Origin of the sequence: Aeromonas sp. A04, assembly GCF_047780465.1 — a bacterium.
GTDB lineage: Bacteria > Pseudomonadota > Gammaproteobacteria > Enterobacterales > Aeromonadaceae > Aeromonas > Aeromonas bestiarum.
The window spans coordinates 57672-115042 of the sequence record NZ_JBLNHP010000005.1 but is presented as its reverse complement, the minus strand read 5'-3'; the positions used below and the strand labels follow the sequence as shown (position 1 = coordinate 115042).

The window sequence follows — 57371 nt, the reverse complement described above, 5'->3', positions numbered from 1 at the left end:
GGCCTGCAGGGTAATGGCCGAGGTGATGGGGGTACCCGGCTTGTGGTGATCTTCCCCGGTGCCGATGAAGGCGAGGATCTTGTCGGTATCCGTGATGGCGACGGCGCCGACCCCCGTCTCTTCCTGAATGATGTGGGCAATCTTGTTGCTGGCCTCGGGAGTGAAGCCCTGGCTCATGATGCCGACGGTGCGATTGGCGATGGTGAGCGCCTTGGCGGAGAAGACCCGGGAGAACTTCTCATACATCTGCTGCTGATCGCGGATCATGCTGATGAACAGGGCCGCGCCGCAGGAGTTGGCCAGGATCATGGGGGTGGCTATGGTGCGCACCAGCAGCAGGGACTGATCGAACGGGGTCGCCACCAGCAGTATGATGATCATCTGCAATATCTCGGCGTAGAGGGTGGTGAAGAAGGCGATCCTGGGTTCGAACAGGGCATTCATCCTGCCAGAGCGCATCAGGCGCCAGTGTACCAGCCCCCCCAGCAGCCCCTCGCAGGTGGTCGAGATGGCGCAGGCCAGATCGGTGAATCCCCCCAGGCTGTAGCGGTGCACACCGCCGGTCAGTCCCACCAGAAAGCCCACCAGCGGGCCCCCCAGCAGCCCCCCCAGCACGGCCCCGACGGCACGGGTATTGGCGATGGCATCGTCGATATCCAGTCCCACATAGGTACCCAGGATGCAAAAACAAGAAAAAATGATGTATATCAGTATCTTGTGAGGAAGTCTGACGGAATAGTTGGCCAGGGGGCGCAGCAGCGGACTCTTGGAGAAGAGATAGGCGATCACCAGACTGACGCTCATCTGTTGAAGCAGGGAGAGGACCAACTGCATAAAAAACGTTCCTCAGAGTCCGAGCCGAAAAAAGCGGCAGCCATGAATAAGTGTGATCAGGATCTTGTTCTGTGAGCGATGTGTGCTCGATTGCGGGCGAAGTTTGCCAGAAATGCGCAATAAAACCATATCAAATCAGCATGTTAAATTGATATTTGTGTAATCGTCCAAGGGTTGGTATTGCTGGATGGAGCATGAATGTATCCGCTGGATACGCCACACGGAGGTGGCATGCTCCGCCCAGCCCCCTGGCTGGGCGTTTTTTATCCATGGTCGGCAGTGGACCGTTTTGAGGGTGATTGGACAATTATTCAGGTTTGTCCAATGAGTTATCCCCAGCTTCTGGGGATAACTCAGAAGGCAAAATAGTAACAGAAGCGCCGGGTCAGGTTGAAAAACAGCCGTTGTCCCTCATCCAGGTCTTCTTGCTTGATAAATGACTTGATGGTGCGCTCATCCTCCCGCAGATCCAGCATGGCCACCCCTTCCGGTCGCTGTGCCTTGATGTAGGGCAGCACCTTGGGTTTGAGGGGCATGGTGGGCTCGGTGGAGAGCACCAGCGCCACTGAGTCGTCGGAGAGCTGCACCAGGGAGCCGGGGGGATAGACACCCAGGACCTTGATCAGCAGCTTGACCAGATCCTGATCGAACTTCTTCTGGGACAGCTTGTAGAGCTGGCTGATGGCCTGGCTAGGTGCCGCCGGAGTGGCGCTGCTGCGCGGATGCAGCAGCTCGTCATAGTAGTCCACCAGTCCGATGATCCGTGCCAGTGGCGGGATCTCGCCACCCTTGATGCCGAGGGGAAAGCCGCTGCCATCAAGCCGCTCGTGGTGCAGATGGGCCACCTGGCGGATCTTGGGCTCAAATGCCTGCAACTGGGTCAACATCTCCAGCCCGTACTGGGGATGCATTTTGAGAAAGTTCTGCTCTGACTTGTTGAGATCCCCCCGCTTCTGGGTGATCTGGCTCGGGATCTTCAGCTCTCCGATATCGTGTACCAGGCCCGCCAGTCCCGTCTCCTCGATCTCGATGGGGTTCATGCCGAGTTCCCGGGCCATCAGCATGGCGATGAAGGCCACGTTCAGGCTGTGTTGCAGCAGGATGTCGGTGTGCGGGCTGCGAATGAGATGCAGGCCGAGCGGCCCCTCATGCTCACTGATGCGGGCGGCGGCGTTGCGCACTATCTGCGCCGTGTTGGCCAGCCCCTCGTCAGGCTTGAGGTTGAGGGCCCCCAGCGCATCGCGCAGCTCGGACATGGATTGACCAAAGGCCTTGTCGGCGGCGCGCAGGGAGCGGCGGAAGGCTTTCTCGTCGAAGGGGGGCGGGCCCGTGTCTATGACCTCGTCGATGATCGACAGATCGGGGCCGGCGGAGGGAATATCGCCGCGCAAGATGGGCTCTATGGGCAGATCGCTCTTGTCCGGATCTACCATCAACAGATTGAGGTCGAGATGGCGAATGATGTCGAGTTGCTGCTGATCCTTGATCTTGAAGGCATTGAACATAAAAGGGTGACTGGTCCATCCCGTGGGGAGATGGATGTAGTGGCCGATCCGTAACTGCTCTATCGAGGCTTGTATCAGCGCCATGTGCTAACTCGCATTTCATGAATGCCTACCAACAAGCTAGCAAAATTAGAGAGATAGACAAACAAAAAAGCCCGCGCATGTGCGCGGGCTCTCTACTTCAGGTCCGATTATCAGGCCTTGGATTTTTTCTTGTTGTCCACCTTGGTCTCAACCTTGGCTTCCACCTTGGTTGCTACTCGGGCTTCCTCGGTAAAGGGGCGGCCGTAGTAGGTGTCCATCAGTATGGCTTTGAGCTCGGTGATCAGCGGGTAGCGCGGGTTGGCACCGGTGCACTGGTCATCGAAGGCTTCCAGCGCCAGCTGGTCAACCTTGGCCAGGAAGTCGGCTTCGTTCACGCCGGCTTCACGGATGGAGGCCGGGATGCCCAGAGTGGCTTTCAGCTCGTCCAGCCAGGTCAGCAGCTTCTCGATCTTGGCTGCGGTACGGTCACCGGCAGCGCTCAGGCCCAGGTGGTCAGCCACTTCGGCATAACGACGGCGAGCTTGCGGACGGTCGTACTGGGAGAACGCAGTCTGCTTGGTCGGGTTGTCGTTGGCGTTGTAGCGGATCACGTTGCTGATCAGCAGGGCGTTGGCCAGACCGTGCGGAATGTGGAATTCAGCACCCAGTTTGTGTGCCATGGAGTGGCACACACCCAGGAAGGCGTTGGCAAACGCGATACCGGCGATGGTGGCCGCGTTGTGTACTTTCTCACGAGCAACCGGGTCGTTGGCACCGTTCTGGTAGCTGGACGGCAGGTACTCTTTCAGCAGTTTCAGGGCTTGCAGCGCCTGACCGTCGGAGTACTCGTTGGCCAGTACGGAAACGTAGGCTTCCATGGCGTGAGTGACCGCATCCACACCACCGAAGGCGCACAGGGACTTGGGCATGTTCATGACCAGGTTGGCATCGACGATGGCCATGTTCGGGGTCAGCTCGTAGTCGGCCAGCGGGTACTTCATGCCGGTGGCGTCGTCGGTTACTACCGCAAACGGGGTGACTTCAGAACCGGTACCGGACGTGGTGGTGATACAGACCAGTTCGGCCTTCACACCCATTTTCGGGAACTTGTAGATACGCTTGCGGATATCCATGAAGCGCATGGCCAGATCTTCGAACGCAGTATCCGGGTGCTCGTACATGACCCACATGATTTTGGCCGCATCCATGGGTGAACCACCACCCAGCGCGATGATGACATCAGGCTTGAAGGAGTTCGCCATCTCGGCGCCCTTGCGGACGATGGACAGAGTCGGGTCAGCTTCTACTTCGTAGAATACTTCCACTTCCATGTTCAGCTTCTTGAGCAGACGAACCACGTCGTCGGCATAGCCGTTGTTGAACAGGAAGCGGTCGGTGACGACCATTGCACGCTTTTTGCCTTCCAGATCACCGAGGGCGATTGGCAGGGAGCCACGACGGAAATAGATGGATTTCGGAAGTTTGTGCCACAGCATATTTTCTGCCCGTTTTGCGACTGTCTTCTTGTTGATCAGGTGCTTGGGACCGACGTTCTCGGAGATGGAGTTACCACTCCAGGAGCCGCAACCCAGGGTCAGGGAAGGAGCAAGAGCGAAGTTGTACAGGTCACCGATACCACCCTGGGTGGAGGGGGTGTTGATCAGGATACGGGCGGTCTTCATCTTGTCGCCGAAGTATCTGATACGGTCCTGGTTGCGATCCTGGTCGGTGTACAGACCAGAGGTGTGACCGATACCACCGATGTTGACCATGGTGCAGGCCATCTCGACGGCTTCTTCGAAGTTCTTGGCGCGGAACATACCCAGAGTAGGAGAGAGCTTCTCGTGAGCGAATTCATCTTCAGCGCACAGTTCCAGGCCTTCACCGATCAGGATCTTGGTGGTGGCAGGCACTGTCACGCCAGCCATGGCGGCGATCTTGGTGGCCGGCTGGCCAACGATATCTGCGTTCAGCGCGCCGTTGATCAGCAGCACTTTACGTACCTTGTCCGCTTCATCTTTGGACAGGATGTAGCCATCGTGGTTGGAGAAACGCTCTTTCACCTGGTTGTAGATGGCGTCAACGACGATGACGGCTTGCTCGGAAGCACAGACCACACCGTTGTCGAAGGTCTTGGACATCAGAATGGAGGCGACGGCACGTTTCACATCGGCGGTTTCGTCGATGACGATAGGCACGTTACCGGCACCTACACCGATAGCAGGCTTGCCGGAAGAGTAAGCGGCTTTCACCATGCCCGGGCCACCTGTGGCCAGGATCAGGTTGATGTCGTTGTGCTTCATCAGCGCGTTGGACAGCTCAACGGACGGTTGATCGATCCAGCCGATGATGTCTTTCGGTGCACCGGCGGCAACGGCTGCATCCAGTACCAGCTTGGCAGCGGTATTGGTGGAGTTCTTGGCGCGGGGGTGCGGGGAGAAGATGATGGCGTTGCGGGTCTTCAGGGAGATCAACGATTTGAAGATCGCGGTAGCGGTCGGGTTGGTGGTCGGAACGATACCGCAAATGATACCAACCGGCTCGGCGATGATCATGGTGCCCATCTCGTCATCCTGGCTCAGGACGCCGCAGGTCTTCTCGTCTTTGTATGCGTTGTAGATGTATTCGGAGGCGAAGTGGTTCTTGATAACCTTGTCTTCGATGATACCCATGCCTGACTCTTCCACGGCCATCTGGGCCAGGGGGATACGGGCATTGCTGGCGGCCAGGGCGGCGGCACGGAAAACCTTGTCTACCTGCTCTTGCGAGAAGCTGGCGAATTCACGCTGTGCTTCTTTGACGCGGGCGACCAGTGCATCCAGTTCAGCCAAATTGGTTACTGCCATGTTTATCTCCTGATGATTTGAAAACTGTTTAGTAAGAGTTTGGCAATGCCCGGCAATTATAGTCGCCCTGTCAAGGCGAGAATCACTACAAGGGGGTATTTACATGCCTTACTAAATTGCTTTCTGAGTCGATTATAGAGCGGGGCTGACTCAGAAAAACTTGATCTGGATCATGTGTAACAAAAGAACAAAAGAAATTTTGTTTCACAATACATGTTTTCCGGATGTTACACGAATGTAGAGTGGAGCAAAAGCGGGCTGAATGGTGCGTGAACAGGGCGCCACGCACCATTTTTCAAGCAGTTAGCACTATCACGTCCCAGTGTCCTCGGGTCGGGGCCAGGGGCAGTATGGGGGCCGCATTGTGATAGAAACGGCGATCATCCAGGATCAGATACCCACCAGCGTTTAATTCTTGTTGAAAAAATGGTTGTTCTTTTAATCCATGATAGAGCTGAAGTGCGCCGCCACTGACGCCCTCGCTGCCGCAAAAGAACACGCCGATGAAGTCAAAACCATCCTGATGGACGCCTTCCGGTGCGGGGGGCACGCTCTCGCCCTGGCCCGTGGTGATCCGCATCTGGTGAATGCCGATCGCCTTGCCATCCGCCAACCGGATATGGCGGGCAAAGCGGGTCAGCATCAGCTGGAAGGCGGGGTGGGCGACGAAGGCGGGGTCCAGCTCGGCATAGGTTCTGGGCACATCCCCGAGGAACTTGTTGATGGCGGCGGCCTGAAAGAAGACGCCACTGTCGAGAGGGAAGAAGCGTGAACCCTCTTTCTCGACGCGGCCATAGCGACGCTCCCGAAAGGTGCCCTGGATGTAGGGATCGAGCGGCAGCCGGTCAAAAAAGCCGAGCAGGGGGTCGACCGTGCCTGCCGGCAGCGAATCCAGGTGCCATTGCAACTTGATGTCCGTATCAATCATTACAAAATCCTTGTTTGCTGAGAGGAAATGTTGCGCCCAAACTCCGTGACCGCATAAAACTCGAAGCGATTTTACCAGAGTGTTAAATGGCGACAATGTTTATTAACAAATCAATGTGTTGAATTTTGGCGATACATTAGAGGAACTAACTGAAAAGCCACGGAAAGGGTGAGATTATTTGATTGGTGAAGGTTGAGGGCATGGTGTAAATTTACGCTCGGTTTATCGGGGTGGCCCGTGTGGCCTTGCTTACTTCTGGATGGCGCCTATGGCAGCAATTGACGTCTCTTTATATCTGAAGTTTTTCATCGGTTTGTTCGCGATCATCAATCCGTTGGGATTGCTGCCGGTTTTTGTCAGTCTGACCGGCCATCAAACGCCGGAAGAGCGGATGAAGACCAACACCACAGCCAATATTGCGGTGATGATCATCCTGCTGGTCTCCATGTACATGGGGCAGCTGATCCTGGACGGTTTTGGCATCTCGCTGGCGTCGTTTCGCATCGCCGGCGGCTCGCTCATCACCCTGATCGCCTGGTCCATGCTGCAGGGCAAGCTGGGGGAGGTGAAGCATAACAAGCAGGAGAAAGGGGAACTGGCCGCGCGGGAATCTGTCGCTGTGGTGCCGCTGGCACTGCCGCTGATGGCAGGCCCGGGAGCCATCTCTTCTTCTATTGTCTACGCCAGCCAGAGCACCTGGTCCCAGATGCTGGGCATGTCGCTGGTGGTGATGGTGTTTGCCTTCTGCTCCTGGCTCATCTTCCGCGCTGCCCCCTTGCTGTTCAAGCTGATGGGCAACACCGGCATCAACGTGGTCACCCGGATCATGGGTCTCATCATGATGTCGCTCGGTATCGAGATCATGGTGGCGGGGATCAAGGGGGTCTTCCCCGGATTGATGTGATTCAGGTCTGTTTTGTCGGAGCCGGTCCTCGTGACCGGCTTTTTATTGTTTCTTTTTTGTTGGTCATTTCCTAGAATCGAGCGGGTTTGTATAAAAAACGTCCGCAACGCTATATTTAAATGCTGAATAATTGGCTAAAAGCTGTTTTTTTAACCATGAAGCCCAGCCTCGCCTGACAATATCTATTGCATTATCAGAAATGTCAGGGAATTATGCTGGCAGCGAGGTACTTATCTCGTTGATGGACAAATGCATGGAATGTTCTTGTTGGAGTATGGAAATGACTCATAAAAAAACAATGATTAATACCCTCTTGGTGGCAGCTCTGTTTGGCGGTGTCAATGTGGCGCAAGCCGCTGATGTTCCCGCAGGCACCAAGCTGGCTGATGTTCAGCAGTTGGTGAAAGGCAATGGCTCCGAGCCGGCAACGCTCGATCCCCACAAAACCGAAGGAACGGTTGAATCCAATATTCTGCGTGACCTGTTCGAAGGTCTCGTGAGTTCAGGCCCCAAGGGGGAAGTGCTCCCTGCCGTGGCCGAGTCCTGGGAAACCAAGGACAACAAACACTTCGTGTTCCACCTGCGCAAAGATGCCAAGTGGTCCAACGGGGATCCCGTGACAGCCCACGATTTCGAGTTCGCCTTCAAGCGGGCCGTGGATCCCAAGACTGCGTCGCCCTACTCCTGGTATCTGGAGATCCCGACCATAGTCAATGCCAGCGAGATCATCGCCGGCAAGAAGCCGTCTGACACCCTGGGTGTGAAGGCGGTCGACGACTACACCTTCGAAGTGCAGCTGGAAAAAGCGATCCCTTACTTCGTCAGCATGCTCTCCCACACCACCACCTACCCTGTGCCCAAGAAAGTGGTAGAGAAGTTTGGTGACAAGTGGACCCAGCCCGGCAACATGGTATCCAACGGTGCCTATCAGCTGAAAGACTGGGTGGTGAACGAGCGCGTCGACATCGAGCGCAACCCCAACTACTGGAACAACGCCAAGACGGTGATCAATACCGTCACCTACCTGCCGATCCAGTCCACCAACGCCGAGCTGAACCGTTATCTGGCGGGCGAAGTGGATCTCACCTACAACATGCCCATCGAACGCTTCAAGCAGATGAAGAAAGAGAAGCCCGATGAGCTGAAGGTGAGTGGTTACGTCGGTACCTACTACTACCAGTACAACTTCAAGAAGAAGCCGTTTGATGACGTGCGCGTGCGGACCGCACTCTCCTACGCCATCGACCGCAACGTGATCGCCGAGAAGGTGATGGGCAAGGGTGAGACCCCGGGCTACACGCTCGTGCCTGACTTCGTGGACGGTTTCAAGCCGGTGGCCCCCGAGTGGTCCAAGATGACCCAGGCGGAGCGTGACACCAAGGCCAAAGCCCTGTTGGAAGAGGCCGGTTTCGATGCCAGCAAGCCGCTGAAATTCGAGCTGCTCTACAACACCGACGACAACCACAAGAAGGTGGCGGTCGCCGTTGCTTCCATGTGGAAGAAGCTGGGCGTGCAGGTGAGCCTGGTGAACCAGGAGTGGAAAACCTACCTGGAGACCAAGAAGCAGGGTCAGTTTGACGTGGGCCGTGCCGGCTGGATCGCCGACTACAACGAAGCCTCTTCCATGCTGGATCTGATGCAGACCACTCACGGCAACAACGACGGCAAGTACTCCAACCCGGTGTTTGACAAGCTGATGACAGAGTCTCGCGATCAGGTGGATGAAGCCTCGCGCAACAAGCTCTATGTCCAGGCCGAAGAGATCCTGGCCAAGGACATGCCAATTGCCCCCATCTATCAGTACGTGACCTCCCGCATGGTCAAGTCCTACGTGGGCGGCTACCCGGCCAACCCGCTGGACAACCTCTACAGCAAAGACATGTATATCATTGCTCACTGAGTAAAATAACAAGTCGCATAACAAGCAGGCCCGCCGGACGGCGGGCCTTTATTACAACCGCGACCCTTTGGAAGCAGTACAGGACAGGAATTGTCTATGTTGAAATTCATTCTTAAACGTCTACTGGAAGCGATCCCGACTCTGCTGGTCTTGATCACCGTCTCCTTCTTCATGATGCGTTTCGCACCGGGTAACCCCTTCACCAGCGAACGTTCCCTGCCGCCGGAAGTGTTGGCCAACATCGAGGCCAAGTACGGCCTGGACAAGCCCATCGGCGTGCAATACCTCACCTATCTTGGCAACCTGGTGCAGGGCGATCTGGGGCCTTCCTTCAAATACAAGGACTTTAGCGTCAATGATCTGGTGAGCCAGGCGTTGCCTGTTTCCGCCAAGATCGGGAGCGCGGCTTTCGTCTTTGCCGTCTTGCTGGGGGTGACCTTTGGCACCATAGCGGCCTTGAAACAGAACACCCTCATCGACTATCTCTTGATGTCGTCGGCCATGGCCGGGGTGGTGATCCCGGGCTTTGTGCTGGCACCCTTGCTGGTGCTCTTCTTCAGCATCTATCTGGGCTGGTTCCCGGCCGGTGGCTGGCAGGGGGGCGGGGTGCAATTCATGGTACTGCCGGTATTTGGCATGATGATGTACTACATCTCCGCCATCTCGCGCATCATGCGCGGCAGCATGATCGAGACCATGAACTCCAACTTCATCCGTACCGCCCGCGCCAAGGGCCTGCCGCTGCGTCACATCATCCTCAAGCACGCGCTGCGTCCGGCCATGCTGCCGGTGGTCTCCTATCTGGGCCCGGCCTTCGTCGGCATCATCACGGGGTCCGTGGTGATCGAGACCATCTTCGGTCTGCCGGGGATAGGTCAACTGTTCGTCAACGGTGCACTCAACCGTGATTACTCCATGGTGCTCGGGCTGACCATTCTGGTCGGCGCCCTCACCATCACCTTTAACGCCGTGGTCGATATTCTCTATGCCTTTATCGATCCCAAGATCCGTTACTAAGTCGGGAGTACATCATGGTTGTCACAACTGAGAAACGCGAAGCCATAGCGGCGTTCGCACAGCAAGTGGAAGTGGTGGAAGGGCGCTCCCTGTGGAAGGATGCCCGTCGCCGTTTCCTGCGCAACAAGGCGGCGCTGACCAGCCTCATCATACTGACCATTATCGGTCTGGCGGTGATAGTGGGGCCGCACCTGTCCCAATACACCTTCGACGATCCGGACTGGGGCGCCATGCAGGCCGCGCCTGACATGGAAACCGGCCACTGGTTCGGCACCGACAGTCTGGGGCGCGATCTGTTCGTGCGCACCCTGCTGGGCGGCCGCATCTCGCTGATGGTCGGCATCATGGGTGCCATGGTGGCCGTGGTCATCGGCACCCTCTACGGCGCAGCCTCCGGCTTCATCGGCGGGCGGATCGACAGCCTGATGATGCGCGTGCTGGAGATCCTCAACGCCTTCCCCTTCATGTTCTTCGTGATCATGCTGGTGACCTTCTTCGGCCGCAATCTGGCGCTCATCTTCATCGCCATCGGTGCGGTGAGCTGGCTCGACATGGCGCGGATCGTGCGAGGCCAGACCCTGAGCCTCAAGAGCAAGGAGTTTATCGAGGCGGCCCACGTCTGTGGCGTCTCCAAGTGGAAGATCATCACCCGTCACATAGTACCGAACGTGCTCGGTATCGTGGCCGTCTACGCCACCTTGCTGGTGCCGGGCATGATCATGTTTGAATCCTTCCTGAGTTTTCTGGGCCTCGGCGTCCAGGAACCCATGACCAGCTGGGGTGCCCTGCTGGATGAAGGCTCCAAGTCGATGGAAGTGGCCATCTGGCAACTCTTGTTCCCCGCCGGTTTCATGGTGGTGACCCTGTTTTGCTTCAACTTCCTCGGGGATGGTCTGCGTGACGCACTCGATCCGAAGGATCGATAACAAGAGCGGCTAAGGATCGATAAGGAGTTTTTATGAAATTACTGGATGTAAAAGATCTGCGGGTCGAGTTCAAGACCCCGGACGGCAATGTGGTGGCGGTCAACGACCTCAACTTCTCTCTCGCTGCTGGCGAGACCCTGGGGATCGTCGGCGAGTCCGGCTCCGGCAAGTCCCAGACGGCCTTTGCCATTATGGGGCTGCTGGCCAAGAACGGCATCATCACGGGCTCGGCCAAGTTTCAGGGCGACGAGATCCTGAATCTGCCGGAGCACAAGCTCAACAAGATCCGCTCCGAGAAGATCGCCATGATCTTCCAGGACCCCATGACGTCGCTGAACCCCTACATGAAGGTGAAGGATCAGCTGATGGAAGTGCTGATGCTGCACAAGGGGGTGAGCAAGGCCGAGGCGTTCGAAGAGTCGGTGCGCATGCTGGATGCGGTCAAGATCCCCGAGTCGCGCAAGCGGATGAACATGTACCCCCACGAGTTCTCCGGTGGCATGCGTCAGCGGGTGATGATCGCCATGGCCCTCTTGTGCCGGCCACAGCTGCTCATCGCCGATGAGCCGACCACGGCGCTGGACGTGACGGTGCAGGCCCAGATCATGACGCTGATGAGCGAGCTCAAGCGCGAGTTCAACACCTCCATCATCATGATCACCCACGACTTGGGCGTGGTGGCTGGCATCTGTGACAAGGTGCTGGTGATGTACGCCGGTCGGACCATGGAGTACGGCCGGGTGAACGACATCTTCTATCGTCCGAGCCATCCCTATACCGAAGGCTTGCTGCGCGCCATTCCCCGCCTCGACACCGAAGGGGAAGAGCTGCCCACCATTCCGGGCAATCCGCCCAACCTGCTGCGTCTGCCCACCGGCTGCCCCTTCCAGGAGCGCTGCCACCGGGTACACGAGATTTGCGGCCAGCAGTCACCTGTTCTGACGCCGTTCAACGATGGCCGTGAGCGGGCTTGTCATTGGGTATCTGATGCCATCAATGCCAAGGAGGTGAGCGTATGAATGCTGTTATATGCGGCCAGCAATCCTCCATGCTCCTGACGCCGTTCAACGACGGCCGTGAGCGGGCTTGCCATTGGGTATCGGATGCCATGATCAAGGGGGCGAATTAAATGGGTACTGACAAGAAACTGCTGCTGGAAGTGTCCGACCTCAAGGTCCACTTCAGCATCAAGAGTGACAGGGCCTGGCCCTGGGCCAAGCCCTCGGCGTTGAAGGCGGTAGACGGTGTGACCCTGCGTCTGTATGAAGGGGAGACCCTGGGTGTGGTGGGGGAGTCCGGCTGTGGCAAGTCCACCTTCGCCCGTGCCCTCATCGGCCTGGTGCCTGCCACCGACGGCAAGGTGGTGTGGCTTGGCAACGATCTGACCAAGCTCGACCAGAAGGCGCTGCGGGAGAAACGCAAGGAGATCCAGATGATCTTCCAGGATCCGCTGGCCTCCCTGAATCCGCGCATGACCATAGGCGACATCATCGCCGAGCCGCTCATCACCTTCTATCCGAACCTCTCCAAAGAGCAGGTGAAGGAGAAGGTGCGCACCATGATGACCAAGGTGGGCCTCTTGCCCAACCTGGTGAACCGCTACCCGCACGAGTTTTCCGGCGGTCAGTGCCAGCGTATCGGCATCGCCCGGGCGCTGATCCTGGAGCCCAAGATGATCATCTGCGACGAGCCTGTCTCGGCGCTGGATGTCTCCATCCAGGCTCAGGTGGTGAACCTGCTCAAGGCTATCCAGAAGGAGATGGGGCTGTCGCTCATCTTCATCGCCCACGATCTGTCGGTGGTCAAGCACATCTCGGATCGGGTGCTGGTGATGTATCTGGGCAACGCGGTGGAGCTGGGCACGCGCAAGGAGATCTTCGCGAACCCCCTGCACCCCTATACCAAGGCGCTGATGTCGGCCGTGCCCATTCCGGATCCGGATCTGGAGCGCAGCAAGGTCATCCAGATCCTGGAAGGGGACTTGCCATCGCCCATGAACCCGCCGTCCGGCTGCGTGTTTCGCACCCGCTGCCCGGTGGCTGGCCCCGAGTGCGCCAAGACCCGCCCCATGCTTGAGGGAAACTTCGACCATGCGGTCTCCTGCCTCAAGGCCGATCCGCTTTGATGCCGGTTTGTTGAATGCGTTTGCGGGGCACCCTGGTGGTGCCCCGATTAATTTGGGCCAGAGGTGAAGATGTCTCTTGGCGTTACCTTTGGCCGCTGTTATTATCCGCCCAACAAGGGGAGTAACTTCTCGCTGGTTTGTCGTCATTACGGTGCACCCATATCCTGCAGTGCACCCGGCAGCCGGGCAGTTGATGCAAATCAGCTGTAAGTGAGACCTTGCCGAGAGGCAAGGTGTATCTGCTCCAAACGCAAACCCACGCCTCTCGGTCGTGGGTTTTGTCGTTTTTGGGAGAAGTGAAAATGGGTGAATGGTGGATGTGGACCGGTTTCTTCAGCATAGTGCTGGTCCTGTTATGGATTGATATCCGTTTTGTCGGGGGTGGCAAGGCGCACAAGGTGTCCCTCAAAGAGGCGGGCATCTGGTCCCTTATCTGGATCAGCGTGGCCCTGCTCTTCAACCTGGCCATCTGGTTCTGGCTGGATCACAGCGCAGGCCGCGAGATCGCCAACCAGAAGGGGCTGGAGTTCCTCACCGGCTACCTCATCGAGAAGGCGCTGGCGGTGGACAACGTCTTCGTCTGGCTGATGCTGTTCGGCTACTTTGCCATACCGGCCGAGTTGCAGCGCCGGGTGCTGCTGTACGGGGTACTGGGTGCCATCGTCATGCGGGCCGGCATGGTGTTCGCGGGCAGCTGGCTCATCGAGCAGTTCCACTGGATCCTCTACCTGTTCGGCGCCTTCCTGCTGCTGACCGGGGTCAAGATGCTGTGGGCGGCCGACAAGGAGCCGGATCTGGCCAACAACCCGCTGCTGGGCTGGATGCGCCGTCGCTTCAAGGTGACCGAGACCCTGGAGGGGGAGAAGTTCTTCGTCTGGCGTGACGGTGTGCGCTATGCCACCCCGCTGCTGCTCATTCTGGTGCTGGTGGAGGTGAGCGATCTCATCTTCGCGGTGGACAGTATCCCGGCCATCTTCGCGGTGACCACGGATCCCTTCATAGTGCTGACCTCCAACATCTTCGCCATTATGGGCCTGCGCGCCATGTACTTCCTGCTGGCGGGGGTGGCCGAGCGCTTCGCCCTGCTGAAATATGGCCTGGCGCTGATCCTGATGTTCATCGGGGTCAAGATGCTGTTGCTGGATGTGTTCAAGATCCCGACCGGCATCGCATTGGGCGTTGTGGCGCTGATCCTGCTGGCCTCCATGGGGCTGAGCCTCTGGGTGACCCGCAAAAAGGCCGCTTGAAGGCGTTGTAAATAATCTCGGTGGGGTCTGTTCAAGATCCCCCTGAGTGGCATAGCGCTGGGTGTGGTGGCGCTGATCCTGCTGGCGTCCATGGGGCTGAGCCTCTGGGTGACCCGCAAAAAGGCCGCTTGAACGCGGCAGACCATAAAGCACTGACAACAAGGGCTCCCGCGGGAGCCCTTTTTTATGGCAGAGAGTTGCTTAGCGCTTGATCTTCTTGGGGTTGGTGTAGCCCCAGATGGTGTACATGTCTGCCAGCAGGGCGCCGTTGTACTCCTCCAGATCTGCCTGCTTCACCTCGGCCTCACCCTGACGACCAAACAGCACCACCTCGTCGCCGGGTTTCACCCCTTTCAGATCGGTCACGTCCACCATGATGGTGTTCATGGAGGTCTTGCCGACCACGGGCACCTTCTGGCCCTGGATCAGCACATAGGCCTTGTTGCTCAGCGCACGGCGGTAGCCGTCGGAGTAACCCAGCGGCAGGTTGGCGAGCCAGGAGTCGCGCTTGAGGGTGAAGGTGCGGTCATAGCCGACCGTATTGCCGGCCGGGTAGTGGTTGACCGAGGCCACCTGGGTCTTGAACGCCATGACCCGCTTGTATTCGGTGTAGGAGGGGATGGAGTCGCCGTACAGCAGGCCGCCCGGGCGCACCATGTCGAAGTAGGCGTCCGGCACTTCCAGGGTGGCGAAGGAGTTGGCGGCGTGGATGGTGAGCTTGCTGCGATCCAGCTTGCCCGCCTCGATCAGCCACTGGGAGTCCAGCTTGAACTGGGCCAGCCCCAGCTTGACGTCCTCTTTCTCTTCCACCGGGAAGTGGGTCATGATGCCGACCGGGGTGATCCCCTTGAGCTTGAGCATGGCCAGCGCATCGGCCTTGGAGTCCGCCAGACGCAGGTCGATGCCGTTGCGGCTCATGCCGGCGGAGTTGAGACCTATGTGCACCGGGATATTGGTATGGTGACGCTGGGCGATGTCGGCTATGCCCTGGGCGCTCACCAGGCTGCCGATCAGCTCTTCCATCTTGTAGGGCAGGGCCTGCTCCACTTCGTCCGGGGTGGCAGATCGCACCCGCATCAGGCGGCCGGTGAAGCCCTTCTCTCGGGCCACGCGGGCCTCTTCGTTGCTGGCGATGCCGATGCAGGGGATGTTGGCCTTGACCACCGAGGGCACCAGCAGGTCGATGCCGTGCCCATAGGCGTCTGCCTTCATGATGGCGCAGATCTGCGGGCCCTTGTCACCGAGGCGATCCTTGAGGGTCTGGATGTTGTGCTCGAAGGCGGTCAGGTCGACTTCCAGCCAGGCATTGCTGGCGGTTTGTACCTCGCCATTGCGATGATCGCTTGCCAGCGGCAGGTAGGGCGCGGCGACGGCCTGACCGGCCAGCAGGCCCAGGATCAAGGTGGCCAGCAGTGTCTTCTTGTGCATGGGGTGGTTCCTTTTTTATTGTTGGGGTTGAGGTGCATGACGACCCGATCTCGGCCTTTGCCATGCAGATGGGATAGAGTGTAGCCAAGGCATTGTTATTGTTATGAACTTTGTCAATTTTCCACGGCGCTATTCCCGTCGGGAAGTGTATCGCAAGGTGTCGATTGTGGCACCTGTCATGGGAGTCAATAGATGATAGATCTAGAGTGTCGTGTGCCGCCCGTGCTGTTGTTCGGCATAGTGGCGCTGGGCATGGTGGCGTGGGGCGGAACCGGGGAGGGGTGGCCCGTCCCGGCGCTGTTGCTGGTGCTGCTGGGAGGAGTGTTCGGGTTTGGCGCCCTGCTGCGTTTTCGCCGCCAGGGCACCACCGTCAGTCCGATGCGGCCCGAGCAGGCCAGTGCGCTGGTGACGGGCGGGCTCTACCGTCTCAGCCGCAACCCCATGTACCTGGGGCTGGTCTGCTGGATGATGGCGCTGGCCTGCTATCTGGGGGGATCGGGCGTCTGGCTTGGCCCGTTGCTGCTGTGGGGCTGGCTCGATCGCTTCCAAATCGTGCCGGAAGAGCGGGCGCTGCGAGCCCGTTTCGGCGAGGCGTATGCAGAGTACTGCCGGCGGGTACGCCGCTGGTGCTGAACTCGCCCTAAGGAGCAGGCACAAGCCAAAAAAATGGCCCGCATCTGCGGGCCGTTTTGTATCTTGCTGGCGGGATAAATCACGCCTTGGCGGTATCTGCCTCACCCAGCGGCTCGGTTTCACCCAGGCTGTCTTCGGTCTTGGCCACCACGCTGGCGGCGATGGCGTTGCCCAGCACGTTGGTGGCGGAGCGACCCATGTCGAGGAAGTGGTCTATGCCGAGCAGCAGCAGGATGCCCGCTTCCGGAATATGGAACTGGTTCAGGGTGGCGGCTATGACCACCAGAGAGGCGCGCGGCACGCCGGCCATCCCCTTGGAGGTGACCATGAGCAACAGCAGCATGGTGATCTGCTGGGCCAGGGAGAGCTCTATGCCATAGGCCTGGGCGATGAACATGACCGCGAAGGTGCAGTACATCATGGAGCCGTCCAGGTTGAAGGAGTAGCCCATGGGCAGCACGAAGCTGGCTATGCGCTTGTCACAGCCGAACTTCTCCAGCCGATCCAGGGTCTTGGGATAGGCGGCCTCGGAGCTGGCGGTGGAGAAGGCCAGCAGTATGGGTTCGCGGATCATGGCCAGCAGGGTCAACACGCGGCGGCGAATGAACAGGCTGCCCATGGCGATGAGCAGCAGCCAGAGGCAGGCCAGGGCCAGATAGAACTGGGCCATGAAGGTGCCGTAGGTGGCGAGTATGCCGAGCCCTTCCTTGGCTACCATGGCGGCGATGGCACCGAACACGGCGAACGGCGCGAAGTTCATCACGTAACCGGTCACCTTCAGCATGATCTCGGCGGCGCTTGCCATCAGCTTGACCACGGGTTTGGCGGCATCGCCCAGCGCGGCGGCGGCCAGCCCGAAGAAGAGGGAGAACACTACTATCTGCAGGATCTCGTTGGTGGCCATGGCCTCAACCACGCTTTTCGGAATGGCGTGGGTGACGAAGTCCTTGAGGGAGATGGCACCGGCGACCACGCCGGAACTGGCGGCATCATCCGGCAGGGAGAGGGAGAGCCCCACGCCCGGTTGCATCAGGGTGACCATCACCAGACCCAGGGTCAGGGAGAGCAGGGAGGCCAGCATGAACCAGCCCAGGGTCTTGGCACCGATGCGCCCCACTGTGCGAGTATCGCCCATCTTGGCGATGCCGACCACCAGGGTGGTGAAGACAAGGGGAGCGATGATCATCTTGATCAGACGCAGGAAGATGTCGGTCAGTATGGTGATGTCACTGGCAAAGCCAGCGGCCTGATCCGGGGCAAACATGCGATAGCCCTGACCAGTCAGGATGCCAACCAGCATCGCGATGAGGATGGCAGCCGTCAATTTATTCATTTTCATGGGGGGGTCCCAGTTTTGATAAGTGCAAAGCATTTAGGGTGGCAGGGGTGCCACTTCAGTCCGTTTTTGTGATCCGGGCCGTAGATTCCTGACAGCCGGTGTGCTGGCAGCATGCCTAATCCGGGGGGGTAAATCCAGAGCCTTGTAGCAGAATTTTATGTTGTCATTAGTTGTATGTGATATGGATCTTGCATTTAACCTATATTAATCGCCGTTTATTTTAATGTTTGCAAGATAATCAGCTTTCATGGTTCGGTCGTTTTTTGCGCTGCGGGTGAGGGTAAATATGAGCAATGCCGAGATGCGGTGCTCCACGGTGCGCTGATCCAGAAAGGGATCTGGCTCGTCGTCATCGAACCCGAACAGGGGGCGGCTTGGTGTCACCCTGACCGCATCCCGCTGCAGGGTCAATTCATTGACCTCAAGCCACTGATAACCTTCGGCTTGCGCCACTTCGCCCGCCCGTTTCAGCACATACTTGCGGGCGGTTTCCCGGCTCACCAGATCGTTGCCAATAAATTCCAGCTGCCATTTGTCGGGCGCAAGCCGGGTCTGGGAGAAGCCGGTCTGGCCGTTCCAGAACGATGGCTTGCTGTGATAGGGGGTGGCGCAGCCGAGCAGCAGGGCCGCGCCGAGGCCGAGCAACAGCAGACGATGGCAAAAGACGCGGAGAGGGGGCATCTCGAACACCGGTTGGCAAAACACGGCATCACTACAGCACAAACCGATCGGCGACACAATGCGGGCAGCGTTGTGCCGCTAGGGCTATGCCGCACCAAAAAGAAAAGGCCTTGTCATCTGACAAGGCCTTTCTCGGGGAATTTGGTCGGTGTGAGAGGATTCGAACCTCCGACCCTCTACACCCCATGCAGATGCGCTACCTGGCTGCGCTACACACCGACGGAGTCAGCTCGGCTGACGGGGGCTGAGTTTATGGAGATGACCCGACCCTGTCAACAGGGGAAATCCCACTCTGAGACTGTTTGCCTGCTTTGCGAGCAATTGGCGCTCAAAGTACCGCCAAAGCCGCTAAATCAGGCCATCGAGGGCCCATGCCAGGGGCTTTTTTAACCCACTGTTCAGCCCACCATGCAAACGGCCGCCCGGAGGCGGCCGTTTGCATCGGCGATGAAGCGATCAGCGGTTGAAGGTCAGCCGTTTGCCCAGCACCTGATCGGTGACCTGACCGTTTTGCCAGGCGATCTGGCCGTTGACCAGGGTCATCTCCACAGTGCTGTGGAAGCGGTAGCCGTTGAAGGGTGACCAGCCGCACAGGTAGAGCAGGTTGCTGTCGTTGACCACATAGGGCTTGCCCAGGTCCAGCAGCACCAGATCCGCGAAGTAGCCCTCGCGAATGTAGCCGCGATCCTGCACCTGGAAGCGCTCGGCCACCGCGTGGGAGGTTTTCTTGACGATGGTTTCCAGCGAAAACACGCCGTTGTGGTAGAGCTCCAGCAGCGCCAGCATGGAGTGCTGCACCAGCGGGATGCCGGACGGCGCCTTGAAGTAGCTGTTCTGCTTCTCCTCCCAGGTGTGGGGGGCATGGTCTGTGGCTATGATGTCCAGCACGTCGTTGCGTACCGCATCCAGCAGGGCGTGCTGGTCGGCGGCTGTCTTCACCGCCGGGTTGCACTTGATCTGGCTGCCCAGGGTGTCGTAATCCGCCTCGTTGAAGAAGAGGTGGTGGACGCACACCTCGGCGGTGATGTTCTTGTCTTTCAGCTCGCTGAGATCATGGCTGGCGGTAAACAGCGACAGCTCCTTGGCGGAGGTGAGGTGCAGCACGTGCAGCTTGGCACCGTACTTTTTCGCCAGACCCACCGCCATGCTGGAGGACTTGTAGCAGGCCTCGTCATTGCGAATGCGGCCGTGCTCGCGCATCGGCACATCCTCGCCCCACTTGGCGCGCGCCTCGTCTTCCAGCACCTTGATGGAGGGGGTGTCCTCGCAGTGGGTGACTATCATCACCGGGCTCTCGCGGAAAATCGCCGCCAGAGTCTCCTGGTTGTCCACCAGCATGTTGCCGGTAGAGGAACCCATGAACACCTTGACCCCGCAGGACTGCTTGGGATCGAGGCGCTTGATCTCGTCGAGGTTGTCGTTGGTGGCGCCGAGATAGAAGCTGTAGTTGGCGGCGGAGGAGTTGGCGGCTATCTGGTATTTGGCTTCGAGGGCATCGAGGGTGGTGGTCTGGGGATTGACGTTGGGCATTTCCATGAAGCTGGTGGTGCCTCCTGCCACGGCGGCCCGGGATTCACTGGCGATGGTCCCCTTGTGGGTCAGGCCCGGTTCCCGGAAATGGACCTGATCGTCGATCATTCCCGGGATGAGGTGACGACCTGCTGCATCTATCACCACGGCATCGGGCGCCTCTATGTGAGGGGCGATCCGGGCGATCCGTTCCCCTTCAATCAATACATCCGAGGCATAGATGCGGCCTTCATTGACCAGGGTGGCATTCTTGATTAGCAATTTGTTCATGGGGGAGTCCGGTTCCTTTGTCAGTGATCGCGGGTCATAATATCGCAAACTGCACTTTCTCTGTAGCAAGGCCTGACTGATGAAGTTATTTGTAAGAGATTTGACCGTGATCGATTCCAGCTACCTGTGTGAACGCCGTGGCATGGTAGGGGAGAGCTGGCTGGTGGATGTCGAGATGAGCGGCGAGCTCAACGAGATGAGCATGCTGCTGGACTTTGGTCGGGTGAAAAAACTGATCAAGTCGATCATCGATGAAGAGGTGGATCACAAGCTGCTGGTGCCGGCCGAGTGCGCCTTGGTCCATGTGGCCCATCTGGAGGGGGAGGAGAGCACGGTGGATCTGCTGCGCCCGGGTCGCTCCATTCACCTGCGTTGCCCCACTCAGGGCTTTGCCTTCATCCCGGCGCCCCAGATCGACAAGGAGTCCGTCACCCGCTATCTGCTGGCTGTGCTGGCTCAGCGGCTGCCCGGCAACATCAAGGATCTGTCGCTGACCCTGCGCCAGGAGCAGATCGATGGCGCCTTCTACCACTACAGCCACGGCCTGAAAAAGCACGATGGCAACTGCCAGCGCATCGCCCACGGCCATCGCTCTCCCATCGAGATCCACCTGGACGGTGAGCGCGACGCTGAGCTGGAGCTGAACTGGGCCGAGCGCTGGGCCGACATCTACCTCGGCACCGAAGAGGACAAGGTGGCCCTGTCCGAACTCTCCCTGAGCGAGCTGGCCGAGGCGACCCTGAAGGATGCCGGCGAGCAGTATCTCGGCTTCAAGTACGTGGCCCCCCAGGGGTTGTTCCAGCTGGCCATGCCGGCGGGGGAGGTGGAGATGATCGACACCGACACCACCATAGAGCTGCTGGCCTGCTACATAGCCCGCGAGGTGAAGAAGCAGGTGGGCGACAAGTTCGTGAAAATCGTGGCCTATGAAGGAGTGGGCAAGGGCGCCATCGCCTACGCCTGATCCCGCGATTCTTGCCAGAATAAGCAAGGCCCCGCATCTGCGGGGCCTTGTCGTGTCAGGGCAATGGAAAAACAGACGCCCTCATCAGGCGCTGAGCCGGAAGCGTTTGACCAGGCTCTCCTGCTGCTCGGCCAGGGAGTCGAGCTGCTGGCTGGTCTCGGCCACCCGGGCTATGCCCTGATAGTTGAGATCCGAGATATCCGAGATGCGGTTGAGGTTGGTGGCGATGTCGGCGCTGGTGGCCTGCTGCTGCTCGGCGGCGGAGGCTATCTGGCTCGACATGTCGCTGATCAGCACCACTATCCCCTGCACCTCTTCCATGGCGTTGTTGGCGTGGGAGCTCTGATCCACGCAGCTGTCCATCTCGCGGGAGCACTCCTGCATCACTGTCACCGCCTTGGCGACCCCCTGCTGCAGGTTCTCGATCATGGTCTGGATCTCGCTGGTGGACTGGGCGGTGCGCCCCGCCAGGCTGCGCACCTCGTCGGCCACCACCGCAAAGCCGCGGCCCTGCTCGCCGGCCCGGGCCGCCTCGATGGCGGCGTTGAGCGCCAGCAGGTTGGTCTGCTCGGCGATGCCGCGAATGACGTCGAGTATGTTGCCTATCTGGTTGCTCATGGCACTGACATCGCCGATCACCTTGCCGGTCTGCTGCAACTTGCCCGCCAGCTGATGGGTGGTGGTGATGTTGCCCGCCATCACCTTGCGGCCGGTCTCGGAGGCTTTCTCCACGTCCTGCACCCGCTCCAGGGTCTGGTTGGCCGCCTGGGCCACTTCACGCACCGAGGCTTCCATCTGGGTCATGGCGGCGGCGACCGAGGCGGTTTCCTGACGCTGTTTCTCCAGATCCGCCCGCACCGATTCCGTGGTGTGACGGTTGTCGTGGGCGGCGTTGTTGAGCTGGGTCGAGGCCTGGGAGAGCTGGGTCAGCACGTCCCCCATCTGCTGGATCAGCAGGTTGATCTGGCTGCCGAGCTGGCCAAACTCGTTCTTGCTGCGAAAACCGATGCGTTGGGTCATGTCGCCCTGGGTCACCTCGGTCAGCACCCGCAGCAGCTCCTTGAGCGGGCGGCGAATCGCCTTGCCCAGGGTGTAGGCCACCAGAATGGCCACCAGGATGGCGATGGCGATGCTGATCCCCTGGGTGAGCGTGCTCTGGGCCTGCACCTTGCCGGAGGCGCGAATACTGGCGTTCATCAACTGCTGGCTCTGGTCGGTGATCCCCTCCAGCTTGCTCTGGATGCTGACGATGAGCTTGCTGGCCTGCTTGCTCTGCTCGCGCATTTGCTCCTGTTGCTGCATCAGCGCCAGGTACTGGGAGAGCACCCCTTCGCTGGCGGTCGTGTCGCGCACGAAGCCGTGCACGTAGTGGCCCATGTCATTGTCGAAGTTCTTGAGCTCCCCCTGCAGATCCTTGATGGTGCTGTTGAACCCCTCGATCTGCATCTTGTTGCGCTTGAGCGCCCCCTCGATGGGAGCGGGTATGCTCTGGTTGAGCGCATCCATGGTGGAGAGCTCGATGGCGGAGAGCTTGGTGGTCAGGGTCTCGGACAGCATCTTGATGAAGCTGTCGTCTATGGTGACCATCATGTCGCCGAGGTTTTTCTTGAACTGGGGCAGGCTGACCTGAAACTGTCCCTTGGCCTGGTTCACCTTGTGCAAGCGGGTGAGCAGGGCCTGATGCTCGGTGGGTAGGGTGCCGGTCAGTTGCAGATAGTCGCCGACCAGCTTGCTCAGTGCCGCCATCTCCCCCTGCAGCTCAGGGTGTGCCGCCGCCTGCCGGCTGAGGGTGGCGAGCGTCTTGTCGACCTGGGCCTTGGCCTGTTGCAGCTCGGCCACCTCGGCCGGGATCTGCTTGGGATCCTGCTCGGTCAGCACGTCGGTGAGCCACTTGTTGGCGCTGAGCAGGCTGATCTGGGTCTGACTGCTGGCGATCACCAGCGGCATGGATTGCCGGGTGACCTGATCCAGCGCCTGATTGAGCTCGCTCTGGCTGCGAAAGGTGAGTACCGAGGTGGCCGCCATCACGGCCACCAGAATGGCAAAGCCTAAATAGACCCTCTGCAAGATGGAGAGGTCTGACATTGTTTGTTTCATTATTGTCCCGCTGTATATGCAAAAGTCCCTTGCCTGAATACCCCGTCCATTTGATACCCTGCTACCACCCTGGGCGAGCGACGCCATCTGACGTCTTCCGGCTATCGGTATTTTTAACAATAACTGAAGAGAATGGGACAACGGCTGTGTCAAATGTCGGCTTGTGTCACACTTGGCGGGCCCTGATGGCCACCTCGGGAGCCGCTTGAGGTTGGTGTTGAATTTTCTTTTTCATATAAAGGAGTTATCCATGGCGCAAGAAACCATTTTCAGCAAAATCATCCGTAAAGAGATCCCCGCCGACATCCTTTATCAAGACGATCTGGTGACCGCATTCCGGGACATCCAGCCCAAGGCCAAGACCCATATCCTGATCATTCCCAACGTGCTGATCCCCACGGTCAACGACGTGGAAGCCGAACATGAGCTGGCCCTCGGTCGCATGTTCACAGTGGCCCGCAAGCTGGCCAGCGAGGCCGGGATCGCCGAGGATGGCTATCGCCTGATCATGAACTGCAATCGCCACGGCGGGCAGGAGGTCTATCACATCCACATGCATCTGGTAGGGGGTCAATCCCTGGGGCCGCTGCTCTGCCTGTGATGCACCGCTTTCCCCGTCTGGCCGGCCTCCTGCTGGCCAGTGCCCTGCTGGGGGGCTGCGCCTCCCACTGGCAGGACATGTTCGTCTCCTATTCCGATCAGATGGTGCCCCTGCGCAACCAGCTGCTGCTGGGGCACGTCGCCGAGGCGCTGCCCGAAGTGCGCGAGTCCACCCTGGGGGACGACACCTATGTGCTGGACCGGCTCGAGCAGGGCCGCATCGCCTGGTTGGCCGGTCAGGATGCGGGCAGCAAGCAGGCCTTCGCCGCCGCCGACAGCCGCCTCGAGTGGGAAGACAATCAGGCCCAATACCGGCTGAGCCAGGGGCTGGGTCAGGCGGGCAGCCTGCTCACCAACGATCAGAGCATGGCCTACCTGACGCCGGATTATGAGCGCACCATGTTGCATCACTATCTGGCCCTCAACTACCTGCAGCGGGGAGACGCCGACGGCGCCCTGGTGGAGGTGCGCCGTGCCAACCAGGTGCAGGAGCGTGCCCTCAAGGCGCGGGCGGGGGAGGTAAGCAAGGCCAGAGAGAAAGGGGCCGAAGCTAGTACAGAGCGGGAGATGCGCCAGCTGATGTCGCGCGGGGCACCGGATCTCGACCGGCTGATAGGCCAGGTGAAAAACGGTTTCCAGAACGCCTACACCTTCTATTTCTCCGGCGTGCTCTATGAGGCAGCCGGGGATCTCAACGATGCCTGGGTCGACTATCAGCGCGGCTACCAGATAGCGCCGGACAACCAGAGCCTGCAGGATGCCTTGCTGCGCCTGGCGCGGCTGCGCGGCTCCCCGGACGAGCTCAAGGAAACCGAGAAGAAGCTGGGTCGCAAGGCGCCGCCTTTAACCAAAAATCAGGGGCAGCTGGTGGTGCTGTTTGAAGATGGGCTGATCCCGGCGCGGCGCGAGCTGTTCCTGCCGCTGCCCATCTCCACCTCCAGCGGCGATTTTCGTACCTTTACCGTGGCAGTGCCCTATTACGACAACCGGGCCAGCAACACGGGCCCGCTGACGGTATCGGTGGGCAAGCGGGTTGAGCAGACCAGCGAGCTGGTGCGGCTGGAGGCGCTGGCCGCCAAGGATCTGCAGGAGCGGTTGCCGGGCATGCTGACCCGTCAGGCGCTGCGGCTGGTGACCAAGGAGCAGCTGAGGCGCACCGCCGCCAAGGAGGGGGGCGATGTGGGCAATATTCTGGTCGGCATCTTCAATACCCTCTCGGAGCGGGCCGATACCCGCAGCTGGCTGACGTTGCCGGCCCAGGCGTCCAGCTGGCAGAGCATGCTGCCGGCTGGCGAGGTGCAGCTCACCCTGGGGGCGGGCAGCGCCATGCGCACCCTGCCGCTCACCGTTCACGGCGGGCGTACCACCCTGGTGTGGGTGCAGCGGCTCGGTGCCGGCCTGACGACCCGGGTGATGCCGCTCTAAGCGCACGCCCGGGACCATGACACCCATGACTGACGGGCGGGCCCAGATGGCCTGCCGGCTAAGGAGATCAAGATGAAAGCATACGGTTTGGCCCTGGTGATGCTGCTGACCGGCTGCGCCACCAATACCTCCGGCGTGGCGCTCTATGGCGCGGCGGGCGCTGCGGCGGTGGCGGAGCAACATCAAAACGTCAATGTGACCCTGACCGAGCTGAGCCGGCGCGAGCAAAACGGCCTGCTGCAGGTCAATGTGGCGGCGGCCAGCACCCAGCGCGGTGACAACAAGCTGCAATACCTGTTCTATTGGTATGATGAGGCGGGGCAGGAGGTGGCCAGCGATGGTCGCGGCTGGACCCCTATCAAGCTGCACGGCTATCAGACCCGCACCCTCTCTGCCCTGGCGCCGAGCCCGGCCGCCCGGGGATACCGGATTTACGTACGCGAAGTGATTGAGGAATCCTACTGATGAAAATGAATCATGCCCTGCTGATATTGACCGGCGCCCTGCTGCTTGGCGGCTGTTCCAGCACCACAGTCAGCTATGGCGATCCGACCGAAACCGAGACGGTGACAGTGGACTACGGTTCATCGGATCTGCAGGCCATTGCCGACAAGATGGCGGACTCCATGCTCGCCTCGCCGGCCACCAGCGAGATCACCGCAGGCGGTCGTCCCGTGATGTTCATGGACTCCATCCGCAACAAGACCTCTGAGCACATCGACACCGAGGCCATCACGGACACCATCCGTACCAAGCTGCTGCGAGCCGGCAAGTTCCGCTTCGTCGACATGAGCAAGGTGGCGGCGGTCAAGCAGCAGCTTGAATACCAACAGAGCAGCGGCATGGTGGATCCCGCCTCCATGGTGCGTCTGGGCAAGCAGACCGGTGCCCGCTACATGGTCTATGGCAACCTTGCCAGCATCGTCAAGGACAACGGCAAGGTGAAGGATGTCTACTACCAGATGACCATGAACCTGATGGATCTGCAAAACGGCGAACTGCTGTGGGCCGATCAGAAAGAGATCCGCAAACAGGCGAAGAAATCCACCTTTGGCTGGTGATCTGGCGGAGCTGGAGTTGCTGGCCAGCCTGCCGGCTCCCTGGCGTTCGGGGCGGCTGGAAGCGCTGGCCAGCGGCCTGACCAACTGCAACTATCGACTGCGCCTCCCCTCGGGGCGCAGTCATTTTTTGCGGCTCGGTCATCCGGATCCCTGTCGGCTCGGTATCGACAGGGCGACTGAGTGGCAGCTCTATCGGGGAGCCATGGGGCAGGGGCTGGCGCTGCCCTGTCATCACAGCGATCCCGCCAGCGGCCTGATGCTGCTGGATTGGTGCGATGAACCCAACTGGGCCGAGGCGCCCCCGCCCCCCGCCGAGCAGCCCGGTCTGCTGGCAGAGGTGCTGATACGGCTGCACCGGCTGCCGGTGCCCGCCGTGGTGATGGCGGTGCGGGCTCATGCCGCCGGTTATCGCGGCCGTCTGGCCCGGATCCCTGACTGGCTGCCTGCGCTGGAACGGGGACTGCTGGCCAGTCGCGAGCCGACCGATTGCTGGCTCCCTTGCCATCATGATCTCAATCCGGCTAACTTGTTGGGAACCCGGCCCTGGGTCATCGACTGGGAGTATGGCGCCGCCGGTCATCCCGGTTTCGAGGTGGCCAGCATACAGCGCACCCACGGCTGGGACGACGGCCAGCGAGAGGCGCTGGAGAGCGGCTATCTTGAGCGGGCAGGGGCGCGTTTGGGAAGCCGGGGCTTTCAGAGCCAGGCCTTCCTGCCCTGGGTCGACTACATAGGCTTGTTGTGGGCGCTGCTGATGGCCGAGCACACTCCCGGGCCCGATTACCAGGCCCTGATAGACACGAATCGTCAACGGCTGGAGTAGGGCTGGTGGCGGGGGGCAGGTGTTGCTCGACACGAATCGCTGCGTATCAACGCTGGCACAGGCAGGATCAGATCGATATGAATCATCAACTCGTCAATCTTTGGAGTAGTGCATGGTGACCTCCTTTTCCTGGCGTCAACCCCGCAGCTGGAGCCTGCTGCTGATCTGTCTGCTGCTGGTGGGCTGCTCCACCCGGGTGGTCTATTACTGGCTGGATGTTGCCATCGTCTGGCAGCTGGATGACTATTTCTCGCTGGATCGCAGCCAGAAGCGGCTGCTGGACAACGAGGTGAAGGGGCTGATGGCCTGGCACCGCCAGTACGAGGTGCCCCGCTATGCCGATGATCTGGATGCGCTGGCCAGGGCGGTGGCGAGCCCCATGAGCCCGGCCCAGGTCTCGCTTCATCTGAATGCGGCCCAGCAGAGCCTGACCCGCACCCTGGAGAACACGGTTCCCCGCGCCGTGCGGCTGGCCCGTACCCTGACCGAGGAGCAGGTGGCCATGTTCATGAAGGACAGGCTGAGCCGGCAGACCGAGCGGGAGCAGGATTTTGCCCGCCAGCCCAAGGCCGAGCTGCTCAAGGAGTTCACCGGCAAGATGAACGAGCGGCTGGTGTTCTGGATCGGGGAGGTGAAGCCGGCCCAGGCGCCGCTGGTGGCCCAGTGGGTGGAGTGGCAATACGAGCTGCAGGCCCCCTGGCTGGAGTTTCAGACCGCCTGGACCAGGGAGCTGGACAGGCTGATGCAGCAGCGCCAGAGCCCGGACTTCGGTGCCCAGCTCACCGCCCTGTTGCAGCAGGGGGATGGACTCATGGATGGCCGTTTCACCGGCTACACGGATCAATCCCGCCAGCGCACCGTCAACTGGCTGAGTGCCCTGAGCCAGTCGCTGGACATCTCCCAGCGCGCCCATCTCTACACTCTGCTCAAGGGCTATGCCCGCGATTTCAGGCAGATGTCACAGGGGTGAGTTTCGTTTTCGGCAGGGCGCCGTGCGAGGCTTGACGGCCCTGCCGCCCTTGTCCTTGTTGGGTGCCTGTGGTAGTTTGCCCTTTCTATTATTTGGGAATTAACTTTTTGAGCCTGCTGGACAAAGTGAAACTGGCGTTGATGACACTGCTCATCTCGCTCACTCTGTTGCTCTCTACCGTTTCGGTGGAGGGGCTCAAGGTATCCGCGCCTCAGGCCGCTTCCCAGCCTGGCCAGGTGATGAGCGATGCCGGCACGGGCGATCAGTCCGATACCCTGCTGGTGATCCACAGCGCCAGCGACAGCGACGACGGTGTCGTCAAGTTTGTCGGCTCCCATCAGAATCATCTGCTGCGGCTCGAACACTCCCTGCGCAGCGATCACCAGCCCGGCAGCGTCGTCTACGAGCTGATCATGAGCTGGTCACAGCAGGCGATCCTGCTGCTGCTGTGCGGCCTGCTGCTCTATGCGGCGCTCTTCTACCCCAAAAACAGCTTCCGCGACCGCTTTGCCACCATTCACCGGCACAGGTTGCAACGCCAACACCTGCAATACCGCTTCTCCCAGAGTTATCTCGCCTGATCCCGATGGGGTCCGGCCTCGCTGCACTGCCTCATCGTCTCCTGTAAAGCCTGCTCACCGCGCGTGAACGGGCGCCCAGTCTCATTTGTATTTTCTTGCGTGCCGCTCCCGCCATGGGGGGCGAGTGCGCCGCCTTCTCCTGACAGAGGCTTTTGCCATGAGAAAAAAGAGTCGTACCACCCTGAATCGCATGAGCATGTGGCAGTATGCCCTGCTGCTGCTCATGCTGTTCACCTTCGCGTTTTACTCCCTGCCCACCTTCTTCGGTGAGCAGCCTTCCCTCGGCCTGCACGGCCAGACCAGCCTGACCGAGGCACAGCGCACCCTGCTGGCCGACAACCAGATAGCGCCGGTCAAACAGGTGCAACAGAAAGAGCGGGTCGAACTGGTGTTCAACAGCCAGTCCGAACAGCAGAGGGCCAAGCAGCTGCTGGAGCAGCAGGGCTATGACAGCGCGGCCCTGACCCTGGAGTTCTACTCCAATGCCCCGACCTGGATCAGCCAGCTCGGCGCCGCCCCCATCAAGCTCGGGCTGGACCTGCGCGGCGGCTCCCAGCTGCTGATCGGGGTCGATCTCAGCTTCGTGGTGGACAACCAGACCAGAAACCTGGTGGACATGCTGCGCACCCAGTTCCGCGAGGCGCGCCTGCGGGGCGCCAACGTGGCCCGGGTGAGCGAAGGGGAGGTGAGAGTCACCCTGCCCGAGGTGGCCGATCAGGCGCCCTGGCTCAACATCATCAAGGATTCCGCCGGCACCCGCCAGGATCAGTGGCAACTCAATCGCAGCGGCAACGAGCTGCGGCTGGTGATGAGCGAGGCCGAGCGCACCCTCTTGGCCAACAACGCCGTGACCCAGAACCTGTCAATCCTGAAAAAGCGGATCAACGAGCTCGGAATCGTCGAGGCCTCGGTCCAGCGTCAGGGTCAGGATGGCATCCGCATCGAGCTGCCCGGGGTGCACAATCCCAAGCAGGCCAAGGAAGTGATAGGTGCGACCGCGTCGCTGGCCTTCTACGAGGCCCAGGCCGACAGCCGCTTCTTCATGGCGGATCGCAGCGGTCAGGCCGTCGGTCTGGCCCGCAAGCCGGTGCTGAGTGGTGAGCACATAGTCGATGCGCGCGCCAATATGGGCGAGATGGGCCAACCCCAGGTCAATATCGTGCTCGACAGCCTGGGTGGCAGCAAGATGAACCAGTTCAGCCGCCAGCACGTGGGCAAGCCGATGGCCACCGTCTTCACCGAATACAAGACCAACGCCCAGGGCAAGCTGCGCGCCCAGAGCGAGGTGATCAACGTCGCCACCATACAGACGGCGCTCGGCAACCAGTTCCGCATCACGGGTATTGGCAGTCTGCCAGAGGCCCAGGAGCTGGCCATGCTGCTGCGGGCCGGTGCCCTGACGGCGCCGCTGAAGATCCTGGAGGAGCGCTCAATCGGCCCGACCCTGGGCTTGCAGAACATAGAAGCGGGCTTCACCGCGCTGGCGTTCGGCATGGCGGGCATGATGCTGTTCATGATGGCCTGGTATCGCAAGTTCGGCTGGGTCGCCATCACGGCGCTCATCGCCAACCTGCTGATGCAGGTGGGCATGCTGGCCGTGCTGCCGGGGGCCGTACTGACTCTGCCGGGGATCGCCGGTCTGGTGCTCACGGTCGGCATGGCGGTGGATACCCATGTGCTGATCTTTGAACGGATCAAGGACCGCCTGCGGGAGGGAGGAAGTCTTGCCAATGCCATCGACTTTGGCTATCGCTCGGCGTTTCGCACCATCTTCGATGCCAACATCACCACCCTGATCTGCGCCGTGGTGCTCTACTCCATCGGCTCGGGCCCGCTGCAGGGCTTCTCCATCACCCTGATCCTGGGTCTCATATCCAGCATGGTGACCGGCATCTGGGGCACCCGCGCCATCATCAACCCCCTGTGGGGCAAGAGCAGCGACAAGCTGCTGAGGGTGTGACCGTGACCCCTGCATTCACTCTGTGCCATAGCGCCGCGCGTTCGAGCCTACTCCGCGCCTGCGCCACGCGCTTCCGGTTGAGAAGCCCGAGTCAGCTGTTGTCGAGGATAGAATTATGTTGAGAATGATCGTTGCCATGGGCCTGACCCGCTGGCGTTACATCGGGTTGTGGATCTCCGTGCTGCTGACGGTGGCGAGCATAGCCGTGCTGGCCATCAACGGGCTGTCGCTCGGGCTCGACTTCACCGGCGGCATACTGCTGGAGTTTCGCATCCAGACCCTGAAAGAGGCCCATGAACTGAACGCCCTGCTGAGCGCCCCGCTGGCAGGGGCGGTCGAGCTGAGCGGCGCCGGCATCCCGGGGGAGTGGCTCATCAAGCTGCCACCCCACGAGCTGCCCTGGCCGGCCGAGGAGTTGGCGGTCATGCTGGGTCAACAGCTCAACTTGCCGGTGGAGCTGCTGCGCACCACCATAGTCGGCCCTCAGGTGGGTGCCGAACTGTTCCAGCAGGGGATGCTGGCGGTGCTGGTAGCCTCCTTGGCCATCTCCGCCTACCTGGCGGTGCGCTTCGAGTGGCGTCAGGCCATCGGCATCCTGGTGTCTGTGCTGCACGACGGCCTGGTGGCCATGGGGCTGCTGGCGCTGTTCAACATCGAGTTTGACCTCAACGTGATCGCCGGTCTGATGGCGGTGATCGGCTATTCCCTCAACGACAGCATCGTCATCTCGGACCGGTTGCGGGACATCTTGAGCTCACGCACCAAGCTCTCCATCCACGACTGCTCGGACGTGGCGATCAAGGCCACCTTCAGCCGCACCATGATCACCTCGGGCACCACCCTCTTTACCGTGGGCGCCCTGCTGCTGTTCGGCGGCGATGCCCTCTACGGTTTCGCCTTCACCCTGTTCGCCGGCATCCTGGTGGGGACCATCTCCTCCATCACGGTCGCCTCCACAGTGCAGGAGCTGCTGGGTCTCTCGCCCCAGGCCTATCAGAAGAAAGAGGAGGAGCTGGCAGAGGCGGCGTGATGCCCCTTGTCCACTCCCTGCATGCAAAACGGGCCCATCGGGCCCGTTTTTTTGTCTCTGCGGCTGGCCTAGAAGCCGGAGCCAGGTTGCTGCAAAAATTCGGCCTCCTCCGGCGTGCTGGTGCGACCCAGGATGGCGTTGCGGTGAGGAAAGCGGCCAAAGCGTTCGATGATCAGCTGATGGCGGCGGGCAAAATCGGCGAAGCCCTCAAAGGTGGCCTGCGCCGGACTGCCGGCCTGCTCGGCCGCCAGCGCCTCGAACAGGGTCACGCTGCGGACTTGCTGCTCGCGCGATTCGGCGTGTTCCAGCGGCAGGTAGAAGAAGACCCGCGCCAGCGGCGAGAGCGCCTTGTCTGCCCCCAGCGACAAGCCCTTCAGACAGAGATCCCGGGCCAGCGGGTCCTGGGCAAAGGCGCCGGGCGTGGCGCGATGTATGTTGCGTGGCAGTTGATCCAGCAGCAGGATCAGCGCCAGTCGGCCGACGGGTACCTCGGCCCAGTGGGCCAGAGAGCCGGTGGCGGCGGCTTCGGCCAGCGCCCCAAAGCGGTCGGCTATCAGCGCATCGGTTTCGCTGCTTTTTCCCCACCAGAGCGGGGCTTGCCGTTTGGCGCGGGTGGCGTCGTCGGCGTCATCGCCAAACCAGAAATCGAGCAGAGATTGCCAGGGTTGCATGGGAACTCCTTGAGCCGGGGGGACTCGGGGTGAAACAAGGCCAATTGACCCTGATGTGGTTGCTGCCTAACGGGCGGCTTCTCGTTACACTGTGCCATCTTTTGCCTGAAATAAGGACCCCCCTCTGGTCGGCATTCGCCTGTGGCGCCTGCCCGGCGAGATGGCCTGCGTGCCCGGGGGATGTTTCCACTGATATGAGGAATGCCTGATATGGCCGGAACCAGTTTGTTGGCCCTGCTCGATGATATAGCCAGCGTGCTCGATGACGTGGCCCTGATGACCAAGGTGGCGGCCAAGAAGACCGCCGGCGTGCTGGGGGACGATCTCGCCCTCAATGCCGAGCAGGTCTCCGGCGTGCGGGCCGAGCGGGAGCTGCCGGTGGTGTGGGCCGTGGCCAAGGGGTCGTTTCGCAACAAGCTCATTCTGGTGCCTGCCGCCATCGCCATCAGCGCCCTGGTGCCCTGGCTCATCACCCCCTTGCTGATGCTGGGGGGCGCCTACCTCTGCTTCGAGGGGGCGGAGAAGCTGGCTCACAAGTTTCTGCCCCACGAGGCGGCAGAGAGCGAGCAACACAGGGGCCCGGTGCCGGACGATCTGGTGGCTTTCGAGCAGCAGAAGATAAAGGGGGCCATTCGCACCGATTTTATCCTCTCTGCCGAGATCATAGTCATCGCGCTCGGCACAGTGCAAGGCAGCAGCCTGGGCCTGCAGATCTCCGTGGTGGCGGGCATAGCCCTGCTGATGACGGTAGGGGTCTATGGCCTGGTGGGCCTTATCGTCAAGCTCGACGATATCGGCCTGCACCTGCTGCAAAAGCCCGATGGTGGCCCCTTGCGCCGGGCCGTGGGGCGGGGCCTGCTGGTGACTGCGCCCCGTCTGATGCACCTGCTGGCACTGGTGGGGACCATCGCCATGTTCATGGTGGGTGGCGGCATTCTGGTGCATGGCTGGCCCTTCGCCCATCACCTGGTTGAAGCTGCGGCCGCAGCCCTTGCCACCTTGCCATCCGTGGGCGCCGTGCTGGCCGCGGTGACGCCGACCCTGCTCAACGCCGTGGCCGGTGTGGTGGCGGGCATGGTGCTGGTACTGGCCATGACCCTGGTGAGCAAACTCAAACCCGCCAAATAACGGCGGCCTGTCCACTGTTTGTGCTCGGCCGACAGAGGCCGTCGCACAGGTGATTGTTCGTCTTGTTTGTTGACTCGGATGGGGGCTGGGCAAGTGCCGGTCCCCTTCGTACTATCCGAACTGGCACCAGCCCACAGAGGCGGGGCCACATGACATGGATGCAAACAAACAAGGACTATCATGAACCCACCCGTTTGGCTGGATGATCACATCTATGCCGCCCCCGATTGCCCGGCGATCGACGCCGATTTCCAGCGTGCCCGCGAGACCCTGAACAGCCTGCAGCACTTGCTGGATGAACTGCCCAAGACCACCGACATCAATGCCTTGCGCCACCTGCTGCGGGCCATCAGATCCTGCTGGACCGACGTTTGCCGGCTGGCCTGGAACAGCCAGACCTATGCCTATAACCGGCTCAGTCGCAATGGTCGCGACGAAGCGGCGCGTGCGTTGCTCTCCCGTGGTCAGCAGTTGCAGGCGACCCTGGCCCAGCTCAGCAAACCTGTGGCCCTGTTCTGGGCAAGCGCCCCCGAGGGGCAGGTGCGGGCCCTGTTGCAGGATCCCGAGCTGTTCGAGCTGGCCTATGCCATCCGTCACGACAGGCGCCAGCAGGATCAACGGCTCTCCTTGGAGAGCGAACAGTTGATCGCGGGGCTGGGGGTGGATGGACTGCAAGGCTGGGGGGATCTCTACGACAGTCTGGTGGGCCGACTCAGGCCCGTGGTGGACGGAGAGCCCATGGAACTGGCCCAGGCGGATAACTTGCTGGCTCACCCGGATCGGGCGCGCCGTGCCAGCGCCTGGCACGGCATCCAGGCCGCCTGGCAGGCAGAGCAGGAGACGGTAGCCGCCATCCTCAACGCCATCAACGGCTGGCGCAACGAACTCGCCGCCCAGCGTGGCAAGACGCGTCGGCTCGATGCGCTGGATGTCTCCTGCCATCAGAGCCATATCGAGCGCGCCACCCTGGATATCCTGATGGCCGAGGCTGACGCCCACAAAGCGCTGGGACGGCGAGCCCTGCGCGCCATGGCCAGCGCCCAGCAGATCACCGATTTTGCCCCCTGGGATCTCTATGCCCCTGCGCCCGCCGCGACCCCTGCCTCGCTCAGCTTCGAGCAGGCACTGACCCTGGTGGCCGATGCCTTCGCCGGGTTTGACCCTGAAATGGGGGCCTTTGCCTGTATGATGGCCGAGAAGGGCTGGATTGATGCAGCCCCCAGTGCAAACCGGCGCAGCGGTGCCTACAGTACCGAATATGCCTATCCTCCCGAGCCTCGGGTGTTTCTCACCTTCGAGGGCACCATGGACAACCTCATCACCCTGGCCCACGAGCTCGGGCACGCCTGGCACAGCTGGCTGTTGCGGGACTTGCCGCTGGAGCAGCGCGACTACCCCAAGACGCTGGCGGAGACCGCCTCCCTGTTTGCCGAAACCCTGGTGCGCGATGCCCTGTTTGCCGCCACCGACAACATGGAGCAGCGCAGAGCCATCGCCTGGCTGGACGGGGAGCGTGCCGCCAGCCTGCTGCTCGACGTTCCGGCCCGCTTCACCTTCGAGCGGGCCCTGGTGGCGGCGCGGGAGCAGGGCTATGTGGGGGCAAGCCAGCTGCGGCAGATGATGAAATCCGCGCAGCAGCAGTGGTATGGTGACACCCTCAGCCAGTACGACGAGCTGTTCTGGGCCAGCAAGGGCCACTTCTCCATCACCGAGCTCGGCTTTTACAACTATCCCTACCTGTTCGGCTATCTGTTCAGCCTGGGGCTCTATGCCCAGAAGGAGCGGGCCGGGGGCGATTTTGCCCACGCCTATCGCGCGCTGCTCACCGACACGGGCCGCATGAGCGCCGAGGATCTGGTGGAGAAACACCTGGGGGTCGACATTCGCGAACCCGCCTTCTGGCAGGAGAGCCTGCGCTATGTGGAGGAGGCGGTCGACCGCCTCGAGCGACTGGTGTGACGGGCTGGCCCATCTGATCGCATCGGTTGATCAGACAGGCCGTTCGGGGTCGCCCCTACGGCCCCTGTTTCTTTCGTGGCGAGCCCGCAGCGGCCCGGCCACGCGCATTTCACCCCGGGCAGCCTCTGCCCCCTGATATTGATGACGAGCGTTTGATGCAGCAACGAATCTACCCACAACAGTGGCACAACCAGCATATCTATCCCGCCCTCGATTGCCCCGAGCTGGAAGCGGACATGAGCCTGGCCCGAGCCAACCTAGCCGAGCTTGCCGGTTTTATCGACGGTCTTGAGCAGGTGTTGGGCAACGCCGACGCCTTGCCCGATTTTTTGCGCGAAGTGCGTCTGCGGGCCCAGCGGATCCGCAATATCGGCTGGAATGTCGCCATACTGGCGGCCTGCAAGGGCAGTCAGGACGCCCGCGATGTGCTCGCCAAGCAGCTGGCTTCCCGCGCCCGCGCCCTCAACGCCGATCTGTTCAAGACCCTGGCCCCGGTGGAAGATCTGATGCTGGGGCTGCCCGAACCCGAGTTTGAGCGGCTGATGCAGGATCCCTTGCTCGGAGAAGAGGATTACCGGCTGCGCCATGAGCGCCGGCTGCAGGATCAGCGCCTGCCGGTGGAGGCAGAGCAGCTGGTGATAGGGCTTGGCACCGACGGGCTGCACGCCTGGGGCAACCTCTACAACGATCTGGTGGGCAAGATCCGCCTCGTGATCGACGGCCGCGAGATGGGGCTGGCCGAGGCGAGCAACCTGCTTTCCAGCCCGGTACGGGCCCTGCGCCGGGAAGCCTTCGACGCCATCAGTGCCAGCTGGGAAGGGGAGCAGGAGACGGTGGCGGCCATCCTCAATGCCCTCAATGGCTGGCGGCTGGAGCTTTCGCGCCAGCGCGGCAAGCAGCGAATGCTGGATGCGCTGGAACTCTCCTGCCATCAGAGCCACATAGAGCGCACCACCCTGGATACCCTCATGGCCGAAACCTATCACGCCCGGGGTCTGGGCCAGCGGGCGCTGGGGCTGATGGCGAAGCGGCTCGGCATCGACGATCTGGGGCCGGAGGACTTGTTTGCACCGCCCCCGGCCGCCAGCAGCCGCGAGATCCCGTTCGAGGAGGCCATCGACATCATCGCCGAGGCCTTCGCCCGCTTCGATCCCGAGATGGGGGAGTTTGCCCGCATGATGGCCGAGAAGGGCTGGATCGATGCGGCGCCCACCCCGAACCGGCGTACCGGTGCCTACTGCACCAAGTTTGCCGAGCCGGTGGAGCCGAGAGTCTTTATCACCTATGCCGGCACCATGGACAATGTCATCACGCTCGCCCACGAGCTGGGTCACGCCTGGCACAACTGGCTCATTCGCGATCTGCCCATGAGCCAACGCAGCTACCCCATGACGCTGGCGGAGACCGCCTCCATCTTTGCCGAAACCCTGGTGCGCAGCGCCCTGTTCGAGCAGGCGCAGACGCCGGAGCAGCAGCAGGCCATCGCCTGGGCAGAAGCCGATGGCGCCGCCACCTTCCTGGTCAACATTCCGGCCCGCTTCGACTTCGAGCAGGCGCTGGTGGCTGCCCGTGGACAGGGCTATGTGTCGGCACAGCGGCTAAAGACGATGACGGATGAAGCCTGGGGCCGCTGGTATGAGGAGAGTCTGGTGCGTTATCACCCTCTGTTCTGGGCGGCCAAGGCGCATTTTTCCATCGCCGGGCTCGGTTTTTACAACTACCCCTACCTGTTTGGCTATCTGTTCAGCCTGGGGGTCTATCAGCAGTTGATGAGCCGTCAGGCGGCAGGGGAAACGAATGTGGCCGGGGCGTATCGCGCCCTGCTGCGCGATACCGGCCGCATGAGCGCCGAAGATCTGGTGGCAAAACACCTGGGTCAGGATATCCGCGAGGCTGCCTTCTGGCAGGGCAGCATGGCGCTGGTGGCGGCGGCGGTGGATCGCTTCGAGCAGACCTGCGGCTGAGGGGACTCTGGCACGTGAAGGCGCCGCCGGGCAGTGTATCTGCCCGGCGGCTTTTTTATGGCTGGGGGTCGACTGGCCGAACCGGGCCCACCAGCAGGGGGCGAGGCTGGTGGCTGAGATCCGGCTGGTAGCCGTTGAAGAAGAGATTCAGCAGCACCGAGCTCAGGGTCGCCAGCAGGATACCGCTGTGCAGCAGCGGCTGCAGTGCGGCGGGAAAGTGTTGAAAGAAGTGGCCGGAGACGGTGGGGATCATGCCTATTCCCAAGCTGATGGCGACTATGTAGAGGTTGTGACGGTTGCTGTTGTAATCGGCCCGCGCCAGGATGCGAATGCCGGTGGCCAGCACCATGCCGAACATGACGATGCCGGCGCCGCCGAGCACGAAGGGGGGAATGGAGGCGACCATCAGCGACATCTTGGGGATCAGGCCAAAGGCGAGCAGTATCCCCCCCGACATGACGCAGACCCAGCGGCTCGACACCCCGGTCACGCTCACCAGCCCGATATTCTGGGAAAACGAGGTGTGGGGGAAGCTGTTGAAGATGCCGCCAATCACGGTTCCTATGCCGTCCACCCGCAGCCCCCGCACTATGTCGCCCCGGCTGGCCGGGTGACCGACTATGTCGCCGAGGGCCAGAAACATCCCCATGGATTCGATGAAGGTGATCAGCATGATGACGGTGAGGGTGGCGATGGAGATGGGATCGAAGGTGGGCCAGCCGAAGGCGAAGGGGACTATGGGGGCAAACCAGGCCGCCTCATCCAGGCCGGTCAGGTTCACCTCGCCCATGCCGATGGCGATGACGAAGCCGAACAGTATGCCGAGCAGCACAGAGATGTTGCTGAAAAAGCCCTTGGTGAAGCGGGTCACCAGCAAGATGAAGGCGAGCACCAGGAAGCTGGTGCCTATGTAGCGCAGGCTGCCGTACTCGGGATTGCCCTTGCCCCCCGCCATCCAGTCGATCCCCACCTGCATGATGCTGATCCCGATGGAGGTGATCACCACACCCGTCACCACGGTCGGGAAGAGCGGCATCAGGCGACCGACCAGGGGCACCAGCAGGGTGGAGAGGATCCCGGCGGCTATGGTGGCACCGAAGATGCCGGTCAGCCCCAGATCCGGGTTGGCGCCTATGGCCAGCATGGGCATGACGGCGGCGAAGGTGACCGACATGATGACCGGCAGCCGGATCCCGGCAAACCGGCCTATTCCCAGACACTGCAGCAGGGTGACGATGCCGCAGCAGAACAGATCCGAGCTGATGAGATAAGAGATTTGATCCTTGGGCAGCCCCAGGCTGCCGCCTATCACCAGCGGCACCGCCACGGCGCCGGCGTACATCACCAGCACATGTTGCAAACCCAGGGTAAAGAGCTGGCCGGGGGGGAGCATGCGTTCCACTTCATCGACGGGACTGTGGGTGGTCCTCCCGGGGGGATTGGTCTGGTTCATGAATACCTCACTCCTTGCGGCCCGACCGGCAGGGCCGGGCAAGATGGGGCTGGCTGTCCCGCTCAGGGACCCGGGATGGGTTGGACAGGGGGACGGGCGCCGATCCTGTGCGTGCAGGTATGATCGGCGTGGATGGCCAGCCCGGCTGCGCACCCATGGTGGCGGATACTGCACAAAACGTGCGCATTGGCTTGGTAGTGATGCGCCTGCCGGTGGTTTTGTGGACGGGATCACAGGGTTGGCAAGCTATGAAGGGCAATCGTTTGCCGGCCTGTGGGACGGGGTCTCACATTGGTAGCCGGCGTATCATTTCTGCCTGGCGGGCTCTCACTTTGATACTCGCGCGGGGGAAAGGCCCCCTCAATCTGGTTTCATCCGCAACCGGAGGCGTGATCCAAAGCAAGAAAGTGGGATGTTTTGGTGGCGCAGGGCCCCGCCGCTGGGGTAGGTTCGATAGAACCGACACAGTTTTTGAGGTCTTGTCCATGATCATCTATCTGCATGGTTTTGATGCCACCAGCCCCGGCAATCATGAAAAAGTGCTGCAGTTGCAGTTTATCGATGATGATGTGCGTTTCGTGCACTACAGCACGGTTCATCCCCGTCATGACATGAGCCACCTGCTCAAGGAAGTGAAGAAGCAGCTCGACATGAGCACGGACCCCAAGCCCCTCATCTGCGGAGTGGGGCTGGGAGGCTACTGGAGCGAGCGGATCGGCTTCCTGTGCGGCATCAAGCAGGTGATCTTCAATCCCAACCTGCACCCCGAGATCACCATGCAGGGCAAGATAGACAGACCGGAAGAGTACGAGGATATAGGCACCAAATGTGTGTCTGAATTTCGTAGTAAAAATTCAGGAAATTGCCTCTGCATCCTTTCCGTTCAGGATGAAATCCGCGATAATGGCGAAACTGAGCGTGAATTGAAGAATTATTACAACATCGTGTGGGATGAGCGAGAGACTCACAAGTTCAGGAACATCTCTCATCACCTGCAACAGATGAAGGCTTTCAAGGAAGCCTGATTGATCGTCACGTCATGGATTCAACTATCAAGGGAGCCGATGGCTCCCTTCGCTTTAATGGAACCGAGGTAATTAACCATGACCAATATTGTTGTCGTCGGCGGCGGGGCCGGCGGTCTGGAGCTGGCCACCAGCCTGGGTCGCAAGCTGGGCAAGAAGAACAAGGCGAAGATCACCCTGGTCGATCGCAACCGTACCCACCTGTGGAAACCCCTGCTGCACGAAGTGGCCACCGGCTCCATGGATGCGGGCATCGATGCCCTGAGCTACCAGTCCCATGCCAAGAACCATGGTTTCGATTTCCAGCTGGGCAGCCTGACCGACATCAAGCGCGACGAAAAGCGCATCGTACTGGCGAAGATCGTCGACGATAACGGTGACATAGTGGTCAACGAGCGGGAACTGCCCTACGACATCCTGGTGATGGCGATCGGTTCCGTGTCCAACGACTTCAACACCAAGGGCATCAAGGATCACTGCATCTTCCTGGACAGCCCCTCCCAGGCACACCGCTTCCACAACAGCATGATGAACCGCTTCCTGCAGTTCGCCACCGAATACCAGCCTGGTGACAAGGTGAAGATCGCCATCGTCGGCGGCGGTGCCACCGGCGTCGAGCTCTCCGCCGAGCTCTACAACGCGGTCGAGCAGCTCTATGCCTACGGCTTCAAGAACCTCACCACCGACAGCCTGAAGGTGAGCCTGGTGGAAGCGGGCCCCCGCATCCTGCCGGCACTGCCGGAGCGCATCAGTGGCGCCGCTCATCAGGAGCTGGTGAAGCTGGGGGTGGACGTGCGTACCGCCACCATGATCACCGAAGCGACCAGCGAGGGTCTGCACACCAAGGATGGCGAGCTCATCGAAGCGGATCTGATGGTGTGGGCCGCCGGTATCAAGGCGCCGGACTTCATGAAGGATATCGCCGGGCTCGAGACCAACCGCATCAACCAGCTGGTGGTGAAAGAGACGCTGCAGACCAGCCGTGACGAGAACATCTTCGTCATCGGTGACTGCGCCGCCTGCCCGCAGCCGGATGGCAAGTTTGTGCCGCCGCGCGCCCAGTCCGCCCACCAGATGGCGACCCAGGCGTGCAAGAACATCCTGGCCAAGCTGGAAGGGGGCGAGATGAAGCCCTACCTCTATCACGATCACGGCTCGCTGGTGTCGCTAAGCCGCTTCTCCACCGTGGGCAGCCTGATGGGCAACCTGATGCGTGGCTCCATGATGGTGGAAGGCTACATAGCCCGCATGGTGTACATCTCGCTCTATCGGATGCACCAGGTCGCCCTGCACGGCTACGTCAAGACCGGTCTCATCATGCTGGTGGGTCGCATCAACCGGGTGCTGCGCCCGACCCTGAAGCTGCACTAAGCCGCTTGGGGCAAACGTGCCGGGGCGGCAATGGCCCCGCGCACCATGAAACGCGCACTATGAAAAAGGAGAGGCCTTGGCCTCTCCTTTTTTGTTGCTGGGGTATCAGGAGGCATCCACCTGCAGGGTGCGCACCTCGGTGAGGGCGGCGGTGAAGAAGAGCCGCGCCAGCTCCGGATCCCCTTGCCCGGCATCGCGGGCGACGTTGGCAATATCGCCGCCGAGCAGGGTGATGGTGTTGCCGACCTTGCTCACCCGATCGATGAGGGAACCGAATTGCTGGGAGAATGCCGTCGTCTGGCCGAGAAAGCCTTGCTGACGCTGGATCTGCCCCTCAATCTGGTTCACCTGTCCCTCCAGACTGTTCACCTTGTTCTGGGTTTGCGTCAGGGTGACGGCCAGGGCGATGAGGCCCGGCAGCCCCAGCAATCCCAGCCCCAGCAGGTAGAGCTTTTTCTTGTTGAGGGAGTCCAGCTCCTGACGGGCCCCGGCCAGGTTGGATTGCAGCCCGGCTATGGTGGCTTGCAGCTCCACGCCGATCCGTTGCAACGCTATGTTGTCTTGCGTGATGCGATCGTTGGCCGTCTGGCTGGCGGTCAGGGTCTGGGCGGTCAGCGTCTGGATGGGGGCGATCTCCTGCTGGACCAGATCGACGAATGCCTTGAGCGCCTCGGGGTTGAAGGGGCCGGTATTGGCCAGCTGTTGCGTCAGTTGCACCTCCAGGCGCGCACCAAACGCCAGGACCTGCTGCTGCATGGTTTGCACCTGGGGCAGCAGCGCCGCGACCACCTCCTCGACGTTCTGCTGGATGTTGACGGCGTTTTGCGGCAGACCGGTGAAGGACTGAATGACGGCTTCGGCCTGCTGCATGTTGGCAATGGATTGAGAAAGAATACCGTTGCTCATGGGCTCTCCTTGATGGAAGAGGGCGGTCTGGCCGCCCTCCTTTGGTTTAGGCGGCCAGACGGCCGACGAAATCGGCTATGGTGGCGGTCGCGGGCACTTGCATGGGGCTGACGCCGGCCATCTGGGCCTTGATGGTGTTCACGTCGACGAGCACCGTCTTCACTGTGGTGTCGGCGGCGGTCAACCAGAGCTGGCGGATGTCATCGCCGCTGGTGATGCCCTTGTCCAGATCCGTGATCAGGCTGCCGAGATCCGAGGTCAGGGCGTCCCAGGCATTGCTCATCTGGGTCGCGGCATTGACCGCGTTTTGGGCCTGTACCTGGAGCCCTTTATAACCATTGCCGATCTGGGTGGCGATCAGTACCTCGCTGTTGAGGTTGCTGCGCTTCTGGTACAGATCCTGGCGGGCGCCCAGCGAGTTGTGCAGCACTATGGAGCCTGCCGTGATACCGGCGGCGCCTGCCACCATCATGGCGACCCCACCTATTACCACAGGTGTCGAGGTGCCGGCGGTGACGAAGTCGGCCACTGCGCCTATGGCAGTGACGAAGGCGCCGCCAATCACCAGCAAGCCCCCAACCACTATGCCGGCGATGGCGCCGTCGATGGCCGCGTTGACCTTGTCGATGTCACCGTTGAGCTGAGCCAGCACCCCGTTGTCACCCTGCACCTTGCTGTTGAGGTTCACCACTATGCCCTGGAAGTTGCGGGAGTCGGTGATCAGGTTGTTGTTGAGATCCAGGATAATAAGGCGGGTGTCGGAGGATACCTTGTGGTACTCGGTGGCCTGTTCCTTGATGACGTTCAACTGCCTGAGCCACTGGGCCTTGGTGGAACCGGGAGGAAGCACGGTCGGGATGGCATTTTGCAGAGCGTAGTAGTTGGAGATGTTGCTGATGTTGGTGATGATCTGTGGCTGGATCTGGTTGAGGTACAGATCCGCATGCCCTTTGGCGACGTCCAGTCCCTGGTTGATCTGGGTCTGGTTGTCCTTGAGGTTCGGGAACTGACTGAAATCCACGGACACCTGTTGCTTGACGCTGTTGCAATAGGTCTGGATCTGCAGCGCCTGACCGGCCTGACCAGCCATGCTCTGATCCATGGAGATGGTTGCATTTATCATGTCTATCGTCCTTTTGTGGTGGGGTTAAGCATCGGGCAGGACGCCGTTGCCGGCGTAGGCGGTCTTGATGTCATTTACCTGATCGGAGAGCTGTTGCCAGGATTGGGTATCCAGCGCCAGGGTGCGTCTGAGCAGACGCACATCGCCGTCGTTGCTGAGGTCTGCCACTATGGGGACGGCGCTCTGATAGGCGTCGGCCACCTTCTGCCAGCCCGAGGGCAGGCCGGTGATCGCCCTGGCTACCGTCTCGTAGGTGCTGACAAACAGCTGGTTCTGGGCCTGCACCGACTTTGCGACTGTCAGCATGGCGTTGGTCTCTGCCAGCGCCTGATAGGCCTGAGCCAGTTTCTGGGTATTGGCCTTGAGCTCCTTGGCCGCCAGGCTGGCACCGGCTATGCCGGATGACAGGGCCTGGATACCGGCGATCATGTATTGGGTCTGCTGGTCTGATCCCTTGGCCGTGCCTTGGCTAGCGGCAGGCTTGGCGGCGGGTTTTTCCTCCAGCGCCAGCGAGGTCACGATAGCGTGGCCCAGTTGGCTGACACCCTCACCGGCCTTGCCACCCTCATCGACAATGGCCTGAATGTTTGCCGCTATGGCCTGGTTCAGTGCGTCTATGGCCTTGGCCTGGCGCTGGGCATCGGCGATCAGATCCTGCTCGAGCTGAGTGATCACCCCCAGGAAGTTGTCCATCAGGGGACGCAGCGAACCCCAGGCGACCTGAACCCGGGTGTTGAGCGTCTGGGCCAAGAGCCGGTAACTCCGGGCCTGATCGGCCAGCGAGGTCAGCTGTTCTGCCAGCTTGGCTCGCCCGGCCAGCACGGCCGCATCGTCATCCTGGCCGAGCAAGCGGTTGAAGGCCGCGACCAGGGCGTAGAAATTCGAGCCATAGCTCATCAGATGGATAAGGCCAGGCAGGTTGTCTTGCTGGTAGTAGCGCGCCTGGTTGAGCATCTGGGCCTGGTAGGCCTCAATCTTGACTGCCAGGGATGAGTCGAGCTCACTCCTGGCCAGGGACTGCTGCATCAGCAGCAGATTGGCATAGCTCTGATTGAGCAGGGCCGGCGAGGCCGCAGACAGGTAGGCTGCCAGCAGGCCTTGATCCCCAAGATCCAGTGTGGTGATTGTGGTCATGGTGTGGCCTCCGCACGGGCTTCGGCGAGGTGGCTTGCGTGGAAAGGTACCCGCGTTGAAGGGGTGGGATGAGGTAGTCGGGTGTCGAGCTGCATCATGATGCTGTCCTCGTGACGAAGTGGGTCAGTCTCCGGCGTCGGGCCGGGACAGACTCACCCTATGGAAAGGCGAAATGGGCCACAACTGACACTTCTATCACTTGATGTTTGGGCCAGATCGGCTATTGAGGGGGCGCTTGGATGCTTATCGTGCAGCTTGCTCAGCCTTGTCTCCCGTTGCTTGATGCCGGCAGGATCCAACCGGTTGACTCTCTACGGATCCTGCTCCTCGAAACACAGACAGCACTGATCCACAGACACGCATCGAGTCTGTTTTCTTGCCTGGAAACTATCGCTGCTTTAGGCTGTCTACCCAGTGAATCGATAAGGAAACCAAGATGATCCTCTCAACTACCCCCACCCTGGAAGGCAAGACCATTCGTGAATATCGCGGCATAGTCGTGGGCGAAGCCATCCTCGGCGCCAACATCTTCAAGGATCTGTTTGCCGGGATCCGCGACATCATAGGCGGCCGCTCCGGCGCCTACGAAAAAGAGCTGGCCCGTGCCCGCGAGATTGCCTTCGATGAGCTCAAAGAACGCGCCTCCGCCCTGGGTGCCAATGCCGTGGTTGGCATCGACATCGACTACGAGGTGGTGGGGCAAAATGGCAGCATGCTGATGGTCAGCATCAGCGGTACCGCCGTGCTGGTCTGATCCCTTGAATACACTGAAAAACCGGCAACCTTCTGCCGGTTTTTCAGTTTCTGCGCCCCGGCGTGGCGGGATGGCAGCCGATCCGCCGCCTGTTCTTGACGGTCAGCCGCTATACGCAGTACGGCTCACGCCCGCCATACTTGACACAAGAGAGGACGGTCTGGAGGTCAATCATGTTCCATATTCGCTGGTTATTGTTGTGGTGCTGGCTGGGCAGTGCCATGGGGGCAAGCATTCAGGCGGTGACAGAGGAGCTTCCCCCTTACAACTACCGGGATAGGGATGGTCAGGTCACAGGGCTCTCGGTGGATATGCTGCACCGAATGCTGGAGGTCAGCGGCATCACGCTCGACAGCAAGGGAATACAACTCCTGCCCTGGGCGCGGGCCTACCAGATGGCGCAGTATGATCCCAATACCGTCATTTTCAGCATGATACGGCTCCCTGAGCGGGAGGCGCTCTTCCATTGGATTGGCCCAATCGGTCCTCGCGTCATCTGGTTTTATCGCCTGGCAAACCGTGACGATCTGGTGGCCAGCCAGCTAGCCGAGCTGGCTCCCTGGCGGATTGCCGTGGTGCGGGACTCGGCGATGGCCCGTGAGCTGTCGGGAAAAGGGCTCAATCTGGTATTGGTACACGACGAGGATGACAAGTTTCGCATGATGTTGCGCGGGAGGGCAGACGTGGCCCCTGCCATGCAGATGGGGGCCGCCTATCACATAGAGACATTGGGGCATCACTACTCGGATTTTGTCCCCATGTTCCAGTTTCAGGAGACAATGTTGTTCTACTTCGCCTTCAGCCGCAACACGGATGACGCCACCATACAGCAGCTTCAGAAGGCATTCGATCAGATGCGCAAGGATGGCTCCTACGAGAAGATCACCCAGAAATGGGTGCGCCGTTTCTGGGTTAAACCGACCAGCGAGTGAATCGTTCCGCGTGCCCGTGCCCGGCCTCAATCCCCTGATCACCAACCGGCTGGAACCGGGCAGCACCTTGGCTCTGCCATCTTTTCCTGGTGTCTTTAGGGCCATGACATGGCTATTATGAGTCCTTTCTTGTGGGCGCCATGCCCTGGATGGTCATAATCGGAACAGGACGTCTTGCGATGACATCACTCAAGCCGCCAGGGCTCAAACCTGGCGACACCATAGGTTTTTTCTCCCCCTCCAGCGCGGCCACGGCCTGGGCGCCACAGCGCTTTGCTCGCGCCAGGGCATTTTTGGAGGCACAGGGCTTCAGGCTCAAGGCGGGCAGCCTGACCGGCCAGCAGGATCACTGGCGATCCGGCTCCATAGCCGCGCGGGCAGCCGAGCTAAATGCACTCATTCGCGATCCAGAGGTGCGTTGCATCATGTCGGTGATCGGCGGCAGCAATTCCAACTCCCTGCTGCCGTATCTCGATTACGAGGCGCTGAAACGGGACCCCAAGATCATCATCGGCTACTCGGACGTGACGGCCCTGTTGCTCGGCATTTATGCCAAAACCGGCCTGGTTACCTTCTACGGGCCGGCGCTGGTGGCCTCGTTCGGTGAATTGCCGCCGCTGGTGGACGAGACCTTGTCGGGCTTTCGCCAGATCTGCCAGGCCGGTGGCGCCGTCGTGCCTCATACCTTGCCGACCCCGGCGCAATGGACCGACGAGCGGCTGGATTGGGAAAACCAGACCCGGGCCAAGCAGTGCCTGCCCAACCGGCTGATCTCGGTGGGATCGGGCAAGGTGCGGGGCAGGCTGATCGGCGGCAACCTCAATACCCTGGCGGGGATCTGGGGCTCCCCTTACATGCCGGCCATCCAGCAAGGGGACATTCTGTTGCTGGAAGACAGCCTGCTGTCCGCCGAAACCGTTGAGCGATCCTTTGCCCACCTCAAGCTGTGCGGGGTGTTTGATCGCATCGGTGCCCTGGTGCTCGGCAAGCACGAGCTGTTCAACCAACAGGGCAGTGGCAAGCGGCCGCTCGATATTCTGCTGGAGGTGGTGGGAGAACCGACCTTCCCCATACTGGCGGAGTTTGACTGCGCCCACACCCACCCCATGCTGACCCTGCCTCTTGGCATAGAGGCTGAGCTGGATCTCGATGCCCAGACTCTCACCCTGTGCGAGCCTTGGCTGCGTTAGCGGCCGTGTCAGCTCAGAGCACGGTGCAATAGCAGCGCGCAATCCAGACCAGAATGCAAAGAGGCCGCAACAGCGGCCTCTTTTACGTTCTCAGATCCGGGATCAGGGCAGGGCATCCGGCCGGAAGCTGGCCCGGATCTGCGGCACCAGGGGCGAGACGTCGAATCCCTTCTCTTCACCCAGCACAGGGTGGAGCAGGGCCAGATCCGGGATCGGGGTCAGGTCCCCCGCCAGCAGCTGACGGGTGGCCTGGCCCATCTGGTAGAGCTGGCGCACCGGGGCGAACTGGGTTGCGAGGTTGAGGGCACCATCATCGCGGGCAAAGGCCATCATGGGGATCTGGTAGGTGGCATCGCGAGGCGGCTTGTCACCGTGAATCCCCTTGCCCGCCGACATCAGAAACGGCTGGTGATCGCCAAAGGCCACCACCAGATAGCGTTTGCCGGACTGGTCCAGGGTCTTGAGCAGCCGCTCCAGCGAGGCCATGGCATCCACCACCCCGGTGTAGTAGGTGTTGAGCAGCTGGCGCTCTGCCGCGCTCTGATCAGGACAGGCCTTGTCGAGTTGCTGGGCCTGATAGCGATCCCCGTCGAAGGGGCCGTGGCCCTGCATGGTGACCGCATAGGCAAACAGGGGCTGGCTATCCTGTTCGCTGCGCCTGAGCAGGTGATCGATCAGCGCATCATCCGAGATATAAAGCCCTTTATGTTCGAGCGTGGTGAAGCGGGTATCGAACCAGCGCTCCTCGTAGCCAAGGGCCGGGATCGCCTTGGCGCGGCCCCAGAACTTCTCCACATAGGGGTGGGCAAACAGGGTCTTGTAGCCACTTTGTTTGGCGCTTTGCGCAAGGCCGGGCACCTGCTCCGAGAGGTAGTAGTAGGGCACGACCCCCTGCTTGAGCAGGCCTACCGGCAGGCCCGTGTTCATCTCGAACTCGGCCAGTACCGTCATGCCGCCCGTGGTGGGGGAGTGGATTGTCTTGTGCCACTGCTGCACGCTGGCGGGCAGGCTAAGGGTCGGGGGCGGGGCGCAGATCTTGCCCTGCCAGCCGAGCCAGAGCGACTCGTACTGCAGCACTATCACCAGATCGAAGCGGGGGGCTTGCCCCAGGCTTGCATGGCTGAGCTGGGGAGTGAGCTCGTTGATCTGCAAGGGGTAGCGAAGCACGCTGCCGTTTTGCAGCATCTCGTCCACCAGGTTGAACAGATAGAGGCCGGGACCGGCCCGTATGATGTCCCTGTGATAGTTGACCGCCCTGTCCACGTAGCGAATGTTGGCCCCCAGCAGCTTGTTGCCGGTCTGGGTGGCGAATACGCACAGGGCAAAGAAGGCGGCGGTGGCGGCCAGGGTGCGCAGGATCCAGCGCGACAGGGCGAAGCGCCAGCAGAGAAACAGCAGCAGGCCGGCGCCCAGCACTGGCAACACGGGATGTTGTTCCAGCAGGATGCGCAGCAGCGCCAGCAGGTTGCCGAGATCGTCCCCCCCGAGCGGCACCCCGTAGATGGCGATCTTCATGAAGTTGGCGAGCAGGCCTATGCCGGAGAGGGCGGTGAATACCAGCCCCATGTAGAGGTTGAAACCCGCCAGCGCGCAGAGGCTCCAGCCCAGCACCATGCTGCCCCAGGCGAGGTAGTAGTGCTCGGGCCTGAAACCTGACCAGAGCAGAAACTCCCCCAGTTTGAACACCACGAAGCCGTGCAGCAGCACGAAGGTGAGGTTGCCGAGCAGCAGGCTGCCGATGACTCGCCAGCGCAAGCTGCGTCTGAGGCGGGGCAGCACGGTTCTGAGCACGGCGGCGCTCAGGGCCAGCACCAGCACCAGGCTGGTGAAGAGGTAGCTGAGGTTGAAGCCCTGCTCCGGCAGGGTCTGCAGGATCTGGCTGAACTCGGCGCTCTCGGGTCTGTCCTTGAGCAGCAGGCCGATCCGCAGCTGATAGCGGCTGGCGAGGGCATCGTCGGGCGCCCGCAGTGTGCTGTTGAGATCCAGGGTACAGCGGGTTTTGCGGCACACCTGGCGCTTGTCTACCGGCTGATTCAGTTGATCGATCCGCTCACCCCGTTCGTTGAGCAACTCCACCCGTACCTTGTCCCCCTCCTGCAGCGGCTTGAGCAGTTGCCACTGGCTGCGCACCACCAGGTAGAGGCCACGGCTGTCGCTCTTGTAGAGCAGGGCATGACGGGTGAGGGTGGCGATCGGCTGATCGGCAGGCCCCAGTACCAGCGGCTGGGCCCGGCCGAGCCAGCTGCCGGGATTGATCTGCGGCAGTATCAGGGTCAGCAGCAGCAGCGCGGCCAGCAAGCCAAGCAGCAGGGAGGGCAGACTGGGTACCCTGGCTGACAAGCGTGCTGAAGAGGGGACTTTCATATGAGCTCATCCTTTGAGCGAGTGATGACGGCGATTGGCTGCTGCATTTAATTTGACCCGATGGTGAGGGGCTTGTTCCTTGTTGTCAATTTAATGACCAGACAATGAATATTTCATGACCATGGATCCATGCAAACTGTGATCCGGATCGGACGGCCACACTCATTCTGTGATGAAAGCGTCATCATGACGCTTTGCCTCTGGTCTGCGCCTGCCTTGCTGCTTAGTCTCTCAATAATGATGGAGGTGCATGTATGAATCCCAAGGTAGCGGCACGTCAGGCAAGATTGCTCCGCATGCTGGAGAGCAAGGAGGAGATACGGATCGGGCGCGAGCGGGATTGCCCCTTGCCACTGGCGCAGCTGGTGAGACTCAAGGAGGATCATCCCGCCGTGATCAAGGTGTATCGTCACGGCCTCACCGCCGAGGTGTTTCACCTCAAGGTGGAGGGACATCACTGGTGCCTGAAACGGCGCAGGCACGACTCCCTGGTGGCCAACGTCGACGGCAAGACCGCCTTCCTGACCGAGCTGGAGCGGCGCCGCGAGATAGAGGCCCTGCGCGAGCTGCACCCCACCATTCTCTCCAATGTGGTCTGTACCTGCTTCGGCTCGGCCCGGGCCGGGGTGCTCATCTCCCCCTGGCTGCGGGGCGTGCCTGTGCATGATCTCAATGAGCGCAATCTGGCGCAGATGCTGGCGGTGCAGGCCGAGCTTGCCCACTGGGGCTGGTTTGACTGGGATCCGAGCCCGGGCAACCTGCTCGACGATGGCCAGCAGATCGCCGTGTTCGACTTTGGTTACATGTGGCCGTTCGATCCCCGTCATGAATTCAACTCCAACGGCCTCTCCGATCCCCAGTTTCATGTGCCTGAGCGGCTGGAGACCCGCACCCTCTCCGGCCTCTGGCTCGATGAGCCGGATCCCCTGCCGCAGTTTCGCTACTGGCGCGGTCTGTGCCTGGCCTGGGTGCAGCGCGAGCTGCAATACCTGGCCCGGGAGGGCGCCAGCGCCCCCGTGCTGGCCCGCTTGCAGGGCTTGCAGGGGGAGTGGCGCTCGGCACTGGCCAGCGACGCTGCGCTGGCCGCCAACTGGTGGCGCGACATGTATCGCAGCCACAGGCTCGACATCCAGGATGATCTCAGCGGCAAGAGCTGCGGCCCGCTCACCCTGCTCCGGCTCGACTGGCTGGAGCGGGCTGTGACCGAGCACTTCGCCGAGCTGGCGGACAACCTGGGACCGGACGAAGCCGGGCTCGATCAGGCGGCGCTGCTGGCCCGACTCGCTGGCCTGCGCGAGGCGATCCGCGCCTGTCTGCTGCCGGTGCCCACCCTGGCGGGCTAGGCTGGCGCGGCTATCTGCGTCTATGACCTTAGCCGCAACGAAAAGAGGGGCACCCTGGGTGCCCCTCTTTTATGCGGTGTCAAACCTCGACTGGCTCAGTCGAGCAGCTCCTGGTGGAGGCGGTTGACTATGTGGCCCGCCTCTTCTTCCTTGACCAGGAAGCAGAGGTTATGGGCGCTGGCGCCGTAACAGATCATGCGGATGTTGTGCTCGCGGATGGCATCAAAGACCTGACTGCCCACCCCGGCCGCTTCGCTCATGCGGTTACCGATGAGTGCCACCAGCGCCAGCCCGGTTTCGACCTTCACCTTGCACAGCTGACCCAGCTCGGCCAGCACCTTGTCGCTCAAGATGGGCTCGCCGTTGCTCTGGCTGCCGGTGTGATCCAGGGTCAGTGACACGCTCACCTCCGAGGTGGTGATGAGATCCACCGAAATGCGGTGACGGGCCAGGATGCCGAACACCTCGGCCAGGAAGCCATAGGCGTGGAACATGTTGAGGCTGTGGAGGGTGACCAGCACCTGCTGGCGGCGCAGCGCCACGGCGCGAAACAGCGGGCTGGTGCGGGTGCTGGCGCGGATCCAGGTGCCGCCGGCCGCCGGATCCTTGCTGGAGCCGACAAACACGGGTATGTCTTGGCGTACCGCCGGCTGCAGGGTGGCCGGGTGCAGCACCTTGGCGCCGAAGGTGGCCATCTCGGCCGCCTCGACGAAGCTGATTTCGGGGATGGGGCGGGCGCGGGTGACCAGGCGCGGATCCGTGGTGTAGATGCCGGGCACGTCGGTCCAGATCTCTATGCTGCCCGCATCCAGCGCCTCGGCGAGCAGGGCGGCGCTGTAATCGGAGCCGCCCCGACCGAGCGTGGTGGTGCGGCCATCGGCATCCGAGCCGATGAAGCCCTGGGTGATGATGAGGCTGTCGCCGAGCAGGGGGCCCAGTGCCTGCTGGCAGAGGGCGCGGGTGGCGGCGAGATCCACGGTTGCCTTGCCAAAGCGGCTGTCGGTGCGCATCAGCTGACGCACATCCTGCCAGTGGGCCTTGACGCCGCGCTGGCGCAGCAGCTCGGTGAAGAGGCGGGTGGACATCAGCTCGCCGCAGGCGATGAGGCGATCGGCCAGCTCGGCATCCGTATGCTGACTGGCCTGGCGCGCCATGGTGCGGATCTCGCCTAGGGTGGCATGGATCAGGGTGCTCAGATCGCTTGGGTCACCCAGCGCCGTCAGTATGGCCTGCTGGATCTCGGCCAGTTTGGCCAGCTGCGCCTCCTGGCCCGTCTCGTCCAGATCGCCCTGGGCCAGGGCCACCAGCAGGTTGGTGACGCCGGCACTGGCGCTCAGCACCACCACCCGGGTCGCCGGGTTGGCCAGCACCACATCGGCGCAGTTGTTCATGGCCGCAGCCGTGGCGACACTGGTTCCGCCAAACTTGGCGACATTGATCGGGCTCATTGCTTACTCCTGTCTTAATTTAAAAATCCGGATCCATCGGGCAAAAAGAGAGGAGGAGGCTGAAAATGGCAGGAATGAGAGAGGCTATCCCGGCCAGAAGCACTCCACCCGCAGAGCCCATCCCGTACCAGCCCCTTGTGGGGCTCGGTGGGGGATGACCACTACCGATGACAACCCGAGGGATTCAGCCCCCGCAGCCGACGTTGAGGTATCCAGTTGCCTCACTCGTCTCGGCGCTGCTCCCCCTGACCCAAGTTCATCGGACTCTGGCGTCCTCCCTCGGGCTGCCTGGGCAGCGCTCCTCTTCTGGCTCCACCGCAGGCGGTGGAGTGCAATTAGAAATACCCTGCGCTGGATTGCACTGTCAATCGAGATTGTGAAAAACTTAACAATCGGCGGCAACCAGACGCAAGATCAATAACTTACGAAATGGTTTTTGACAAAACCTTGGAGCGGCGCTGCCAGTTGTAGAAGCGCTGCCGTTCCACCGGCAGGTCTTCCACCTCCAGCGGATCGAAGCCCCGCTCCCGGAACCAGTGAATGGAGCGGGTGGTGAGCACGAACAGGCGGCGAATGCCGAGCCGCTTGGCCCGCTCGGCCACCTTGGCCACCAGCTGATCCCCCCGATTGGAGTTGCGATACTCGGGGTGGATGGCGACGCAGGCCATCTCCGCCATCGCCTCTTCCATGAAGCAGTAGAGCGCCGCGCAGCCGATGATGAGGCCGTCGCGCTCTATGATGGTGAACTTGTCTATTTCCATCTCCAGCTGCTCGCGGGAGCGGCGCACCAGAATGCCTTCCTCCTCCAGCGGGCGGATGAGATCCAGAATGCCGCCGATGTCTTCTATGGTGGCGGCGCGGGCCTGTTCGGCACTTTCCCGCACTATCTGGGTGCCGAGACCGTCGCGGCTGAACAGCTCCTGCAGCATGGCGCCGTCATCCTGATAGCTCACCAGGTGGGAGCGGGGTACGCCGCCGCGGCAGGAGGCAATGGCCGCCCGCAGGTAGCGGGCAGTGCCGGACATCTCTTCCCCCGCCTGCTCCAGTTCCACCAGCAGCTCCTCGGCCTGCTCGGGGAAGAGTTCGGAGATGGCCTCGCCCTGTCTGTCCATCACCCCCTGGGTGCTGCTGAAACAGATGAGCTTGTCAGCCTTGAGATCCACCGCCACCCGGCGGGCCACCTCTTCCGAGCTCAGGTTGAAGCTCTCGCCGGTGACTGAGCAGCCGATGGGGGAGATGAGCACCAGGCTCTTCTGATCCAGCTGGCGAGTGATCCCCTCCACGTCGATGCGGCGTACCCGACCGCTGTGGCAAAAGTCGATGCCGTCATCCACACCGAGCGGCTGGGCGGTGACGAAGTTGCCGCTCACCACGCTGATGCGCGCCCCCTGCATGGGCGTATTGGCCAGCCCCATGGAGAGCTGGGCCGTGATGTCGTACTGCAGGCCGCCACACACCTGCTTGATGAGGGCGAAGCTGGCGTCATCGGTGACCCGGATCCGTCTGTGGTATTGCGCCTCAATGCCGGCCCGGGCCAGCGCCTCGTCGTTTTGCGGACGTGAGCCGAACACCAGCACCAGGCGTATCCCCAAGGTCTGCAGCAGGGCGATATCGCTGACGATGTTGGCAAAGTTGGGGTGGCAGAGGGCTTCCCCGCCCATCATCAGCACGAAGGTGGCGCCTCTGTGCACGTTGACATAGGGGGTAGACTGCCGAAAGGCATAGACCAGGCTGGGTTCGCGTTCACGCACTTGTGGCTTCTTCCATAAAAAAACAGCAATGGGCTCAATATATGAAAATAAATTCACAAATCAAGACTAAATATTGATTTTACCATTTTATGCCACCATTTGGACTGACGGGGGATGAGGGACCCCGCCGGACGATGGTCGGGCGCGGAAGGATGCCGCCATCCCAGCGTGGCTGCGGCCTTGGTTGATCCCGGCCCATAAACTGTTATCTTCGAGACTCCTTTTCGTCAGCTGTGCGATCGCACAGGTTTTTATACAAGGACAGGGTTCATGGAACAGATTATTTCACCGGCAGACGCGCTGCCGGGACGCCGCGAGACTATGGTGATTGGCCAGCAGCATGCGGTCAATGGCCACCCGACCCAGGGTCCCTGGCCTGAAGAGATGGCGGTAGCCTGGTTTGGCATGGGCTGTTTCTGGGGCGTGGAGCGCCTGTTCTGGCAACAGCCAGGGGTTTACTCCACCGCCGCCGGCTATCAGGGCGGGGTGACCCAGAATCCGACCTACAAGGAGGTGTGCAGCGGGCTGACCGGCCATGCCGAGACGGTGCAGGTGGTGTTTGATCCCAAGGTGATCGGCTACGGTGATCTGCTCAAGTTGTTCTGGGAGCAGCACGATCCGGCCCAGGGCATGCGCCAGGGCGGTGATGTCGGCACCCAGTACCGCTCGGTGATCTTCTATGCCGACGAGAGCCAGCAGGTCATCGCCCAGCAGAGCATGGCGGCCTATCAGCAGGCCATGATGGCCAGTGGCGATAGCCGCGCCATCAGCACCCGCATCTTGCCGCTCGTGCCCTTCTATTACGCCGAGGATTACCATCAGCAATATCTGGAGAAGAATCCGGAAGGGTATTGCGGACTGGGTGGCATAGGTGTCTGCCTGCCGCCGAGCCTCAATCGCTAAGCGGCCGTGCCGCCCTGTTTGCACATGAAAAAGAGCCGCAGTTGCGGCTCTTTTTGACGGTCAACATGCCGCTGAACAAGCTGAGTGTCAGCGCGATGAAAAAAATCGTAAAAAAATGTGTCATGGCCGGGAACTAAACCGGATCGACCTTGCCTAACTTGGTAGCTTCCAAGGATGGGAGCCAAGACCAGACACATTTCTTGCCTCGATATTCATTAAAAGTCATTGAAAAGCTTGATGAGTTGAAATGATAGCAAGCAGGGCTGCCCGTTGAAGGCGGCCCTTTTCATGTGTGCTGTTTGCGGGAATATTCGGACGCTCGGGTCTGCGCCACGGCGACAAGCTGTCTCGACGGGCTAGCTGATGGCGCCGTCAAACAGATTCTTGATGAGATCGATGAACTCTTCGAGGAAGGCTTGCTGGGCCGGGGTCGGGGCGCGCAGCCAGACGGCGGAGAGCACCTCTTCCAGATCGGCGACCACGGCATCGGCTTCTTGCATGATCATGAAGCGCAACTTGGGATCGAGCTGCGGGTTCTGTTCGCAGATGGCCATCAGGTTGCCGGCCACCCGGCCGCTCACCAGATCTTCGATGGTCTGTTCACCACTGCTCTGTTGCTGGGTTTCAAACAGTCCCAGACTCTCCACCAGATACTCAATCAGGGCGATATAGCCTTCGCTTTCTACAACCATGGCGGCCTCAATCCTCAACAATACGGAAAAACTGTGCGTATTTTAGTGGCTGGACCTAGCTTGGCAAGCGCCAGTGCAGGCGATAGCGGATAAAACCGACTCCGCCGCGCTCCACGCTTTCCAATCCGGTCAGCTCAAAGCCATACCGTAAAAATAGCCCATAGCTGAAGGCACTGGCCTCCGTTGTCAGGGTCTCGATGCCGAGCCGAGCGGCCTGGCTGAGGGCGGTGGCGAGCAAGAGACCGCCAAGCCCCTGCCGTTGATGGTCGGCGCTCACATAAAGCAGGCTCAGGTGACCATCATCGCTGAGGGTGACGAAGCCGAGCACGGCGCCGGCTTGCTCCAGCACCCAGCCGTGGTGCTCACGCAACTGGCTGACAAAGCCGGGATGATGGGCGCCGAGGGCCCACTGCTCTACCTGCGCCTCGCTGTAGTGCTCGGGGCCGCGTTGGCGCACCGCTTGCTCGAACAGGGCGATGAGGGCGGGGATATGCTGTTCGCTCAGCGGGACTATATCGGGCTGCTCTGGCATGGGATGGCTCACAGTGTCGGCGCTTGCGGCCGTTTGGCCTTGGGCAGACCGGCGACCACTCGCTCATAGGAGTGGTGCACCCAGCCTTGCCAGAGATCGCTGGCCAGGGTGTCGCTCAGGGTAACCGTATTCCAGTGCTGCTTGTTCATGTGCCAGCCGGGTTTGACCTCGGGGTGGATCTCCCGCAGCAGCAGGGCGAGGTCGGGCTCGCATTTGAGGTTGATGGTGAGCGGCTCTGCCTGCCAATCCACCAGTGCGAATATCTTGCCGGCGATGCGATAGACCAGGATCTCCGGGCCGAAGGGGGTGTCCTCCTGAGCGCCCGGCAGGGTCAGCAGAAAGGCTCTCAAACTCGTCAACTCCATGGTCACGCTCCTCGCCAGTTGCCATGCAAACGTATTTTTTAGGTGAAAATATCTGCTAAGATGCGCGCCTACTATACCCCAATGCCGTCGATGAGGGAGTCGCAAGATGCTGTATCACAAGACGTTCGAGCTTGGCCCCGACAGGGATTGGGTGGTATTCGTGCACGGCGCCGGTGGCAGCTCCTCCATCTGGTTCAAGCAGCTGCGCGCCTATCGCGAGCACTTCAACGTGCTGCTGCTGGACCTGCGTGGCCACGGTCAATCCCACCAGTTGCAGCAGGTGGTCAAGGGTCACTACAGCTTCCGGGCCGTGACCGAAGACATAGTGCGCCTGCTCGATCACCTGCGCATTTCCTCCGCCCACTTCGTCGGCATTTCGCTCGGCACCATCCTCATTCGCCATCTGGCGGAGCTCTGCCCGGAGCGGGTCAAGAGCATGGTATTGGGCGGCGCCATATTGCGCCTCGACATCCGCTCCCGGGTATTGGTGCAGCTTGGCCGGGTCGGCCAGCACATCCTGCCCTACATGTGGCTCTACCGGCTGTTCGCCTTCATCATAATGCCGCGCCAGCACCATCAGGAGTCGCGCAACCTGTTCGTGCGCGAGGCGCGCAAATTGTGCCAGAAGGAGTTCAAACGCTGGTTCCGCCTCGCCACCGAGGTCAACCCCCTGATGCGCTACTTCAAGGAGCGCGCCCTGCCGATTCCGACCCTC

At 61.1% G+C, this 57371-nt stretch carries 50 protein-coding genes, 1 tRNA gene and 1 riboswitch (2 of these 52 cut by a window edge); of the genes, 30 read left to right on the top strand and 21 right to left on the bottom strand.

What is annotated here, in order from left to right; all coding sequences use genetic code 11:
- The 4 genes from ACM3N8_RS16170 to ACM3N8_RS16155 all read right to left on the bottom strand — a co-directional run.
- Positions 1-834: the start of a sensor histidine kinase gene (locus ACM3N8_RS16170; protein WP_290019215.1), read on the bottom strand. The gene continues 837 nt to the left of window position 1, outside the view; 834 of the gene's 1671 nt are visible here — the first part of the coding sequence; the start codon lies at positions 832-834; its stop codon lies off the left edge, out of view.
- Between the two features lie 353 nt (positions 835-1187).
- On the bottom strand, positions 1188-2423 hold the full coding sequence (locus ACM3N8_RS16165; protein ID WP_043141236.1) for an HD-GYP domain-containing protein: 1236 nt from the start codon (positions 2421-2423) through the stop codon (positions 1188-1190).
- Positions 2424-2533: 110 nt separating this feature from the next.
- Positions 2534-5209 (bottom strand): bifunctional acetaldehyde-CoA/alcohol dehydrogenase, encoded by a 2676-nt coding sequence (adhE, locus tag ACM3N8_RS16160; RefSeq protein WP_043141234.1) that lies wholly within the window; start codon positions 5207-5209, stop codon positions 2534-2536.
- Positions 5210-5504: 295 nt separating this feature from the next.
- Entirely contained in the window at positions 5505-6137 is a 633-nt protein-coding gene (locus ACM3N8_RS16155; protein WP_290019214.1) for a 2OG-Fe dioxygenase family protein, read from the bottom strand.
- A gap of 268 nt (positions 6138-6405) precedes the next feature.
- On the opposite strand from ACM3N8_RS16155, the gene ACM3N8_RS16150 reads away from it, so the two are divergent.
- From ACM3N8_RS16150 to ACM3N8_RS16115, 8 genes are all read left to right on the top strand, one after another.
- Positions 6406-7041: a YchE family NAAT transporter gene (locus tag ACM3N8_RS16150; protein ID WP_005314822.1), complete on the top strand. Its 636-nt coding sequence runs from the start codon at positions 6406-6408 to the stop codon at positions 7039-7041.
- 280 nt (positions 7042-7321) lie between these two features.
- Complete coding sequence (locus ACM3N8_RS16145; RefSeq protein WP_043141297.1) at positions 7322-8941, top strand: ABC transporter substrate-binding protein; 1620 nt, start codon at positions 7322-7324, stop codon at positions 8939-8941.
- A 96-nt stretch (positions 8942-9037) separates the two neighbouring features.
- Positions 9038-9958, top strand: coding sequence for an oligopeptide ABC transporter permease OppB (oppB, locus tag ACM3N8_RS16140; RefSeq protein ID WP_043141229.1), 921 nt, complete (start codon positions 9038-9040; stop codon positions 9956-9958).
- Between the two features lie 14 nt (positions 9959-9972).
- Positions 9973-10884, top strand: coding sequence for an oligopeptide ABC transporter permease OppC (oppC, locus tag ACM3N8_RS16135; protein ID WP_043141227.1), 912 nt, complete (start codon positions 9973-9975; stop codon positions 10882-10884).
- Positions 10885-10916: 32 nt separating this feature from the next.
- The gene (locus ACM3N8_RS16130; RefSeq protein WP_241280639.1) at positions 10917-11903 is read left to right on the top strand and encodes an ABC transporter ATP-binding protein; all 987 of its coding nucleotides are present in this window, start codon (positions 10917-10919) and stop codon (positions 11901-11903) included.
- Positions 11900-12013: an oligopeptide transporter ATP-binding component gene (locus ACM3N8_RS16125; RefSeq protein WP_098983810.1), complete on the top strand. Its 114-nt coding sequence runs from the start codon at positions 11900-11902 to the stop codon at positions 12011-12013. Before ACM3N8_RS16130 ends, ACM3N8_RS16125 begins: the two co-directional genes overlap by 4 nt.
- Complete coding sequence (gene oppF, locus ACM3N8_RS16120) at positions 12014-13009, top strand: murein tripeptide/oligopeptide ABC transporter ATP binding protein OppF (protein WP_043141223.1); 996 nt, start codon at positions 12014-12016, stop codon at positions 13007-13009. It abuts the gene before it with no gap.
- 302 nt (positions 13010-13311) lie between these two features.
- Positions 13312-14256 carry a TerC family protein gene (locus tag ACM3N8_RS16115; RefSeq protein WP_103470533.1) on the top strand — a complete coding sequence of 315 codons (945 nt, stop codon included), beginning with the start codon at positions 13312-13314 and terminating at the stop codon, positions 14254-14256.
- A gap of 201 nt (positions 14257-14457) precedes the next feature.
- On the opposite strand, the gene alr is transcribed toward ACM3N8_RS16115, so the two are convergent.
- Positions 14458-15684: an alanine racemase gene (gene alr / locus ACM3N8_RS16110; RefSeq protein ID WP_043556181.1), complete on the bottom strand. Its 1227-nt coding sequence runs from the start codon at positions 15682-15684 to the stop codon at positions 14458-14460.
- A gap of 192 nt (positions 15685-15876) precedes the next feature.
- Between alr and ACM3N8_RS16105 the strand changes: the two genes are divergently transcribed.
- Positions 15877-16317, top strand: coding sequence for a methyltransferase family protein (locus ACM3N8_RS16105; protein WP_290019213.1), 441 nt, complete (start codon positions 15877-15879; stop codon positions 16315-16317).
- 79 nt (positions 16318-16396) lie between these two features.
- On the opposite strand, the gene ACM3N8_RS16100 is transcribed toward ACM3N8_RS16105, so the two are convergent.
- The 4 genes from ACM3N8_RS16100 to ACM3N8_RS16085 all read right to left on the bottom strand — a co-directional run bounded on the left by ACM3N8_RS16100 (position 16397) and on the right by ACM3N8_RS16085 (position 20137).
- Positions 16397-17656 carry a dicarboxylate/amino acid:cation symporter gene (locus tag ACM3N8_RS16100; RefSeq protein WP_043141217.1) on the bottom strand — a complete coding sequence of 420 codons (1260 nt, stop codon included), beginning with the start codon at positions 17654-17656 and terminating at the stop codon, positions 16397-16399.
- A 204-nt stretch (positions 17657-17860) separates the two neighbouring features.
- A complete protein-coding gene (locus ACM3N8_RS16095) occupies positions 17861-18337 on the bottom strand; it encodes a CC0125/CC1285 family lipoprotein (RefSeq protein ID WP_172955324.1) in 477 nt (158 codons plus the stop codon).
- Positions 18338-18479: 142 nt separating this feature from the next.
- Positions 18480-18556, bottom strand: a tRNA-Pro gene (locus tag ACM3N8_RS16090).
- Between the two features lie 237 nt (positions 18557-18793).
- Entirely contained in the window at positions 18794-20137 is a 1344-nt protein-coding gene (locus ACM3N8_RS16085; RefSeq protein ID WP_005314854.1) for a dihydroorotase, read from the bottom strand.
- Between the two features lie 79 nt (positions 20138-20216).
- Between ACM3N8_RS16085 and ACM3N8_RS16080 the strand changes: the two genes are divergently transcribed.
- On the top strand, positions 20217-21101 hold the full coding sequence (locus tag ACM3N8_RS16080; protein ID WP_290019212.1) for a 6-pyruvoyl trahydropterin synthase family protein: 885 nt from the start codon (positions 20217-20219) through the stop codon (positions 21099-21101).
- A gap of 84 nt (positions 21102-21185) precedes the next feature.
- Here ACM3N8_RS16080 and ACM3N8_RS16075 read toward each other — a convergent pair whose 3' ends face one another.
- A complete protein-coding gene (locus ACM3N8_RS16075) occupies positions 21186-23198 on the bottom strand; it encodes a methyl-accepting chemotaxis protein (RefSeq protein ID WP_172955326.1) in 2013 nt (670 codons plus the stop codon).
- A 250-nt stretch (positions 23199-23448) separates the two neighbouring features.
- Here ACM3N8_RS16075 and hinT point away from each other — a divergent pair, with 250 nt between their 5' ends.
- From hinT to secF, 9 genes are all read left to right on the top strand, one after another.
- Positions 23449-23799 carry a purine nucleoside phosphoramidase gene (gene hinT, locus ACM3N8_RS16070; RefSeq protein WP_042869695.1) on the top strand — a complete coding sequence of 117 codons (351 nt, stop codon included), beginning with the start codon at positions 23449-23451 and terminating at the stop codon, positions 23797-23799.
- Entirely contained in the window at positions 23799-25223 is a 1425-nt protein-coding gene (locus ACM3N8_RS16065; RefSeq protein ID WP_290019211.1) for a COG3014 family protein, read from the top strand. The genes hinT and ACM3N8_RS16065 overlap by 1 nt, the downstream gene beginning before the upstream one ends.
- 72 nt (positions 25224-25295) lie before the next feature.
- The gene (locus ACM3N8_RS16060) at positions 25296-25688 is read left to right on the top strand and encodes a YcfL family protein (RefSeq protein WP_043141200.1); all 393 of its coding nucleotides are present in this window, start codon (positions 25296-25298) and stop codon (positions 25686-25688) included.
- A complete protein-coding gene (lpoB, locus tag ACM3N8_RS16055; RefSeq protein ID WP_005302153.1) occupies positions 25688-26284 on the top strand; it encodes a penicillin-binding protein activator LpoB in 597 nt (198 codons plus the stop codon). The genes ACM3N8_RS16060 and lpoB overlap by 1 nt, the downstream gene beginning before the upstream one ends.
- Positions 26274-27107, top strand: coding sequence for a phosphotransferase (locus ACM3N8_RS16050; RefSeq protein ID WP_290019210.1), 834 nt, complete (start codon positions 26274-26276; stop codon positions 27105-27107). Before lpoB ends, ACM3N8_RS16050 begins: the two co-directional genes overlap by 11 nt.
- Positions 27108-27219: 112 nt before the next feature.
- Positions 27220-28077 carry a DUF6279 family lipoprotein gene (locus ACM3N8_RS16045; protein ID WP_043141194.1) on the top strand — a complete coding sequence of 286 codons (858 nt, stop codon included), beginning with the start codon at positions 27220-27222 and terminating at the stop codon, positions 28075-28077.
- 107 nt (positions 28078-28184) lie between these two features.
- Entirely contained in the window at positions 28185-28658 is a 474-nt protein-coding gene (locus ACM3N8_RS16040) for a hypothetical protein (RefSeq protein WP_052449190.1), read from the top strand.
- A 157-nt stretch (positions 28659-28815) separates the two neighbouring features.
- A complete protein-coding gene (gene secD / locus ACM3N8_RS16035; protein WP_103470543.1) occupies positions 28816-30618 on the top strand; it encodes a protein translocase subunit SecD in 1803 nt (600 codons plus the stop codon).
- A gap of 115 nt (positions 30619-30733) precedes the next feature.
- Positions 30734-31648 (top strand): protein translocase subunit SecF, encoded by a 915-nt coding sequence (gene secF, locus ACM3N8_RS16030; protein ID WP_172955328.1) that lies wholly within the window; start codon positions 30734-30736, stop codon positions 31646-31648.
- Positions 31649-31716: 68 nt separating this feature from the next.
- On the opposite strand, the gene ACM3N8_RS16025 is transcribed toward secF, so the two are convergent.
- Positions 31717-32319: a DUF924 family protein gene (locus tag ACM3N8_RS16025; protein WP_416016336.1), complete on the bottom strand. Its 603-nt coding sequence runs from the start codon at positions 32317-32319 to the stop codon at positions 31717-31719.
- Between the two features lie 210 nt (positions 32320-32529).
- Between ACM3N8_RS16025 and ACM3N8_RS16020 the strand changes: the two genes are divergently transcribed.
- The 3 genes from ACM3N8_RS16020 to ACM3N8_RS16010 all read left to right on the top strand — a co-directional run bounded on the left by ACM3N8_RS16020 (position 32530) and on the right by ACM3N8_RS16010 (position 37370).
- Positions 32530-33447 carry a DUF808 domain-containing protein gene (locus tag ACM3N8_RS16020; protein ID WP_274454057.1) on the top strand — a complete coding sequence of 306 codons (918 nt, stop codon included), beginning with the start codon at positions 32530-32532 and terminating at the stop codon, positions 33445-33447.
- Between the two features lie 180 nt (positions 33448-33627).
- Positions 33628-35406 carry a M3 family oligoendopeptidase gene (locus tag ACM3N8_RS16015; protein ID WP_416016335.1) on the top strand — a complete coding sequence of 593 codons (1779 nt, stop codon included), beginning with the start codon at positions 33628-33630 and terminating at the stop codon, positions 35404-35406.
- A 155-nt stretch (positions 35407-35561) separates the two neighbouring features.
- On the top strand, positions 35562-37370 hold the full coding sequence (locus tag ACM3N8_RS16010) for a M3 family oligoendopeptidase (protein ID WP_416016334.1): 1809 nt from the start codon (positions 35562-35564) through the stop codon (positions 37368-37370).
- A 55-nt stretch (positions 37371-37425) separates the two neighbouring features.
- On the opposite strand, the gene ACM3N8_RS16005 is transcribed toward ACM3N8_RS16010, so the two are convergent.
- Positions 37426-38823 (bottom strand): nucleobase:cation symporter-2 family protein, encoded by a 1398-nt coding sequence (locus tag ACM3N8_RS16005; protein WP_241280618.1) that lies wholly within the window; start codon positions 38821-38823, stop codon positions 37426-37428.
- A 485-nt stretch (positions 38824-39308) separates the two neighbouring features.
- Between ACM3N8_RS16005 and ycfP the strand changes: the two genes are divergently transcribed.
- Together ycfP and ACM3N8_RS15995 are read left to right on the top strand one after the other, a co-directional pair.
- Positions 39309-39848, top strand: a complete 540-nt coding sequence (gene ycfP / locus ACM3N8_RS16000; protein WP_043556158.1) for an alpha/beta hydrolase YcfP — start codon at positions 39309-39311, stop codon at positions 39846-39848.
- A gap of 78 nt (positions 39849-39926) precedes the next feature.
- Complete coding sequence (locus ACM3N8_RS15995; protein ID WP_098983822.1) at positions 39927-41219, top strand: NAD(P)/FAD-dependent oxidoreductase; 1293 nt, start codon at positions 39927-39929, stop codon at positions 41217-41219.
- Positions 41220-41324: 105 nt separating this feature from the next.
- Here ACM3N8_RS15995 and ACM3N8_RS15990 read toward each other — a convergent pair whose 3' ends face one another.
- Genes ACM3N8_RS15990 through ACM3N8_RS15980 form a run of 3 tightly spaced genes read right to left on the bottom strand, consistent with a single transcriptional unit; the run spans position 41325 to position 44382 of the window.
- On the bottom strand, positions 41325-42125 hold the full coding sequence (locus ACM3N8_RS15990; RefSeq protein ID WP_098983823.1) for a hypothetical protein: 801 nt from the start codon (positions 42123-42125) through the stop codon (positions 41325-41327).
- 46 nt (positions 42126-42171) lie between these two features.
- Complete coding sequence (locus ACM3N8_RS15985; protein WP_043141162.1) at positions 42172-43248, bottom strand: HBL/NHE enterotoxin family protein; 1077 nt, start codon at positions 43246-43248, stop codon at positions 42172-42174.
- Between the two features lie 24 nt (positions 43249-43272).
- Complete coding sequence (locus ACM3N8_RS15980; protein ID WP_290019206.1) at positions 43273-44382, bottom strand: hypothetical protein; 1110 nt, start codon at positions 44380-44382, stop codon at positions 43273-43275.
- A gap of 436 nt (positions 44383-44818) precedes the next feature.
- On the opposite strand from ACM3N8_RS15980, the gene ACM3N8_RS15975 reads away from it, so the two are divergent.
- The 3 genes from ACM3N8_RS15975 to ACM3N8_RS15965 all read left to right on the top strand — a co-directional run bounded on the left by ACM3N8_RS15975 (position 44819) and on the right by ACM3N8_RS15965 (position 47258).
- Positions 44819-45136, top strand: a complete 318-nt coding sequence (locus ACM3N8_RS15975; RefSeq protein ID WP_043556151.1) for a heavy metal-binding domain-containing protein — start codon at positions 44819-44821, stop codon at positions 45134-45136.
- A 173-nt stretch (positions 45137-45309) separates the two neighbouring features.
- Complete coding sequence (locus ACM3N8_RS15970; RefSeq protein ID WP_290019205.1) at positions 45310-46068, top strand: substrate-binding periplasmic protein; 759 nt, start codon at positions 45310-45312, stop codon at positions 46066-46068.
- A gap of 179 nt (positions 46069-46247) precedes the next feature.
- On the top strand, positions 46248-47258 hold the full coding sequence (locus tag ACM3N8_RS15965; RefSeq protein ID WP_416016333.1) for a S66 family peptidase: 1011 nt from the start codon (positions 46248-46250) through the stop codon (positions 47256-47258).
- Positions 47259-47360: 102 nt separating this feature from the next.
- On the opposite strand, the gene ACM3N8_RS15960 is transcribed toward ACM3N8_RS15965, so the two are convergent.
- On the bottom strand, positions 47361-49622 hold the full coding sequence (locus ACM3N8_RS15960; RefSeq protein ID WP_416016332.1) for an LTA synthase family protein: 2262 nt from the start codon (positions 49620-49622) through the stop codon (positions 47361-47363).
- Between the two features lie 254 nt (positions 49623-49876).
- On the opposite strand from ACM3N8_RS15960, the gene ACM3N8_RS15955 reads away from it, so the two are divergent.
- On the top strand, positions 49877-50965 hold the full coding sequence (locus ACM3N8_RS15955; protein WP_416016331.1) for a hypothetical protein: 1089 nt from the start codon (positions 49877-49879) through the stop codon (positions 50963-50965).
- Between the two features lie 95 nt (positions 50966-51060).
- Here ACM3N8_RS15955 and lysC read toward each other — a convergent pair whose 3' ends face one another.
- Both lysC and argA read right to left on the bottom strand, forming a co-directional pair.
- Positions 51061-52413 (bottom strand): lysine-sensitive aspartokinase 3, encoded by a 1353-nt coding sequence (gene lysC / locus ACM3N8_RS15950; RefSeq protein ID WP_290065520.1) that lies wholly within the window; start codon positions 52411-52413, stop codon positions 51061-51063.
- An 89-nt stretch (positions 52414-52502) separates the two neighbouring features.
- Positions 52503-52727, bottom strand: a riboswitch (Lysine riboswitch).
- A 108-nt stretch (positions 52728-52835) separates the two neighbouring features.
- Entirely contained in the window at positions 52836-54164 is a 1329-nt protein-coding gene (argA, locus tag ACM3N8_RS15945) for an amino-acid N-acetyltransferase (protein ID WP_378081880.1), read from the bottom strand.
- Between the two features lie 270 nt (positions 54165-54434).
- Here argA and msrA point away from each other — a divergent pair, with 270 nt between their 5' ends.
- Positions 54435-55067 (top strand): peptide-methionine (S)-S-oxide reductase MsrA, encoded by a 633-nt coding sequence (gene msrA / locus ACM3N8_RS15940; RefSeq protein ID WP_043141141.1) that lies wholly within the window; start codon positions 54435-54437, stop codon positions 55065-55067.
- Between the two features lie 356 nt (positions 55068-55423).
- Here msrA and ACM3N8_RS15935 read toward each other — a convergent pair whose 3' ends face one another.
- Genes ACM3N8_RS15935 through ACM3N8_RS15925 form a run of 3 tightly spaced genes read right to left on the bottom strand, consistent with a single transcriptional unit; the run spans position 55424 to position 56656 of the window.
- Positions 55424-55759 (bottom strand): DUF3802 family protein, encoded by a 336-nt coding sequence (locus ACM3N8_RS15935; RefSeq protein WP_042869761.1) that lies wholly within the window; start codon positions 55757-55759, stop codon positions 55424-55426.
- Positions 55760-55814: 55 nt separating this feature from the next.
- Complete coding sequence (locus ACM3N8_RS15930) at positions 55815-56291, bottom strand: GNAT family N-acetyltransferase (RefSeq protein WP_290019201.1); 477 nt, start codon at positions 56289-56291, stop codon at positions 55815-55817.
- 8 nt (positions 56292-56299) lie between these two features.
- Entirely contained in the window at positions 56300-56656 is a 357-nt protein-coding gene (locus ACM3N8_RS15925; RefSeq protein WP_290019200.1) for an MmcQ/YjbR family DNA-binding protein, read from the bottom strand.
- A 106-nt stretch (positions 56657-56762) separates the two neighbouring features.
- Between ACM3N8_RS15925 and ACM3N8_RS15920 the strand changes: the two genes are divergently transcribed.
- Positions 56763-57371 carry the 5' portion of an alpha/beta fold hydrolase gene (locus ACM3N8_RS15920; RefSeq protein ID WP_241326125.1) on the top strand. Its footprint extends 189 nt past the window's final position, so only the first 609 of its 798 coding nucleotides appear in the window; its start codon is at positions 56763-56765; its stop codon lies off the right edge, out of view.

Bases quoted from the DNA above. Each gene is read 5' to 3' on its own strand.
- ACM3N8_RS15965 (WP_416016333.1), top strand. From the start codon at position 46,248: ATGACATCACTCAAGCCGCCAGGGCTCAAACCTGGCGACACCATAGGT.
- ACM3N8_RS15970 (WP_290019205.1), top strand. From the start codon at position 45,310: ATGTTCCATATTCGCTGGTTATTGTTGTGGTGCTGGCTGGGCAGTGCC.
- oppB (WP_043141229.1), top strand. From the start codon at position 9,038: ATGTTGAAATTCATTCTTAAACGTCTACTGGAAGCGATCCCGACTCTG.
- ACM3N8_RS16005 (WP_241280618.1), bottom strand. From the start codon at position 38,823: ATGAACCAGACCAATCCCCCCGGGAGGACCACCCACAGTCCCGTCGAT.
- ACM3N8_RS16065 (WP_290019211.1), top strand. From the start codon at position 23,799: ATGCACCGCTTTCCCCGTCTGGCCGGCCTCCTGCTGGCCAGTGCCCTG.
- ACM3N8_RS16015 (WP_416016335.1), top strand. From the start codon at position 33,628: ATGAACCCACCCGTTTGGCTGGATGATCACATCTATGCCGCCCCCGAT.
- ACM3N8_RS16025 (WP_416016336.1), bottom strand. From the start codon at position 32,319: ATGCAACCCTGGCAATCTCTGCTCGATTTCTGGTTTGGCGATGACGCC.
- ACM3N8_RS16080 (WP_290019212.1), top strand. From the start codon at position 20,217: ATGAAGTTATTTGTAAGAGATTTGACCGTGATCGATTCCAGCTACCTG.
- ACM3N8_RS16145 (WP_043141297.1), top strand. From the start codon at position 7,322: ATGACTCATAAAAAAACAATGATTAATACCCTCTTGGTGGCAGCTCTG.
- ACM3N8_RS16010 (WP_416016334.1), top strand. From the start codon at position 35,562: ATGCAGCAACGAATCTACCCACAACAGTGGCACAACCAGCATATCTAT.
- ACM3N8_RS16115 (WP_103470533.1), top strand. From the start codon at position 13,312: ATGGGTGAATGGTGGATGTGGACCGGTTTCTTCAGCATAGTGCTGGTC.
- ACM3N8_RS16150 (WP_005314822.1), top strand. From the start codon at position 6,406: ATGGCAGCAATTGACGTCTCTTTATATCTGAAGTTTTTCATCGGTTTG.
- ACM3N8_RS16130 (WP_241280639.1), top strand. From the start codon at position 10,917: ATGAAATTACTGGATGTAAAAGATCTGCGGGTCGAGTTCAAGACCCCG.
- ACM3N8_RS16165 (WP_043141236.1), bottom strand. From the start codon at position 2,423: ATGGCGCTGATACAAGCCTCGATAGAGCAGTTACGGATCGGCCACTAC.
- ACM3N8_RS15930 (WP_290019201.1), bottom strand. From the start codon at position 56,291: ATGCCAGAGCAGCCCGATATAGTCCCGCTGAGCGAACAGCATATCCCC.
- ACM3N8_RS15960 (WP_416016332.1), bottom strand. From the start codon at position 49,622: ATGAAAGTCCCCTCTTCAGCACGCTTGTCAGCCAGGGTACCCAGTCTG.
- ACM3N8_RS16075 (WP_172955326.1), bottom strand. From the start codon at position 23,198: ATGAAACAAACAATGTCAGACCTCTCCATCTTGCAGAGGGTCTATTTA.
- ACM3N8_RS16060 (WP_043141200.1), top strand. From the start codon at position 25,296: ATGAAAGCATACGGTTTGGCCCTGGTGATGCTGCTGACCGGCTGCGCC.
- ACM3N8_RS16045 (WP_043141194.1), top strand. From the start codon at position 27,220: ATGGTGACCTCCTTTTCCTGGCGTCAACCCCGCAGCTGGAGCCTGCTG.
- ACM3N8_RS16105 (WP_290019213.1), top strand. From the start codon at position 15,877: ATGATAGATCTAGAGTGTCGTGTGCCGCCCGTGCTGTTGTTCGGCATA.
- hinT (WP_042869695.1), top strand. From the start codon at position 23,449: ATGGCGCAAGAAACCATTTTCAGCAAAATCATCCGTAAAGAGATCCCC.
- oppC (WP_043141227.1), top strand. From the start codon at position 9,973: ATGGTTGTCACAACTGAGAAACGCGAAGCCATAGCGGCGTTCGCACAG.
- ACM3N8_RS15980 (WP_290019206.1), bottom strand. From the start codon at position 44,382: ATGACCACAATCACCACACTGGATCTTGGGGATCAAGGCCTGCTGGCA.
- alr (WP_043556181.1), bottom strand. From the start codon at position 15,684: ATGCACAAGAAGACACTGCTGGCCACCTTGATCCTGGGCCTGCTGGCC.
- ACM3N8_RS15975 (WP_043556151.1), top strand. From the start codon at position 44,819: ATGATCCTCTCAACTACCCCCACCCTGGAAGGCAAGACCATTCGTGAA.
- ACM3N8_RS16125 (WP_098983810.1), top strand. From the start codon at position 11,900: ATGAATGCTGTTATATGCGGCCAGCAATCCTCCATGCTCCTGACGCCG.
- ACM3N8_RS15955 (WP_416016331.1), top strand. From the start codon at position 49,877: ATGAATCCCAAGGTAGCGGCACGTCAGGCAAGATTGCTCCGCATGCTG.
- ACM3N8_RS16155 (WP_290019214.1), bottom strand. From the start codon at position 6,137: ATGATTGATACGGACATCAAGTTGCAATGGCACCTGGATTCGCTGCCG.
- ACM3N8_RS15985 (WP_043141162.1), bottom strand. From the start codon at position 43,248: ATGATAAATGCAACCATCTCCATGGATCAGAGCATGGCTGGTCAGGCC.
- secD (WP_103470543.1), top strand. From the start codon at position 28,816: ATGAGAAAAAAGAGTCGTACCACCCTGAATCGCATGAGCATGTGGCAG.
- ACM3N8_RS16100 (WP_043141217.1), bottom strand. From the start codon at position 17,656: ATGAAAATGAATAAATTGACGGCTGCCATCCTCATCGCGATGCTGGTT.
- ACM3N8_RS15995 (WP_098983822.1), top strand. From the start codon at position 39,927: ATGACCAATATTGTTGTCGTCGGCGGCGGGGCCGGCGGTCTGGAGCTG.
- adhE (WP_043141234.1), bottom strand. From the start codon at position 5,209: ATGGCAGTAACCAATTTGGCTGAACTGGATGCACTGGTCGCCCGCGTC.
- msrA (WP_043141141.1), top strand. From the start codon at position 54,435: ATGGAACAGATTATTTCACCGGCAGACGCGCTGCCGGGACGCCGCGAG.
- ACM3N8_RS15990 (WP_098983823.1), bottom strand. From the start codon at position 42,125: ATGAGCAACGGTATTCTTTCTCAATCCATTGCCAACATGCAGCAGGCC.
- secF (WP_172955328.1), top strand. From the start codon at position 30,734: ATGTTGAGAATGATCGTTGCCATGGGCCTGACCCGCTGGCGTTACATC.
- ACM3N8_RS16095 (WP_172955324.1), bottom strand. From the start codon at position 18,337: ATGCCCCCTCTCCGCGTCTTTTGCCATCGTCTGCTGTTGCTCGGCCTC.
- ACM3N8_RS16020 (WP_274454057.1), top strand. From the start codon at position 32,530: ATGGCCGGAACCAGTTTGTTGGCCCTGCTCGATGATATAGCCAGCGTG.
- lpoB (WP_005302153.1), top strand. From the start codon at position 25,688: ATGAAAATGAATCATGCCCTGCTGATATTGACCGGCGCCCTGCTGCTT.
- ACM3N8_RS15935 (WP_042869761.1), bottom strand. From the start codon at position 55,759: ATGGTTGTAGAAAGCGAAGGCTATATCGCCCTGATTGAGTATCTGGTG.
- oppF (WP_043141223.1), top strand. From the start codon at position 12,014: ATGGGTACTGACAAGAAACTGCTGCTGGAAGTGTCCGACCTCAAGGTC.
- lysC (WP_290065520.1), bottom strand. From the start codon at position 52,413: ATGAGCCCGATCAATGTCGCCAAGTTTGGCGGAACCAGTGTCGCCACG.
- ACM3N8_RS15925 (WP_290019200.1), bottom strand. From the start codon at position 56,656: ATGGAGTTGACGAGTTTGAGAGCCTTTCTGCTGACCCTGCCGGGCGCT.
- ACM3N8_RS16085 (WP_005314854.1), bottom strand. From the start codon at position 20,137: ATGAACAAATTGCTAATCAAGAATGCCACCCTGGTCAATGAAGGCCGC.
- ycfP (WP_043556158.1), top strand. From the start codon at position 39,309: ATGATCATCTATCTGCATGGTTTTGATGCCACCAGCCCCGGCAATCAT.